Origin of the sequence: Streptomyces virginiae (assembly GCF_040638905.1) — a bacterium.
GTDB classification, from domain to species: Bacteria; Actinomycetota; Actinomycetes; order Streptomycetales; family Streptomycetaceae; genus Streptomyces; species Streptomyces virginiae_B.
Genome location: NZ_JBEZYV010000012.1, coordinates 1 through 53,546, shown reverse-complemented (window position 1 = coordinate 53,546; position 53,546 = coordinate 1). Strand labels below are relative to the sequence as shown.

Annotated in this window: 59 protein-coding genes, 1 pseudogene and 1 riboswitch (1 of these 61 running past the window's edge); of the genes and pseudogenes, 28 read left to right on the top strand and 32 right to left on the bottom strand. The window is 72.9% G+C overall.

The genetic code is table 11. The features are described from left to right. The 3 genes from AB0F82_RS19010 to AB0F82_RS19000 form a co-directional block, all read right to left on the bottom strand. A protein-coding gene (locus AB0F82_RS19010; RefSeq protein WP_362628968.1) for a VCBS repeat-containing protein crosses the window boundary here: on the bottom strand, nt 1-1,236 show its 5' portion. The gene continues 195 nt to the left of window position 1, outside the view; 1,236 of the gene's 1,431 nt are visible here — the first part of the coding sequence; it begins with the start codon at nt 1,234-1,236; its stop codon lies off the left edge, out of view. Nucleotides 1,237-1,426: 190 nt separating this feature from the next. Further along, on the bottom strand, nt 1,427-1,603 hold the full coding sequence (locus AB0F82_RS19005; protein ID WP_362628965.1) for a hypothetical protein: 177 nt from the start codon (nt 1,601-1,603) through the stop codon (nt 1,427-1,429). A gap of 317 nt (nt 1,604-1,920) precedes the next feature. Beyond that, a complete protein-coding gene (locus AB0F82_RS19000) occupies nt 1,921-2,913 on the bottom strand; it encodes a helix-turn-helix domain-containing protein (RefSeq protein ID WP_362628962.1) in 993 nt (330 codons plus the stop codon). 138 nt (nt 2,914-3,051) lie between these two features. Here AB0F82_RS19000 and AB0F82_RS18995 point away from each other — a divergent pair, with 138 nt between their 5' ends. Continuing rightward, on the top strand, nt 3,052-3,357 hold the full coding sequence (locus AB0F82_RS18995; protein ID WP_356812958.1) for a hypothetical protein: 306 nt from the start codon (nt 3,052-3,054) through the stop codon (nt 3,355-3,357). Between the two features lie 237 nt (nt 3,358-3,594). After that, nucleotides 3,595-3,738 carry a hypothetical protein gene (locus AB0F82_RS18990; RefSeq protein ID WP_168714572.1) on the top strand — a complete coding sequence of 48 codons (144 nt, stop codon included), beginning with the start codon at nt 3,595-3,597 and terminating at the stop codon, nt 3,736-3,738. Between the two features lie 231 nt (nt 3,739-3,969). Here AB0F82_RS18990 and AB0F82_RS18985 read toward each other — a convergent pair whose 3' ends face one another. Further along, nucleotides 3,970-4,959, bottom strand: a complete 990-nt coding sequence (locus AB0F82_RS18985) for an aldo/keto reductase (protein WP_362628959.1) — start codon at nt 4,957-4,959, stop codon at nt 3,970-3,972. A 59-nt stretch (nt 4,960-5,018) separates the two neighbouring features. Further along, entirely contained in the window at nt 5,019-5,711 is a 693-nt protein-coding gene (locus tag AB0F82_RS18980; RefSeq protein ID WP_362628956.1) for a GDSL-type esterase/lipase family protein, read from the bottom strand. Nucleotides 5,712-5,787: 76 nt separating this feature from the next. Between AB0F82_RS18980 and AB0F82_RS18975 the strand changes: the two genes are divergently transcribed. After that, a complete protein-coding gene (locus AB0F82_RS18975; protein ID WP_362628953.1) occupies nt 5,788-6,819 on the top strand; it encodes a WD40 repeat domain-containing protein in 1,032 nt (343 codons plus the stop codon). Between the two features lie 89 nt (nt 6,820-6,908). On the opposite strand, the gene AB0F82_RS18970 is transcribed toward AB0F82_RS18975, so the two are convergent. After that, a complete protein-coding gene (locus tag AB0F82_RS18970; RefSeq protein ID WP_356812951.1) occupies nt 6,909-7,832 on the bottom strand; it encodes a DUF3027 domain-containing protein in 924 nt (307 codons plus the stop codon). A gap of 328 nt (nt 7,833-8,160) precedes the next feature. Between AB0F82_RS18970 and AB0F82_RS18965 the strand changes: the two genes are divergently transcribed. The 4 genes from AB0F82_RS18965 (at nt 8,161) to AB0F82_RS18950 (ending at nt 11,856) form a co-directional block, all read left to right on the top strand. Continuing rightward, nucleotides 8,161-9,537: an MFS transporter gene (locus AB0F82_RS18965; protein ID WP_362628949.1), complete on the top strand. Its 1,377-nt coding sequence runs from the start codon at nt 8,161-8,163 to the stop codon at nt 9,535-9,537. A 235-nt stretch (nt 9,538-9,772) separates the two neighbouring features. Next, complete coding sequence (locus tag AB0F82_RS18960) at nt 9,773-10,261, top strand: hypothetical protein (RefSeq protein ID WP_030662405.1); 489 nt, start codon at nt 9,773-9,775, stop codon at nt 10,259-10,261. Nucleotides 10,262-10,274: 13 nt separating this feature from the next. Further along, nucleotides 10,275-11,018 carry a futalosine hydrolase gene (locus AB0F82_RS18955; RefSeq protein WP_362628946.1) on the top strand — a complete coding sequence of 248 codons (744 nt, stop codon included), beginning with the start codon at nt 10,275-10,277 and terminating at the stop codon, nt 11,016-11,018. Further along, nucleotides 10,993-11,856: a 1,4-dihydroxy-6-naphthoate synthase gene (locus AB0F82_RS18950; RefSeq protein ID WP_362628943.1), complete on the top strand. Its 864-nt coding sequence runs from the start codon at nt 10,993-10,995 to the stop codon at nt 11,854-11,856. Before AB0F82_RS18955 ends, AB0F82_RS18950 begins: the two co-directional genes overlap by 26 nt. A 72-nt stretch (nt 11,857-11,928) precedes the next feature. Here the strand turns inward: AB0F82_RS18950 and AB0F82_RS18945 are convergent, their stop codons facing one another. Further along, nucleotides 11,929-12,312 carry a cold-shock protein gene (locus tag AB0F82_RS18945; RefSeq protein WP_030012939.1) on the bottom strand — a complete coding sequence of 128 codons (384 nt, stop codon included), beginning with the start codon at nt 12,310-12,312 and terminating at the stop codon, nt 11,929-11,931. A gap of 177 nt (nt 12,313-12,489) precedes the next feature. Between AB0F82_RS18945 and AB0F82_RS18940 the strand changes: the two genes are divergently transcribed. Next, the gene (locus AB0F82_RS18940; protein WP_030662415.1) at nt 12,490-12,741 is read left to right on the top strand and encodes a hypothetical protein; all 252 of its coding nucleotides are present in this window, start codon (nt 12,490-12,492) and stop codon (nt 12,739-12,741) included. A gap of 47 nt (nt 12,742-12,788) precedes the next feature. Here AB0F82_RS18940 and AB0F82_RS18935 read toward each other — a convergent pair whose 3' ends face one another. Then, entirely contained in the window at nt 12,789-13,406 is a 618-nt protein-coding gene (locus AB0F82_RS18935) for an HAD family hydrolase (RefSeq protein ID WP_356814087.1), read from the bottom strand. A gap of 131 nt (nt 13,407-13,537) precedes the next feature. On the opposite strand from AB0F82_RS18935, the gene AB0F82_RS18930 reads away from it, so the two are divergent. Further along, nucleotides 13,538-14,164: a SigE family RNA polymerase sigma factor gene (locus AB0F82_RS18930; protein ID WP_362628938.1), complete on the top strand. Its 627-nt coding sequence runs from the start codon at nt 13,538-13,540 to the stop codon at nt 14,162-14,164. A 9-nt stretch (nt 14,165-14,173) separates the two neighbouring features. Next, on the top strand, nt 14,174-14,986 hold the full coding sequence (locus AB0F82_RS18925; RefSeq protein ID WP_356814085.1) for a hypothetical protein: 813 nt from the start codon (nt 14,174-14,176) through the stop codon (nt 14,984-14,986). Between the two features lie 18 nt (nt 14,987-15,004). Here AB0F82_RS18925 and AB0F82_RS18920 read toward each other — a convergent pair whose 3' ends face one another. Continuing rightward, complete coding sequence (locus tag AB0F82_RS18920) at nt 15,005-16,015, bottom strand: hypothetical protein (protein ID WP_362628934.1); 1,011 nt, start codon at nt 16,013-16,015, stop codon at nt 15,005-15,007. Nucleotides 16,016-16,147: 132 nt separating this feature from the next. Here AB0F82_RS18920 and AB0F82_RS18915 point away from each other — a divergent pair, with 132 nt between their 5' ends. Further along, nucleotides 16,148-18,583 carry a helicase C-terminal domain-containing protein gene (locus tag AB0F82_RS18915; RefSeq protein WP_362628931.1) on the top strand — a complete coding sequence of 812 codons (2,436 nt, stop codon included), beginning with the start codon at nt 16,148-16,150 and terminating at the stop codon, nt 18,581-18,583. Nucleotides 18,584-18,602: 19 nt separating this feature from the next. On the opposite strand, the pseudogene AB0F82_RS18910 reads toward AB0F82_RS18915, so the two are convergent. Next, a pseudogene (locus AB0F82_RS18910) lies at nt 18,603-19,582 on the bottom strand (IS5 family transposase). 270 nt (nt 19,583-19,852) lie between these two features. On the opposite strand from AB0F82_RS18910, the gene AB0F82_RS18905 reads away from it, so the two are divergent. Further along, a complete protein-coding gene (locus tag AB0F82_RS18905; RefSeq protein WP_362628928.1) occupies nt 19,853-20,443 on the top strand; it encodes a DUF4291 domain-containing protein in 591 nt (196 codons plus the stop codon). A 5-nt stretch (nt 20,444-20,448) separates the two neighbouring features. On the opposite strand, the gene AB0F82_RS18900 is transcribed toward AB0F82_RS18905, so the two are convergent. The 3 genes from AB0F82_RS18900 to AB0F82_RS18890 all read right to left on the bottom strand — a co-directional run bounded on the left by AB0F82_RS18900 (nt 20,449) and on the right by AB0F82_RS18890 (nt 21,982). After that, nucleotides 20,449-20,997, bottom strand: a complete 549-nt coding sequence (locus tag AB0F82_RS18900; RefSeq protein ID WP_362628926.1) for a DoxX family protein — start codon at nt 20,995-20,997, stop codon at nt 20,449-20,451. A 173-nt stretch (nt 20,998-21,170) separates the two neighbouring features. Continuing rightward, a complete protein-coding gene (locus AB0F82_RS18895) occupies nt 21,171-21,656 on the bottom strand; it encodes an N-acetyltransferase (RefSeq protein WP_362628923.1) in 486 nt (161 codons plus the stop codon). Next, nucleotides 21,653-21,982, bottom strand: a complete 330-nt coding sequence (locus AB0F82_RS18890) for a hypothetical protein (protein ID WP_362628920.1) — start codon at nt 21,980-21,982, stop codon at nt 21,653-21,655. Before AB0F82_RS18890 ends, AB0F82_RS18895 begins: the two co-directional genes overlap by 4 nt. Between AB0F82_RS18890 and AB0F82_RS18885 the strand changes: the two genes are divergently transcribed. Together AB0F82_RS18885 and AB0F82_RS18880 are read left to right on the top strand one after the other, a co-directional pair. Next, nucleotides 21,956-22,141, top strand: coding sequence for a TetR/AcrR family transcriptional regulator C-terminal domain-containing protein (locus tag AB0F82_RS18885; RefSeq protein WP_362628917.1), 186 nt, complete (start codon nt 21,956-21,958; stop codon nt 22,139-22,141). The genes AB0F82_RS18890 and AB0F82_RS18885 overlap by 27 nt on opposite strands. Before the next feature lie 92 nt (nt 22,142-22,233). Then, complete coding sequence (locus AB0F82_RS18880) at nt 22,234-23,877, top strand: DNA repair helicase XPB (protein ID WP_362628914.1); 1,644 nt, start codon at nt 22,234-22,236, stop codon at nt 23,875-23,877. Here the strand turns inward: AB0F82_RS18880 and AB0F82_RS18875 are convergent. Together AB0F82_RS18875 and AB0F82_RS18870 are read right to left on the bottom strand one after the other, a co-directional pair. Next, nucleotides 23,843-24,616, bottom strand: coding sequence for a glycosyltransferase 87 family protein (locus tag AB0F82_RS18875; protein WP_356814075.1), 774 nt, complete (start codon nt 24,614-24,616; stop codon nt 23,843-23,845). The genes AB0F82_RS18880 and AB0F82_RS18875 overlap by 35 nt on opposite strands. 18 nt (nt 24,617-24,634) lie before the next feature. Continuing rightward, nucleotides 24,635-25,369 carry a GbsR/MarR family transcriptional regulator gene (locus AB0F82_RS18870; protein ID WP_362628911.1) on the bottom strand — a complete coding sequence of 245 codons (735 nt, stop codon included), beginning with the start codon at nt 25,367-25,369 and terminating at the stop codon, nt 24,635-24,637. Nucleotides 25,370-25,615: 246 nt separating this feature from the next. On the opposite strand from AB0F82_RS18870, the gene AB0F82_RS18865 reads away from it, so the two are divergent. After that, a complete protein-coding gene (locus AB0F82_RS18865) occupies nt 25,616-26,845 on the top strand; it encodes a serine hydrolase domain-containing protein (protein ID WP_362628908.1) in 1,230 nt (409 codons plus the stop codon). A gap of 16 nt (nt 26,846-26,861) precedes the next feature. Here the strand turns inward: AB0F82_RS18865 and AB0F82_RS18860 are convergent, their stop codons facing one another. After that, a complete protein-coding gene (locus AB0F82_RS18860) occupies nt 26,862-27,047 on the bottom strand; it encodes a hypothetical protein (protein WP_362628905.1) in 186 nt (61 codons plus the stop codon). A gap of 451 nt (nt 27,048-27,498) precedes the next feature. Here AB0F82_RS18860 and AB0F82_RS18855 point away from each other — a divergent pair, with 451 nt between their 5' ends. Beyond that, on the top strand, nt 27,499-29,472 hold the full coding sequence (locus tag AB0F82_RS18855; RefSeq protein ID WP_362629204.1) for a HelD family protein: 1,974 nt from the start codon (nt 27,499-27,501) through the stop codon (nt 29,470-29,472). A gap of 15 nt (nt 29,473-29,487) precedes the next feature. On the opposite strand, the gene AB0F82_RS18850 is transcribed toward AB0F82_RS18855, so the two are convergent. Beyond that, nucleotides 29,488-30,195, bottom strand: coding sequence for a copper homeostasis protein CutC (locus AB0F82_RS18850; protein ID WP_362628903.1), 708 nt, complete (start codon nt 30,193-30,195; stop codon nt 29,488-29,490). Between the two features lie 110 nt (nt 30,196-30,305). Between AB0F82_RS18850 and AB0F82_RS18845 the strand changes: the two genes are divergently transcribed. After that, nucleotides 30,306-30,980 carry an HD domain-containing protein gene (locus AB0F82_RS18845; RefSeq protein WP_362628900.1) on the top strand — a complete coding sequence of 225 codons (675 nt, stop codon included), beginning with the start codon at nt 30,306-30,308 and terminating at the stop codon, nt 30,978-30,980. Between the two features lie 73 nt (nt 30,981-31,053). Then, a complete protein-coding gene (locus tag AB0F82_RS18840) occupies nt 31,054-32,265 on the top strand; it encodes a Cmx/CmrA family chloramphenicol efflux MFS transporter (protein WP_362629201.1) in 1,212 nt (403 codons plus the stop codon). Nucleotides 32,266-32,274: 9 nt separating this feature from the next. On the opposite strand, the gene AB0F82_RS38715 is transcribed toward AB0F82_RS18840, so the two are convergent. Next, complete coding sequence (locus tag AB0F82_RS38715) at nt 32,275-32,655, bottom strand: hypothetical protein (RefSeq protein ID WP_436842114.1); 381 nt, start codon at nt 32,653-32,655, stop codon at nt 32,275-32,277. A 361-nt stretch (nt 32,656-33,016) separates the two neighbouring features. Between AB0F82_RS38715 and AB0F82_RS18830 the strand changes: the two genes are divergently transcribed. Further along, nucleotides 33,017-34,246: a serine hydrolase domain-containing protein gene (locus AB0F82_RS18830; protein WP_362628897.1), complete on the top strand. Its 1,230-nt coding sequence runs from the start codon at nt 33,017-33,019 to the stop codon at nt 34,244-34,246. 26 nt (nt 34,247-34,272) lie between these two features. On the opposite strand, the gene AB0F82_RS18825 is transcribed toward AB0F82_RS18830, so the two are convergent. Then, nucleotides 34,273-34,542 carry a DUF4031 domain-containing protein gene (locus AB0F82_RS18825; protein WP_030037438.1) on the bottom strand — a complete coding sequence of 90 codons (270 nt, stop codon included), beginning with the start codon at nt 34,540-34,542 and terminating at the stop codon, nt 34,273-34,275. A 7-nt stretch (nt 34,543-34,549) separates the two neighbouring features. Continuing rightward, nucleotides 34,550-34,924, bottom strand: coding sequence for a hypothetical protein (locus AB0F82_RS18820; protein WP_356814068.1), 375 nt, complete (start codon nt 34,922-34,924; stop codon nt 34,550-34,552). Nucleotides 34,925-35,510: 586 nt separating this feature from the next. Here AB0F82_RS18820 and murQ point away from each other — a divergent pair. From murQ to AB0F82_RS18805, 3 genes are read left to right on the top strand one after another with little or no spacing between them, the layout of a single operon-like run. After that, entirely contained in the window at nt 35,511-36,440 is a 930-nt protein-coding gene (murQ, locus tag AB0F82_RS18815; RefSeq protein ID WP_362628892.1) for an N-acetylmuramic acid 6-phosphate etherase, read from the top strand. A gap of 30 nt (nt 36,441-36,470) precedes the next feature. Continuing rightward, the gene (locus AB0F82_RS18810) at nt 36,471-37,976 is read left to right on the top strand and encodes a PTS transporter subunit EIIC (RefSeq protein ID WP_362628889.1); all 1,506 of its coding nucleotides are present in this window, start codon (nt 36,471-36,473) and stop codon (nt 37,974-37,976) included. A 47-nt stretch (nt 37,977-38,023) separates the two neighbouring features. Further along, the gene (locus tag AB0F82_RS18805; protein WP_362628886.1) at nt 38,024-38,611 is read left to right on the top strand and encodes a GNAT family N-acetyltransferase; all 588 of its coding nucleotides are present in this window, start codon (nt 38,024-38,026) and stop codon (nt 38,609-38,611) included. 40 nt (nt 38,612-38,651) lie between these two features. Here AB0F82_RS18805 and AB0F82_RS18800 read toward each other — a convergent pair whose 3' ends face one another. The 3 genes from AB0F82_RS18800 to AB0F82_RS18790 all read right to left on the bottom strand — a co-directional run bounded on the left by AB0F82_RS18800 (nt 38,652) and on the right by AB0F82_RS18790 (nt 39,589). Further along, entirely contained in the window at nt 38,652-38,813 is a 162-nt protein-coding gene (locus tag AB0F82_RS18800; RefSeq protein ID WP_362628884.1) for a hypothetical protein, read from the bottom strand. A 42-nt stretch (nt 38,814-38,855) separates the two neighbouring features. Further along, on the bottom strand, nt 38,856-39,275 hold the full coding sequence (locus AB0F82_RS18795) for an amidase (protein WP_362628881.1): 420 nt from the start codon (nt 39,273-39,275) through the stop codon (nt 38,856-38,858). A gap of 95 nt (nt 39,276-39,370) precedes the next feature. Continuing rightward, the gene (locus AB0F82_RS18790; protein WP_362628878.1) at nt 39,371-39,589 is read right to left on the bottom strand and encodes a hypothetical protein; all 219 of its coding nucleotides are present in this window, start codon (nt 39,587-39,589) and stop codon (nt 39,371-39,373) included. A gap of 115 nt (nt 39,590-39,704) precedes the next feature. Between AB0F82_RS18790 and AB0F82_RS18785 the strand changes: the two genes are divergently transcribed. Both AB0F82_RS18785 and AB0F82_RS18780 read left to right on the top strand, forming a co-directional pair. Then, the gene (locus AB0F82_RS18785; protein WP_030902195.1) at nt 39,705-40,532 is read left to right on the top strand and encodes a helix-turn-helix domain-containing protein; all 828 of its coding nucleotides are present in this window, start codon (nt 39,705-39,707) and stop codon (nt 40,530-40,532) included. After that, nucleotides 40,525-40,740, top strand: a complete 216-nt coding sequence (locus tag AB0F82_RS18780; RefSeq protein ID WP_362628874.1) for a DUF397 domain-containing protein — start codon at nt 40,525-40,527, stop codon at nt 40,738-40,740. The genes AB0F82_RS18785 and AB0F82_RS18780 overlap by 8 nt, the downstream gene beginning before the upstream one ends. On the opposite strand, the gene AB0F82_RS18775 is transcribed toward AB0F82_RS18780, so the two are convergent. Both AB0F82_RS18775 and AB0F82_RS18770 read right to left on the bottom strand, forming a co-directional pair. After that, the gene (locus tag AB0F82_RS18775) at nt 40,727-42,121 is read right to left on the bottom strand and encodes an outer membrane protein assembly factor BamB family protein (protein WP_362628871.1); all 1,395 of its coding nucleotides are present in this window, start codon (nt 42,119-42,121) and stop codon (nt 40,727-40,729) included. The two genes, AB0F82_RS18780 and AB0F82_RS18775, sit on opposite strands and share 14 nt — an antisense overlap. A 19-nt stretch (nt 42,122-42,140) precedes the next feature. Beyond that, nucleotides 42,141-42,278, bottom strand: coding sequence for a S8 family serine peptidase (locus AB0F82_RS18770; protein WP_362628868.1), 138 nt, complete (start codon nt 42,276-42,278; stop codon nt 42,141-42,143). A gap of 138 nt (nt 42,279-42,416) precedes the next feature. Between AB0F82_RS18770 and AB0F82_RS18765 the strand changes: the two genes are divergently transcribed. Both AB0F82_RS18765 and AB0F82_RS18760 read left to right on the top strand, forming a co-directional pair. Further along, the gene (locus AB0F82_RS18765) at nt 42,417-42,764 is read left to right on the top strand and encodes a protease inhibitor I9 family protein (RefSeq protein ID WP_362628865.1); all 348 of its coding nucleotides are present in this window, start codon (nt 42,417-42,419) and stop codon (nt 42,762-42,764) included. A 138-nt stretch (nt 42,765-42,902) separates the two neighbouring features. Further along, entirely contained in the window at nt 42,903-44,606 is a 1,704-nt protein-coding gene (locus AB0F82_RS18760) for a serine/threonine-protein kinase (protein ID WP_362628862.1), read from the top strand. A gap of 27 nt (nt 44,607-44,633) precedes the next feature. Here the strand turns inward: AB0F82_RS18760 and AB0F82_RS18755 are convergent, their stop codons facing one another. The 7 genes from AB0F82_RS18755 to thrC all read right to left on the bottom strand — a co-directional run bounded on the left by AB0F82_RS18755 (nt 44,634) and on the right by thrC (nt 50,617). Next, nucleotides 44,634-44,816, bottom strand: coding sequence for a hypothetical protein (locus AB0F82_RS18755; RefSeq protein ID WP_356814057.1), 183 nt, complete (start codon nt 44,814-44,816; stop codon nt 44,634-44,636). Between the two features lie 189 nt (nt 44,817-45,005). Then, the gene (locus tag AB0F82_RS18750) at nt 45,006-45,608 is read right to left on the bottom strand and encodes a phosphoribosylanthranilate isomerase (RefSeq protein ID WP_356814056.1); all 603 of its coding nucleotides are present in this window, start codon (nt 45,606-45,608) and stop codon (nt 45,006-45,008) included. 33 nt (nt 45,609-45,641) lie between these two features. After that, a complete protein-coding gene (locus AB0F82_RS18745) occupies nt 45,642-46,181 on the bottom strand; it encodes a hypothetical protein (RefSeq protein WP_362628858.1) in 540 nt (179 codons plus the stop codon). A gap of 235 nt (nt 46,182-46,416) precedes the next feature. After that, nucleotides 46,417-48,039 carry a chaperonin GroEL gene (gene groL / locus AB0F82_RS18740; RefSeq protein ID WP_356814054.1) on the bottom strand — a complete coding sequence of 541 codons (1,623 nt, stop codon included), beginning with the start codon at nt 48,037-48,039 and terminating at the stop codon, nt 46,417-46,419. A gap of 384 nt (nt 48,040-48,423) precedes the next feature. Further along, nucleotides 48,424-48,630 carry a cold-shock protein gene (locus AB0F82_RS18735; RefSeq protein WP_030009783.1) on the bottom strand — a complete coding sequence of 69 codons (207 nt, stop codon included), beginning with the start codon at nt 48,628-48,630 and terminating at the stop codon, nt 48,424-48,426. Nucleotides 48,631-49,027: 397 nt separating this feature from the next. Further along, nucleotides 49,028-49,306: a MoaD/ThiS family protein gene (locus tag AB0F82_RS18730; protein ID WP_356814053.1), complete on the bottom strand. Its 279-nt coding sequence runs from the start codon at nt 49,304-49,306 to the stop codon at nt 49,028-49,030. A 36-nt stretch (nt 49,307-49,342) separates the two neighbouring features. Then, nucleotides 49,343-50,617, bottom strand: coding sequence for a threonine synthase (thrC, locus tag AB0F82_RS18725; RefSeq protein ID WP_356814052.1), 1,275 nt, complete (start codon nt 50,615-50,617; stop codon nt 49,343-49,345). Between the two features lie 17 nt (nt 50,618-50,634). Next, a riboswitch (SAM riboswitch) is annotated at nt 50,635-50,792 on the bottom strand. Nucleotides 50,793-50,977: 185 nt separating this feature from the next. Between thrC and AB0F82_RS18720 the strand changes: the two genes are divergently transcribed. Beyond that, nucleotides 50,978-51,928, top strand: coding sequence for a glucosyl-3-phosphoglycerate synthase (locus AB0F82_RS18720; protein WP_362629198.1), 951 nt, complete (start codon nt 50,978-50,980; stop codon nt 51,926-51,928). 47 nt (nt 51,929-51,975) lie between these two features. Further along, nucleotides 51,976-53,433 (top strand): alpha,alpha-trehalose-phosphate synthase (UDP-forming), encoded by a 1,458-nt coding sequence (locus AB0F82_RS18715; RefSeq protein WP_356814051.1) that lies wholly within the window; start codon nt 51,976-51,978, stop codon nt 53,431-53,433. The last annotated feature ends 113 nt before the right edge of the window (nt 53,434-53,546 follow it).

The following is a 53,546-nucleotide window of genomic DNA, read 5'->3' as shown; positions in this document are numbered from 1 at the left end:
GCCGTTGCTCTTGTAGAGGAAGAGCTTGCCCGTCGACCTCTCGGCCCCGACGATGTCGGTCTTGCCGTCGTTGTTGATGTCCATGCCGACCAGGTCGTGCATGCCCATCCAGCCGCCGGAGCCGATCAGCACACGGGTGCCGCCACCGCCGATGGAGCCCGCGCCGTTGCCCTTGTAGAGCCACAGCTGGCCCGTCGACTTCTCGACGCCCACGATGTCGGCCTTGCCGTCTCCGTTGAAGTCGCCGCCGACCAGGTCCTGCATGCCGTTCCAGCCTCCGGAGCCGATCTCCTTGCGGGAGCCGACACCGCTGCCCGTTCCCGGGTAGAGGTAGAGCTTTCCGCTGGACTCCTCGGTCGCGACGATGTCGTCCTTGCCGTCGCCGTTGAAGTCGCCGCCGGCGAGGTTGGACATGCCGTTCCAGCCGCCGCTGCCCATCTCCACGCGGGTGCTGCCGGTCGCGATGGTTCCGGCGGAACTGCCCTTGTAGAGCCACAGCTTGCCGGTCGAGGCCTCCACGCCGACCACGTCGTCGACGGCGTCGTCGTTGATGTCGACCGCGACGAGGTCGGTCATGCCGGCGGGCGGGGCCGGGGGTGTGGTCACGTCGTCCACGACGTTCTTGTTGCGCACCGGGACGAAGGGGCCGTAGCCGTCGTAGTACGGGTAGTCGTAGACGCGGTGGTGGACTCCGCTCGGGGTGAAGTCGAAGCCCCAGTACTTGGTGCGGCTGGAGTCGACCCACTTCTCGAAGAGGACGACGTGGCCGCTCGAACCGGAGTCGTCGTCGAGGAGGGCGTCGCCCGCCTTCAGCTCCCCCTTGGTGATCTGCTCGGTCACCCCCCGGGGGCCGAAGGTGTCGGTGAGCAGCGAGGAGTCCAGGTCCCAGGCCATCGAGACGAATCCGGAGCAGTCGGTGTGGTAGCCGCCGTGGCGGCCGCCCCCGCTGTAGTGCAGGCCGATGCCGACCCAGCTCTTGGCGCGGGCGATCACCGAGCTGCGGGTGATCTTCGTACTGGTCGAGGAGTAGACCGCCGCTCGGACCTCCCCGTCGACCGGCTCCTCCGCGCCCTGGCCGGTGCTGCCGTAGTCGTCTGCGAGGGGGGTTTCGGCTGTGGCGGCCGCCGGGGCGGCGAACGCCGCGGTGTCGACGGCGAGCACGGTGCCTGCGGCGACGGCCCCGGCGATGAGGGCGGCTACGGCGGCATGGCGGGTGTTCAACCCGTATCGGGACATGGCTTTGCTCCGGTTCTGGTCAGGTGAGGTCTGGGGCCGCCGGGAGCGGGGCTCGACCGGCGGTGGTGCTGCGGGTGTGCGAGGTGGGGCGGACGGACAGCTGTCCTGCAGGTACAGCGGTCCTGTGGGGTGTTGCGGCGGTGTGCGGGGCGGGGCCGGGCCTGACTGGGTGGCCGGCTGGCTACGGGCCTTACGGCCGGCTCGTCACCGCTGCCGGCGGGACGTCGACGGGGTCGGACTGGCCGACCGTGCTGCCCGCCACCTGGACCGGGTGGGCCGGGGCGTGGGCGGAGGCCATCGGTGCGACGGAGGTGATGCCGAGGGTGAGGGCGACGACCGCGGTGGCCCGGAGGATTCCAGTACGCATGGGGGTGGTTCGTCCTTCCGAAACGAGTGGGATGGTGGCTTGAACCCGTCGTCCTCGGACGTCCCGCGGTGGCGTCCGTTCAGGGGTTTCAGGGCCTTCGGTGCTTGTCTCCGGGGGGGGCTGTCCCGCTGACAAGCAATAGATTCGCCGCTGCCCGGGCCGGGCGGAAGAGAGATCGACTGGCCCGAAAAGGCCATGGCCGAACCTGGCCACAGTGGCCTGATCCAGCCCCTCCTTCCGGCCTCCCCACACACGAAAGCCGCCCGGCGGGACCACGAGAGTGGTCCCGCCGGGCGGCTTTCGATCGGCCGTGCCCGTCAGGCGCGGGCGGGCAGCCAGCCTTCCTGGACGGCTCGGACGCCGGCCTCGAAACGGCTGCGCGCCCCGAGCCGTTCCATCAGCTCGTTGGCGATACGCCGGGCCGTGCGCGAGGAGACCCCCAGCCGCTTGGCTATCGCATCGTCCGTGTGCCCCTCCGCCAACAGCCGTACGGCGGCGGCCTGTTGCGCGGTCAGGCCGTCCGGCCCCAGGACCGCCACCTCCGCCAGCGGCTGCGCCGCCGCCCACGTCGACTCGAAGAGCGCGCACAGGGCGACCAGCATGCCGTGCCCGGTCAGGACGACCGCTCCCGCCGAGGAGTCGTCGCTCACCGGGATCAGCGCCGTCCTGCGGTCCACGATGAGCATCCGCGTCGGCAGCGACGCCACCGTACGGACCTGACCTCCGAGCTCGGTGAGCCAGTTGGCGTGCTCGACGGAGGGCCGGCTGTTGCGCACGCTGTCCAGGTAGAGGGTGCGCATGCGGACGCCGCGTTCGAGCAGTGCCCTGTTCAGGGGGCGGGAGGCGGCCAGCGCCGACTCGCTCAGCGTGGCATCCGGCGAGAAGGCCAGCAGCTCCTCCTTCGTCTCCCGCGTCAGTGCGACCAGGCGGTCGCGGACCGCGTCGAGGCCGATGAGCTGCTCCACCCCCGGGTGCCTGGCGACCGGCCGCAGCTCCGAGTATTCCGAGATCAGCCTGGCCGCGGCGGCCCGGGACGCCTCCAGCCGCTGCTGCTGCGCGGCGAGTTCGGACTGCCCCCGGGCCATCAGGATCTCCATCCCGATGTCCGGGGAGACGGCGCGCAGCCGCCCGCTGTCGTCGGCCGACGGCTGGACCAGGGCCAGCTCGCTCAGCATGTCCAGCGCCTCGCGTACGTCGCCCTCGCCGATCCCCACGGCGTCGGCGAGCGCGGTCACGCCCGAACCGGGTTCCATGAGCATGGCCCGGTAGACGGCCTCGGCTCTCGCGTCGAGGCCCAGTTCGGTCAACATGTGTATCCCCCCACCCCGTTGGTACTTCGATGAGGAAGATCATCTCAAAGAAGCACTGTCTGGCCAGATGTGTCCACGGCCACAAACGGCCAGCCGGATCGGTGTCCCGCACGGGCCCGCCGGGGCGACGGTGGAGGCATGTACCTCGTCCATGCCCGTCTGCGGACGGTCCCTCCGGCGGAAGTGCCCGACGACCTGCGCGAGACGGCCCGCGCCGGGCTGCGCCCGAGGGACCGGGTGGAGCACCTGGCCGTGCACCCGCAGTCCGCGGAGCACTTCACGCTCGGTTTCTACCTGCTCTCGGACTCCCTGGAGGAGGCGGAGCGGCACGCCGAGTCCGTCTGCCGCCGCCTGCTCGGCGCGCGGGCGCTGCCCCACGCGCGCCTGCTGGACGTGGGCGTCCCGCTGATGCCGGTGTCGGTGCTGGAGCTCCGCAGCGGCTGACCGCTGCGGCCCGTCAGGCACGGCGGTCCCCCACGTACGGCCGGAAGGGGCCGCCGCCCGGCCCCTGTCTTCATCCGTCCACGGACGGTTTGGGCCAGCCGCTACCCCTTCTCCCCCCGCTGAGCTGCGGCTTAGCTGGGTCTCACCGGAAAGGGACAGCGCCACCGCGGGGCGCGGGACCGACCGGGAAGCCACCGTCATCACGCCTCACGGCACCCCGAAGGGACACCGGACCTCATGAACACCACTCGCATCTTCAAGGCCGCCGCGGTCGTCGCCCTCGCCCTCGTCCTCGGTGCGCCGGCCGTCGCCTCCGCCGCCCCGCTCACCGCCGCGAAGCCCCCGGTCGCCGCCCAGAACGGTGACATGAGCTGGCAGTGACCGCTCGGCCACGGCCGGCAGCGCACCCACCACGGCACAGCCCCTGCGTCCACGATGCAGGGGCTGCCGCGTTAGGCTCGACGGGTGGATCCCAAGACCAGAAACCGTGTGATGGCCGGTGTGCTCGTGCTGATGTTCGTCGTCGTCGCCGTGGCGGCCGCCGTCGGCCAGTAGCCCCTACGCCGGCCACGACCGGCCACGCGGCCGCCACCGGCGGCGACTGCCGCACGGCTACCAGGCGAAGGCCTCCGGCGAGGGCCCGGGACCGGGGAAGATCTCGTCCAGCCCGGCCAGCACCTCCTCGCTCAGCTCCAGCTCCACGGCACGCAGCGCCGAGGCGAGCTGCTCCGGCGTACGCGGCCCCACGATCGGCCCGGTGACCCCGGGACGCGTCAGCAGCCAGGCCAGCCCGACCTCGCCCGGCTCCAGGCCGTGCTTGTCGAGCAGGTCCTCGTACGCCTGCACCTGCGCCCGCACGGCGCTGTTGGCCAGTGCCTCCGCGGACCGCCCGGAGGCCCGCCGCCCGTCGACGGCCTCCTTCTTGATCACGCCGCCGAGCAGCCCGCCGTGCAGCGGGGACCACGGGATGACCCCGAGCCCGTACTCCTCGGCGGCCGGGATGACCTCCATCTCCGCGCGCCGCTCCGCGAGGTTGTAGAGGCACTGCTCGCTGACCAGTCCGAGCCTCCCGGTACGCGCCGCGGCCTCGTTGGCCTGGGCGATCTTGTAGCCGGGGAAGTTCGAGGAGCCGACGTAGAGGATCTTGCCCTGCTGGACGAGGACCTCCACGGCCTGCCAGATCTCCTCGAAGGGGGTCCGGCGGTCGACGTGGTGGAACTGGTAGACGTCGATGTAGTCGGTCTGGAGCCGCTTGAGGCTGGCGTCGACGGCCCGCCGGATGTTCAGCGCCGACAGGCGGTCGTAGTTGGGCCAGGTCTCGCCCTCGCGGGACATGGAGCCGTAGACCTTGGTGGCGAGGACCGTCTTCTCGCGGCGCCGGCCGCCCTGGGCGAACCAGGTCCCGATGATCTCCTCGGTGCGGCCCTTGTTCTCGCCCCACCCGTAGACGTTGGCGGTGTCGAGGAAGTTGATCCCCGCGTCGAGGGCGGAGTCCATGATCGAGTGGCTTTCGGGCTCCGTGGTCTGGGGTCCGAAGTTCATGGTGCCGAGTACAAGTCGGCTGACCTTGAGGCCGGTGCGTCCGAGCTGTGTGTACTTCATGGGGCACTAGCCAACTGCTTCGAGCGCACTCGAAGCAAGACCCCCGCGCACAGGGCGTGTTACGGGGTCTGCGCCGCGCGGTAGGGGCCGCCGAGGCCCCACGCCTGGTGGAGGACCGCAGCGAATTCGCCCGCCAGGCGGTGCTCGCCGGAGGCGTTCGGGTGGGTGCCGTCGTAGGTGTCCCGGTGGATGTCGTACGAGGCCGGGCGCGCGGCCAGCAGGATCGGCGAGGCGTCCGTGGTGAGGTCGGCCACCGCCTTCGCGAGGAGGTCGTTGAAGCGGTCGACCTCGGCCGCGAAGGGGGCGTCCTCCTCGGCCCGGCTGTTCGGGATGACGGGCAGCAGCACCATGCGGATGCCGGGGCGGGCGGCGCGGGCGCCCGCTGTGAAGCGGCGGACGTTGGCGGCGGTCTGCTCGGCGTCCGTGTAGAAGCCGAGGTCGATCAGGCCCAGGGAGACCAGCAGCACGTCCGGGCGGTGCGCCGCCACGGTCTCGCCCATGACGGGGGCCATGTGCTGCCAGCCCTCGCCCCAGCCGGCCAGGTGGCGGCGGGCGTGCTCCGGGAAGGCCGGGTCGGCGTACTCGTGGCTGACGGCCGCGTCGGCGCCCGTGTCGTAGACCTCGCAGCGCGGGCCGACGATCCGGTAGGGGCCGCCGAAGGTCGAGTTGAGGTGCTGCCACATCCGGTAGCGCCAGGTGTAGTCGCCGGCGCGTCCGATGGTCATGGAGTCGCCGACGAACATGAAACGCATCCGGTCATCATCGCGGATCGCGCGACAGAAGCATCTGTGACGCCGGACACGCGGAACGTACTGGCAGGCTGGGAGGATGCGCCCGTCCCTGCCGTCCGCCGCCGCCCGCGCGACCGCCGCCGCCACCGTCCTCGCCGCCAGCGTCCTCGCCGCCACCGCCCTCGCCGGGCTGCCGGGCACGGCCTACGCGGCGCAGTCCCCCGGGACCGCCTCGTTCACCATCTCCGATCCGCGGATCAAGGAGTCGAGCGGGTTGGCGGCCAGCCGGGTCCATCCGGGCGTCTACTGGACGCACAACGACAGCGACGACGGCCCGTACGTCTACGCCGTGGACTCGGCCACCGGCGCCACCGTGGCCCGGGTGACGCTGACGGGCATCGGCAGGCCGCGCGACGTCGAGGCGATCTCGCTGGGCCCGGACGGACAGCTCTACGTCGGTGACGTCGGCGACAACCGGGGCGGCACCTGGGACCACGTGTGGATCTACCGCTTCCAGGAGCCGCGGCAACTGGGTGATGTCACCGTCAAGGCGACGCAGTTCACGGTGCGGTACGAGGACGGGCCGCGCAACGCCGAGTCCCTGATGGTGCATCCGGTGACGGGCCGGGTCTACATCGCGAGCAAGGACGAGAGCAGGGGCGGCCTGTACGAGGGCCCCGCGCAGCTGTCGGCCGGCGCGGACAACGTCTTCCGGCGGGTCGCCGACGTTCCGTGGGTGACGGACGGCGCCTTCTCCCCGGACGGGAACCGGCTGACCCTGCGCGGCTACTTCACCGCCCGGACGTACCCGTGGAAGGACGGCCGGCCGCAGGGCGAGGGGGAGCGGGTGGACGCCCCGTGGCAGGGGCAGGCGGAGTCGGTGACGTACGCCGCGGACGGCTCCACGCTGATGTTCGGCTCGGAGGGCGCGAGCAGTCGGGTGGTCGCGGTCCCGGCGGCGGCCACCTCGCCCGGCGGTTCGGCCTCGCCGCAGCCGGGGTCACCGCCGGACGCGGCGACCTCGCCGGAGCCGACCGGCAGCTTCGGCAAGGGCGCGCTGGTCCTGGCGGGCGGCCTGGTCCTGGTCTTCGGTGCGAAGCGGCTCTTCCGCCGCCGCGCACGGAACTGACCGCACGGGGCCGGACCGCACGGGGCCGGACCGCACGGGGCCGGCGGCGAGGGGGCGCCCGCGCCGTCCCGCCGACAGGGCCGTACGGGTTACGAGTGGCCGAGGTCCAGGTCCGCGGCCTGGGCGTCGGGGGCCGGGACCGAGCCGGTGTCCTGGGCCGGCCGCAGGACGAACTCGTCCGAGGCCATCGAGTCGAGGACGGGCGGGGCCGGCCGCAGCGGCGCCGGCATGACCGCGGCCTCGGAGTGGCCGCCGCAGCCGTAGGACAGCGACACCAGGCGGCCGTCGGCCGGGCTGAACTCGTTCGCGCAGACGCCGAAGGCCTGACCCAGCGAGCCGCCGACGGCGACGAGGAAGCCGCACGAGACGCAGGACGCGGGCGCGGCCTGCGCCATCGGGGTCTTCGCGCCGAAGGCTTCGTCCCAGCGGTCGGCGGCGCTGTGCAGCCCGTACCGGGACAGCACGCGCGCCCGGCGCATGCCGAGCTCCTCGGCGACCGACGAGATGGAGCCGCGAGCGGGAACCGTCACACGGTCGGTGACGTCGGCGTCCTCGGCCTCGACCAGTTCGGCCATCTCGGTGGAGACCACGGAGTTCGGCGGCGGGGCGTCCTCGCCCGACCAGCCCGGCTCCAGCCGCAGGTCGTCGGCCTCGGTGGGCAGCAGGTCGCCCGGGCCCATGTCGCCGGGACGCAGCCGCTCGCTCCACGGCACCCACTCGGGGGCCAGCAGGGCATCGTCGCCGGGGAGCAGCACCGTTTCGTCGAGGGTGACGTTCTTGGCGCGGGAGGCGCGGGCCACGGTGACGGCCCAGCGCCAGCCGCGGTAGCCCGGTTCCTTGGACTCGAAGAAGTGGGTGACGACGCGGTCGCCCTCCGCCACGGCGGAGACGTGCGCGCCCACCACGCCGGGGAAGGCTGCCTCCTCGGCGGCCGCGCGGGCGAGTTCCACCGCCTCGACACACAGGCGGTCGGGGGTACGCGGGGTACGGCTTCGCGTCGTCGCAGCACTCACTGGTCTCGTTCTCTCCTACGCCGTCTCACGTGTGCGCCGTCCGTACTGTCGTCCACAACGACCCGGTGGTGCTGTCCGTACGAGGCGCGGGCGGAGCGGACCAGAGGGCCGCGTCGACGTCCGCACCCGATCGGACTCCGGGCGCACCTCACTGCGATCCATTCTGCGGGATCACGAAGAGGCGCGCGGCCAGGAGCAACCGCCGGTGGCGCGCTACGCACGCTACCTCCTCTTAAGCCCTGGGCACACATGCAAGGTCCGATTCGCGGACAAGCCGCCGGTTCCGCGACGCGCCGGGAGGCGCACCGCGGGGGCCGGGTGGGGCACTATGTCGAGTGTGGCACCCGTACGGTCGTCCGACGACGGCTCGGGACCGGCCAGGCGGGCCGGCCGGGCTGTCGGGCGTGCCCTGCACCGTCCGATCACCGGTCCGGCCAAGGGGATCCGGCGGGCCACGCACGCGCACGGGGCGGGCGAATCGGGTCTGGGCAAGCTGATCGAGCTGCACGCGATCAACGGCGCCGGCGACATGATGATCACGGTGGCGCTGGCGTCGACGGTGTTCTTCTCGGTACCCACGGACGAGGCACGGGGCCGGGTGGCCCTGTACCTGGCGATCACGATGGCGCCGTTCACGGTGCTGGCCCCGGTGATCGGTCCGCTGCTGGACCGGCTGCCGCACGGACGGCGGGCCTCGATGGCGGCGGCGATGCTGGCGAGGGCGGTCCTCGCGCTGCTGATGTCGGCCGTGGTGGCCACGGGGGGTCTCCAGCTGTATCCGGAGGCGCTCGGCGTGCTGGTCGCGTCCAAGTCGTACGGGGTCGTGCGCAGTGCGGTGGTGCCGCGGCTGCTCCCACCGAAATTCTCACTCGTCAAGGCGAACTCCCGGGTCACGCTGGCCGGTCTGCTGGCCACGGGCGCGGCGGCGCCGGCGGCCGCCGGGCTGAACTCGATCGGGCCGCAGTGGCCGCTGTACGGGGCCTGCGTCATCTTCCTGGGCGGCGCCTTCGCGGCGTTCACGCTGCCGCACAAGGTGGACGAGGCGAAGGGCGAGCGCCGTGCCCGGCTCTCGACGCACGAGGCGCACTCGAAGCGGCCGGGGCTGCGGACGGTGAGCCGCAGCGTGCTGTGCGGGCTGCTGGCGAACGCGGCGATGCGCGGGCTGTCCGGGTTCCTGATCTTCTTCCTGGCGTTCCTGCTCCGTGAGCATCCCCTGGCGGGGCAGAGCGCGGCGGTGTCGCTGGGCATCGTGGGCGTGTCGGCCGGCGTGGGCAACGCCTGCGGTACGGCGGTGGGCGCGTGGCTGCGGGCGCGCGCCCCGGAGGCGATCGTCGCGTCGGTGCTGTGCGTCACGCTGGGGGTGGCGGTGCTGGCGGCCGTGTTCTACAGCGGGGTGTTCGTGGCCGTGCTGGCCGCGACGGCGGGCTTCTGCCAGGCGCTGGCGAAGCTGTCGCTGGACGCGATGATCCAGCGGGACGTGCCGGAGGCGGTACGGACCTCCGCGTTCGCCCGTTCGGAGACGCTGCTGCAGGTGGCGTGGGTGCTGGGCGGGGCGATCGGCATCGCCCTGCCGCTGAACGGCGTACTGGGCATGGCGGTGGCGGCGGCGATCGTGGCGCTGGGCGCGACGATGGCCGTCCGCGGCGCCCTGTCGGCCCCCCGCCACCAACCGCAGCAACACACGTCCCGCCCCCGAGTCGCCTGACGCTCCGGCCCCCGCATCCAGCCCCGCCGGCGCTCGAGGCCCGGGGTCCGGGGCGGAGCCCCGCTCTTTCAGCCCCGCCGGCGCTTGAGGCGCGGGGGCCCGGGGGCAGCGCCCCCGCAGCGGCGCCGCACCGGCACGCGCACGGTCACCCCGGCGGGAGGCGAAGGGCGGCGCGCCGCAGGCCCGCGGTACCCCGTGCAGCGGCGCAGCCCAGGGGCCCGATAGCCTTCGGCTCATGACCGCACCGCTTTTCTCGGGTAGGGCCCGCCGCAGCGTCGCGGCCCTCGGAGCCGTGTCCGCCGGCCTCCTCCTTCTCTCCGCCTGCGACAAGCCGACCCCGCTCGCGACCGTGACGGTCGGCAGCTCGTCGGTGTCCGCGGAAGCCTCTTGCCACAACGACGGCAAGGAGCTCTCCATGGACGAGGTCCAGGAGTGCCTCACGAACCTCAAGAACCCCAAGACCATCAAGTACGGCCGCGGCGAAACGCTGCGCCTCGGCGTCGAGCCGGAGGTCGTCGAGGACGGCAAGCGCTGGTCGGCGGTCCTCGACGGCCAGCCGATCACCGAGCCCTCGTCGAGCACGTACCGCAGCTTCCCGAACGCCGACGTCTTCGCGACGGGCGGCCAGGGCGAGGCGCCGACCTCGAAGAAGCTGGCCTTCCTGCAGATCGGCGAGGACGGCAAGCCGCTCGCCGTCTGGTCCTTCAACCTCAAGCTCAAGTAACCGGACGACACCGGTGCGCGTGCTCGTCGTGACGGCGGTGGGGGCGGAGTCGGACTCCGTCCTCACCGGTCTGACCCCTCATCCGGACAGTCCCGGTCCTGAGCCGCGCACGCTCCCCGGCGGGTACCTCATCACCCGCCGGGACCTTCCGGGCATCGCCTTCGACGTGCTCGTCGGCGGCGTCGGTCCGGCGGCGGCCGCCGCGGGCACCGCCACGGCGCTGGCCCTCGCCGGAACCGAATACGGGCTCGTCGTCAGCGCCGGCATCGGCGGCGGGTTCGCTCCCGCCGCCCCGCTCGGATCCCTCGTGGTCGCGGACGCGATCGTCGCGGCCGACCTGGGGGCGCAGACCCCCGAGGGGTTCGTCGACGTGTCGGCGCTGGGCTTCGGGCGCAGTGTGCACCTGCCGCCCGCCGAGCTGGCCGCCCGGGCCGCCGAAGCGACCGGGGCGCTGCTGGCGCCCGTGCTGACCGTCTCCACCGTGACCGGGACCGCCGACGGGGCGGCCGGGCTCGCGGCCCGGCATCCGATGGCCGGGGCCGAGGCCATGGAGGGCTTCGGGGTCGCGGAGGCCGCCGCCGCGCACGGGCTGCCCGTACTGGAGATCCGCGCCGTGTCCAACACCGTGGGGCCGCGCGACCGTGCCGCCTGGCGGATCGCGGACGCGCTGGCGGCGCTCGCCGAGGGCTTCCGCGTGCTGGGGCCCGTACTCGCGAACTGGGGAGAACACCATGAGCCGCACCATGGTCGACGGTGAACCGCTGAAGATCGCCTATTCGCCCTGCCCGAACGACACGTTCGTGTTCGACGCGTGGGCGCACGGACGGGTGCCCGGCGCGCCGGCCCTGGACGTCACCTTCGCGGACATCGACATCACCAACGGCATGGCCGAGCGCGGCGAGCTGGACGTGCTGAAGGTGTCGTACGCGGTGCTGCCGTGGGTGCTGGGGGAGTACGCGCTGCTGCCGTGCGGCGGGGCCCTCGGGCGTGGCTGCGGGCCGCTGGTGCTGGCGGCGGAGCCGGGCCTGGACCTGGCCGGACGGACGGTCGCGGTGCCGAGCGAACGCTCCACCGCGTACCTGCTGTTCCGGCTGTGGGCGGCCGACGTGCTGCCGGAGGGCGTCGGCAAGGTGGTCGTCCTGCCGTTCCACGAGATCATGCCGGCGGTCCGGGACGGCCGGGTGGACGCCGGACTGGTCATCCACGAGGCCCGGTTCACCTATCAGGACTACGGCCTGCACTGCCTTGCCGACATGGGCGAGCACTGGGAGTCCACGACCGGTCTGCCGATCCCGCTCGGCGCGATCATCGCGAAGCGGTCGCTGGGTGGGGAGCGGCTGCGCCGGCTGGCCGAGTCGGCGCGCGCCTCGGTCCGGATGGCCTGGGACGACCCGCAGGCCTCCCGCCCGTACGTACGCGCGCACGCGCAGGAGCTGGACCCGGCCGTCGCCGACCAGCACATCGGCCTGTACGTCAACGAGTTCACGGCGGACCTGGGCGAATCCGGCTACGCGGCGGTGCGCGGCCTGCTGACGCGGGCGGCGGCCGAGGGGCTGGTACCGGCCATCGCGCCGGGCGCGCTCGCCTTCCCGTAGGGGCCCGCGCGCCGCACACGACTGCGCCCCGCCGCTCGTACGAGGGGCGGGGCGCGGGTGTGCGTACGCGGGTCAGACGTCGAGCTGGTCGGCCACGGCGCGCAGCAGGCCGGCGATCTTCGTGCCGTGCACCTTGTCGGGGTAGCGGCCGCGCTCGAGCATCGGGGTGATGTTCTCCAGCAAGGTCGTGAGGTCCTGCACGATCGAGGCGAGCTCGTCGGGCTTGCGGCGCTGGGCGGCCGCGACGGACGGCGCCGGGTCCAGGACGGTCACCGAAAGTGCCTGGTCACCGCGTTGTCCGGCGACGACGCCGAACTCGACCCGCTGACCGGGCTTGAGGGCATCGACCCCGGCAGGGAGCACCGACGAGTGGACGAAGACGTCTCCGCCGTCGTCGCGGGAGAGAAAGCCGAAGCCCTTCTCACTGTTGAACCACTTGACCTTGCCGGTAGGCACGTCCGTCCTCTGTCCTTGTGCTCGTCGGGGGTCCGGAGTGCCGCGAACGGCTCCGGACAACAGTGCAGCGGGCCATGTGTGACCCGCCACCTCAAGGCTAATGGTCGGGGGCCGGGTGACAAGACGTTCCCCGGTCCTTCACGGTCGGTGCTTCGGCCAGGGAACTACCCTGGTGAGGTGACTGTTACTCCTCATTCAGACGAAGCGCGGCCCGGCGACGGACTGGTCAGGGCCGGCGGCATCGTGTTCATCGCCGGGGCCGTGGCCACGCTGGCGACGATGGCCCCGCTGTTCCTCGACGTCGACCCGTTCCCGTCGTACGCGTGGGCCGTGTGCATGCTGATGGGCGTCGGCTTCGCCATCTCCGCCGCGGGCGTGCTGCGCTCGGCGGCGGCGCAGCGCAAGGCGGCGCGGGCCTCCCAGGCCTGACCCGGGAGGCCGGGACCGGGAGGCCGGAAGGCCTGGGACAAACCGGGTCAGACGGGCTGTGCGGCGAGGTACTGCGTGAGCCACTCGGGCAGCGCGGTGAGGTCGGGCAGCACCACGTCCGCGCCCGCGGCGCGCAGTTCCGGTTCCGGGCAGGGGCCGGTCGGCACGGCCACGGACAGTGCGCCGGCCGTGCGGGCGCCGCGCACGTCGCCGATGTGGTCGCCGACGTAGACCTGCGCGCCGTGCTCGCGCAGCGCGCCCGCCTTGGCCTCCGCCCACAGCCAGCCGATGACCGCGTCCGGCTCGATGCCGAGGTGCGCCAGGTGCAGTCGGGCGTTGGGCTCGTGCTTGGCGGTGACGACGATCGCGCGGCCGCCCATCGCCTGGACGGCCGCCACGGCCTCGCGGGCGCCGGGCATCGCGGGCGTCGGAGCGATGGCGTGGTCCGGGTAGATCTCCCGGTAGCGGTCCGCCATGGCCGGAATCTCGGCCTGCGAGAACCAGTGCGCGAGCTCCTCCTCCAGCGGGGGTCCCAGGCGGGTGACCGCCATGTCGGCGTCGATGTACGTGCCCGTCTCGGCCGACAGCGCCCGGTAGGCGGCCCGGATGCCCGGGCGGGAGTCGATGAGGGTCATGTCGAGGTCGAAGCCGACGGTGAGGTTCATACGGCCATTGTGCCGAGGGGGGCGGACTGCGGTGGACGGTGTGGCGGACCTCTCCGGAACTCGTGTTCAACCTTTTCGGTGCGGGAGCGCTCAGGACAGGGGTGACGGACACGATGTGAGAGGGAGGGCGCATGCCACCAGGCGCCGAACACAACGCAGCGCGGGACTTCGGGCCCGATGACGGGCATGCGTACGGTCCCGGGTACGTGCAGCGGTACGGGCCCGGGCGAGCGGAGGCCGAGCGGGACGCCGCGACCGGCGGCCTCGACTTCGAGACCTTCGCCCGGGCCGCCCAGCGGGGGCTGTACCGGACGGCGTACCTGCTGTGCGGGAACGCCGACGGAGCACGGGATCTGACCCAGACGACCCTCGCCAAGCTGTTCCAGCACTGGCGGCGCGTGGCCGCCGCCGACAACCCGCAGGCGTACGCGCGGACCGTGCTGACCCGGACCTTCCTCGCGGAGCGGCGCCAGCGCCTGCGGGACCTGCTGGCCCACCGGCGGATCGATCCGCCGCAGGCCCCGCGCCACGCCGACCTGCGGGTCACCCTGCTCGCCGCGCTGGCCGAGCTGCCGCCGCGGTCCCGCGCCATGGTCGTCCTGCGCTACTGGGAGGACCTGAGCGTCGAGACGGTCGCGGAACTGCTGCGCTGCAGCGAGGGAACGGTCAAGAGCCAGTGCTCGCGCGCGCTGGCGAAGCTGCGCGTGCGGCTCGGCGACGCCCACGTCTACGCCACCGACTACGCCACCGAGAGCTGAGGAGACGTCATGGGTACCAACGAGGACACTGCCGACGCCCGTACCGCTCTGCTGGTCCGTGAGGCGATGGAACGGGCGACCGGGGAACTGCCCGCGCTGATGGACCTGGCGGGCCCGGCCCGTGCCGAGGGCGGCCGCCGCAAGGCGCGCGTCCGGGTGGCGATCGGCGCAGGGGTACTGGCCGTCGCGACGCTCGGGGCGGTCACCGCGTCCATGCTGCCGGGCGGCGGCCCGCAGCGCCCGGTCGAGGCCGTGGTGGCCGCGCCGCCGCAGTCGTCGGCTCCGCCGCAGCCGCTGCACATCGAGCCGACACCGGGCGAATCGTCGATGGCCGACCTGCCGGCCGCGGAGCGGACCCGGCAGGAGAACTTCCAGGACCAGGCCGTCGGCGTGCTCCAGCGCCTGCTGCCCCCGACGGTCGGCACCGTGCAGCGCACCGACCTCAGGGTGAACTTCTACCAGGCCACCAAGGACGGCAAGGCGTTCCCGCTGATCTTCTCGGTCCGGCCGTCGAGCGAGCAGCCCCAGCCCTGCCGGGAGGTCCGTGGCCGCGTCTGTGCGAAGGCCACGCTGCCCGGCGGCATCGAGGCCCACGCCTCGACGATCCCGACCGGCGCCGTCACCGAGACGGAGGTCTCCTTCCGCTACGGCACGTGCAACGTCAGGCTGTCGGTCTTCCCGCACGAGGCGTCGAACACGTCGGCGCCCGTCAACCCCGCCCAGCTGCTGGAGGTGGCCAAAGCACCCGCCTTCCTCGACCTGGTCAAGGCCGCCGCGGCGCAGCCGATGGAGAAGGAGCAGCGCAGCATCCCCGGCGGCTGAGGCCCGCGGCGCGCGCCCTCAGCGCCGGCGTGCCCGCCACACCAGGTACAGCACGGACGCCAGCGCGGCGCCCCGCAGCAGCCACGGCCACATGCCCTGGACCGCGCCGCCGACCTGGTCGTCGGCGAGGGTCTCGCCCCACTTGCCGTTGGTGCGGCCCCACAGCCACACCGCGGCGCCCGCGAGGACCACGCCCGGCGGGCCGAAGACGGCCCACTTGCGTTCGGCGGGCCGCAGCACCCGCGAGGCGTACGGCAGGAGCCAGCCGATGACGAGGAGCAGCCAGTGGCCGCTCACGACGCCGACGACGAGGACCGCGGCGGCCAGCAGCAGGAAGGCGTTGGGCCGCGGGCGGGCCGGGGCGGCGGCCGCCTCCGGCTGCTTCCCGGCCTTCCCGGCGGCTTCCGCCTTCGCGCGCCGCCGTTCGCGCAGGAACCGTACGAGGGTGCGTGCGCGCGAGTCCGGCGGTCCGGGCGGGGCCCCTTCCGCCTCCTCCTCGTCTTCGTCCTCCGGCCGCTTCTTGAACAGGTCCGGGATCTCGATGCCGCCCGCGAAGCCCTCGACCTGCGGGCCGTCCCCGTACGCGCCGGGGGTCGTCCGCCACCAGTCGGGCTCGGCGCCGCCGGACGGGCCGAGCTCGTCCAGCCCGGCCAGGTGCGGCGGTACGTTCTCCGGCTCCGGCTCCCGCTCGGGCGCCGGCCGCGGCGGGGGGACCCCGGGCAGCCGCAGACGGCCCGGAGCCCGCTGGGCGGGCACCGCCGGGACGGGGTCGGCGGCGCCGGCGGCGGGGGCCCGGCCCTGCCGGGTGCCGAGGGTGTCCAGGACCTCCTCCGGCGTGCCGATGCGCTCCAGGATGCGGCGTACGGCCGCCGGGGTCTCCGGGTCGTACTTGGCGCGCCGACGGTCGATCTCGTCCCGCAGGCCCGCCACGAGCCGCATCCGGTCGCCGGAGGAGAGGTGCCGGCGTTGCGCCAAGTCCCCGACGGCGCTCAGATATTCGTAGACCAGGTGGTCGCTTTCGATCCCCACGCGCAGGCTCCTCCCGTACCGCCTCTCCCGAAGGTAGCGCGTGCACCCGTGGAGCCGCCCCGGGCGCAGCGGATACCGTTGGCCGGATGGGGACCGGCCGACACGACCGGCCGACGCGACCGGGAGGCGACTGTGCCCGAGCCAAGCACTGCTGCGGCAGCTCCGGAGAGCGGGACCGGGGCCACCTCCCCGCGTTCCCTCGCCGAGGCGCTGCGCGCCCGAGACGACGCCGCGCTCTCCGCCCTCCTGCACTCCCGGCCCGACCTGCTGAACCCGGTGCCCGGTGACGTCACCCAGCTCGCGACGCGTGCCGGTACCCGGGCCTCGGTGGTGCGGGCGCTGGAGCGCCTGGACCGGTTCACGCTGCAGACGGCGGAGGCCCTCGCCGTGGCCCCCGATCCGTGCCCGTACCCGGTGCTGGAGGGGCTGCTGACCGGCGGCGAGGACGAGCGGGCCCGTGCCGCGCTCCCCCGGGCCCTGGGCACCCTGCGAGACCAGGCCCTGGTGTGGGGCGACGAGGACCGGCTGCGCCTGGTGCGCACCGCCCGCGAACTGCTCGCGCCGTCCGCGCAACGCCCTTCGCCGACGGGGCTCGGGCCGACCGTCGCCGAGGCCACGGCCGGGATGTCGCCGACCCGGGTGCAGGAGATCGTGGCGGCGGCCGGGCTGCCCGCGACGCACGATCCGGTGTCCGCGGTCACGGCGCTGACCGCGCTGTTCACCGACCAGGAGCGGATGTCGGCGCTGCTGGACGAGGCCCCGGCCGAGGCGCACCAGGTGCTGGGGCGGCTGGTGTGGGGGCCGCCGTACGGGGAGGTGACCCCGAACCCGGCGCCGCCGGTGCGCTGGCTGCGCGACCGGGGGCTGCTGCTGCCCGCGACGGCGCGGACCGTGGTCCTGCCCCGGGAGGTGGCGCTGCACCTGCGCGGCGGGCTCGCGCACCGGGACACCGCTCCGGTGGCTCCGCCGGTGCCCGCGCACCGCGAGCACCGTCCACAGCTTGTGGACGCGAACGCCGCGGGTCAGGCGCTGGCCGCGCTGGCCACCGTCGAGGAGCTGGTGAAGTCCTGGGAGCACGCCGGTCCGCCGGTGCTGCGGGCGGGCGGGCTGTCCGTACGGGACCTGAAGCGGGCCGCGGCCGTCCTGGACACCACGGAGGCGTCGGCGGCGTTCTGGATCGAACTCGCCTACGCGGCCGGGCTGCTGGCCGGCGACGGGGAGGCGGACGAGCGGTACGCGCCGACCCCGGCCTTCGACGACTGGCGCGAACTGCCGCCCGCCGAGCGGTGGTCGGTACTGGCGGCCGCGTGGCTGCCGGCCACCCGTACGGCCGGCCTGGTCGGCGAGCAGGACGCGAAGGGGCGCACGCTGTCGGCGCTCGGCCCCGAACTGGACCGTTCCGCGGCGCCCGAGGTGCGCCGGCGCGTCCTGGAACTCCTGGCGGACCTGCCGGAGGGCGGCTCGCCCGACACGCAGGCGGTGCTGGCACGGCTCGCGTGGGAGCGGCCCGTGCGTACGGCGAGCGACCTGCGGGCCCGTCTCGCGGGCTGGGCGCTGACCGAGGCGGAGGTCCTCGGCGTGACCGGCCGGGGCGCGCTGTCGGGGCCGGGCCGGGCCATGCTGGAGCACCGGGATCCGGCGCCGCTGCTGGCGCCGCTGCTGCCGGAGCCGGTGGACCACGTACTGCTCCAGGCCGACCTGACGGCGGTGGCGCCGGGACCGCTGCGCCGCCCGCTCGGGGACACCCTGGCGGTGCTCGCGGACGTGGAGTCCAAGGGCGGGGCGACGGTGTACCGGTTCACGCCGGGCTCGGTGCGGCGGGCGCTGGACGCCGGTCATGCCGCCGCCGATCTGCACGCCTTCCTCAAGGAGCACAGCCGCACGCCGGTTCCGCAGCCGCTGGCGTACCTGATCGACGACGTGGCCCGGCGGCACGGGCACCTGCGGGTCGGCGCGGCCTCCTCGTACGTGCGCTGCGACGACGACGCGATGCTCGGCGAGATCCTCGCGGACAAGCGCTCGGCGGGACTGGGTCTGCGCCGGCTGGCGCCGACGGTGCTGGCCGCGCGGGCCGAACCGACCGCGCTGCTGGAGGGCTTGCGGGCGATGGGGTACGCGCCGGCCGCGGAGTCGGGCACCGGCGACGTGCTGGTGGCGCGGGCCGACGCCCACCGCGCACCGGCCCGTTCGGCGCCCGTACCGGTGCCGGACGGCCCGCCGGTGCCGGATGCGACGCTGCTGGGGGCGGCCGTACGGGCGATCCGTGCGGGCGACCTGGCGGCGACGGCGGTCCGCAAGGACCCGGGGCCGGCGGCCGGGGTGCCCGGCGAGCTGCCGCGCACGAGCGCGGCGGAGACCCTGGCGACGGTGCAGGCGGCGGCGCTGACCGGGTCCGCGGTGTGGATCGGCTACGTGAACGCGGACGGCGCGGCGAGCCAGCGGGTCATCGCACCGGTACGGGTCGAGGGCGGCTTCGTCACGGGCTACGACCACACGGCGGACGAGGTCCGGACGTACGCCCTGCACCGTGTCACGGGCGTGGCGGAACTGGCGGACGACCACCTCTAGGGCCTGTGTGATGTCGTGATCATTCCGCGGTCTTGAGTAGGTCGTCGATCCAGATCATTGCGGCGCGGAGGTGGAGGCCGGCGAGGTAGCTGTCCGGGGTCTTGTCGTATCGGGTGGCGATGCCTCGCCAGGCCTTCAGTTTGTTGATCAGGCGTTCGACGGTGTTCCGTTCCTTGTAGAGGTCGGCGTCGTGGCTGACGGGTCGGCCGCCTTGTGAGCCCTTCTTCTTACGGTTGGCGGTCTGGTCCCGCTTTTCCGGGATGACTGCCTTGATGCCGCGTCTGCGCAGGTAGGCGCGGTTGCCGCGGGATGAGTAGGCCTTGTCCGCGGCGACCGCTCCGGGCGTCGTGCGGGGACGGCCGACAGGCAGGCGGACTCTCACCCTCGCGAGCACGGGGATGAACTGCGGGCTGTCCCCGGCCTGCCCGGCAGTCAGGACCAACGCGAGCGGACGGCATCTGCGGTCCGCGGCGAGATGAATTTTGCTGGTGAGGCCGCCCCGGGACCTGCCGAGCAGGGCTTCCTTCAGGCGGAGCTTGCGCCTGCGTCGGATGCGCCGGCGCTCGGCCTGTCCGTTCTGTTCCTCCGGTCCGCCCCTTTTTGCCGGGCCGTTTCCTGCTCCTGCGCGGCTTCTTCCAGGGCCTCTATGAGGTGCTTGCTGACGCGCATCCCGGCAGCGTCGTGGTGGGCGCGGACCGTTGTGGAGTCCACGCTGACCAGCGACAAGTCTGTTCTTCCCACGCGGGCACCCTCGGCGATCAGGCCTTCCAGCAGGGCGGTGAAGACACCGGCGTCCCGCCAGACGCGAAAGCGTCCGTAGACGGTGGCCCAGGGGCCGAACTCGGCAGGCATCTCCCGCCACTGGGCACTGGACCGGAACCGCCAGATCACACCCTCGAACTGTTCTCGCAACCGCTCCGGGTACGGGCCGTACCTACCGATCGGCAGGTACGGCTCGATGAACTTCCACTGAACATTCGTGAGTTGCCTGCGAGTCACAACCACAGTCCTACCGGATTCCACCCCGCGAAGAGGGCAGAACCCAGCAGCTGATCACGACATCACACAGGTCCTAGGTCGTGTCGTCACTCGCCGCGCACTCCAGCCCGCCGGGCACTTCAGCCCCGGCCGCACATCCAGCCCCGCCGGCGTTCGAGGCGCGGGGGCCCGGGGCAGTGCCCCCGGCGACGGCGCCGCACCCGCACCCGCACCCGCACCCGCACGGAAAACGGCTGGCGGCGCGGGCACCGCGCCGGAGACCCTGAGGCCATGCAAGCCGTACCGCACCGCCAGATCCGCGCCACGCACACCGACACCACGATCACCGTCTACCAGGCCTACGCCCCCCACCTCGGGCTCCCCGCCGCCCGCGACGGCCGCTTCCCGCCCGCCTGGAAGCGGGAGCGGATGACGTGGATCAAGCCGTCGTTCCTGTGGATGATGTACCGCTGCGGCTGGGCCGCCAAGGCCGACCAGGAGACGGTGCTGGCCGTCGAGATCACCCGCGACGGCTTCGACAGTGCGCTGCGCGGGGCCTGCCTGTCGCACTACGAGGCGGGCGTGCACGCCGGCCGGGCGGCCTGGCAGGAGTCGCTGCGCGGGGCTCCCGCCCGCGTGCAGTGGGACCCGGAGCGCGACCTGCACCTGAACCCGCTGCCGTACCGCTCGCTCCAGCTGGGCCTGTCGGGTCCGGCCTCGCGGGCGTACGCCGACGAGTGGACGGTCTCCATCCGCGATGTGACCCCGTTGGCGCGGGAGGTCCACGGCCTGCTCCGGTCGGGCCGGGACGACGCGGCGCACGCCCTGCTGCCGGTGGAGACGCCCTATCCGTCGGGCCCGCTGGGGCACCTGGGAGCGTGAGCCCGTCAGTCGCGGACGAGCAGGACGATGAAGCCGACGACGGCGCCCGCCAGCAGTGCGAGCACGGAGTAGCGGGGCCGTGATGCGCGCAGCACCGGCAGGTAGTGGTCGACGGCGTAGCGGCCGGGCCCGGTGAGCGTGAGGGCGATGACCGAGGCGAACAGCACGACTTCGAGTTCGATGCCCTTGGGCGGGAAGTAGGCGTCGAAGCCCCGGACGTCGAGGATGTTGATGAAGACGCCGGTCAGGGCCGCGCCGGCGAGCGGGGTGAGCAGGCCGAGGGCGAGTCCGAGGCCGCCGAGGGTCTCGGAGAGTCCGGCGATGACGGCCATGGCGTCCCCGGCGGGGTAGCCGGCCCTCGTGAATCCCTTGCCGGTCGCGGTGAGGCCCGGGCCGCCGAACCAGCCGAAGAGCTTCATCGTGCCGTGGCCGGCCATCGACAGGCCGACGACGAGCCTGAGGACGAGCAGGCCGATGTCGTGGACGGGCGTGTGGGCGGGGGCGGGGGCGGGGGAGTCGAAGAGGAGCGAGCGGTCGTAGCGTGCTTGCGTCATGAGGTTCCCGTTCGTGAGGAGCGTCCGGTCCTACGTCGCCTGGGAGCGACGGCCACCCTATGACGCCCCTCGGCGATCACCCGGCCGCAACGTCGTCGGCCGCCGACCTCGACCCGTTCGGCCCCGGCCCACCCCGCCCGGCCCGCCCGCCCCGTCTCATCCGCCCGCCCGTCTCACCTGGGCGCGTAGTCGATGCGCGTCGCGTCGAAGGGCCACTCGGCGCGGAGCCACGCCAGTACGGCGTGGTGCAGCGGGGCGTCCAGGTGTGCGCGGTCGGCCCGGACCCATGAGGACACCTGGATCCGGCCGGGTGCCTCGCGCGCGGGGTGCACGTAGAGGCATCCGACGACGTCACCGCTGCCGGGGCCGTCGTCGTCGCCTTCCAGCACGGTGTACGCGAAGGCGACCCGCTCTTCGAACTCCCGCGCGTGTCGGACGAGGTCGGCGCGGTTCGCCTCGGCGGACATGCCCTCGACGGGTGGCCAGCCCCGGCCCACGAATCCGGGTGTGGCCCTGATGTGGTCGATGCCGGCGGTCCAGGCGGCGAGGTCGCGGGCGTTGTGCTGCGGACCGAGCGGCTCCAGCCGGAAGCCGTCACCGACGAAGGTGCGCGGCACGGTGAATCCGGCGGGGACTAAGGCGTGCTGATCATCGGTCATGCCCGGACCGTACGCGCCCGCCGCGCGAGCGTCAGCAGCTGTTCCACCGGCGACTGGTCGTCGACGTGCTCGCCGTACGAGCGGGCGAGGACCGTCCCGTCGGGGGCGATGAGGAAGTCGGCGGGCAGTCCGAGGCGGCCGTTGCCCTGGGTCCGCGCAGGCGCCTTCTGCCGCCCGCGCAGCATCTCGGCCGTGCCGAGGGCGACCGCGCGCAGTACGGGCCACCAGGCGCGGGGGTCCAGCAGCGAGCGGGGGGACGGCGGGAGCGGATCGTCGCCCTGCGCGCCCTGCTCGCCTACGTGATCGGCGCGATCCAGCAGGAACACCTCGGCGCCCTCTCCGGCGCGGGCACCACCGCGATCGCCGGGCTCCCGGCGGACGAGTACCCGTACCTGACCGAGGCCGCCCGCGGCGCGCGCTCCCTCACCCCCGACCGGGAGTTCCAGGGCGGCCTCGCCCTGCTGCTGGCGGGGCTGGCACGCTGACCCGCCCGCCGCCCCGTCGCAGCGCCGTGTTCCCACCCCCCGCCCCGTACGGCACACTGGAGGTTTGACCTGAGTGAAACGGGGCGCCGCGCGTGAATGGTCCACTAATCGTCCAGAGCGACAAGACCCTCCTGCTTGAGGTCGACCACGAGCTCGCCGGAGCAGCGCGCCGCGCCATCGCTCCGTTCGCCGAGCTGGAGCGGGCGCCCGAGCACATCCACACCTACCGGATCACCCCGCTCGGGCTGTGGAACGCCCGGGCCGCCGGGCACGACGCCGAGCAGGTCGTCGACGCGCTCGTGGAGTACTCCCGCTACCCGGTGCCGCACGCCCTGCTGGTCGACGTCGCCGAGACCATGGCCCGCTACGGCCGCCTCACCCTCTCCAAGCACCCCGTGCACGGCCTGGTGCTGACCAGCACCGACCGGCCGGTTCTGGAGGAGATCCTGCGGTCGAAGAAGATCACTCCGCTGGTCGGGGCGCGGCTGGACCCCGACACCGTGGCCGTGCACCCCTCCGAGCGCGGGCAGATCAAGCAGACGCTGCTCAAGCTGGGCTGGCCGGCCGAGGACCTCGCCGGCTACGTCGACGGTGAGGCGCACCAGATCGACCTGGCCGAGAACGGCTGGGCGCTGCGCCCGTACCAGCAGCAGGCCGTCGAGGGTTTCTGGCACGGCGGCTCCGGGGTGGTCGTGCTGCCCTGCGGCGCCGGAAAGACACTGGTCGGCGCGGGCGCGATGGCGATGGCCAAGGCGACCACGCTGATCCTGGTGACGAACACCGTCTCGGCCCGCCAGTGGAAGCACGAGCTGGTCAAGCGGACCTCGCTGACGGAGGAGGAGATCGGCGAGTACTCCGGCACCCGCAAGGAGATCCGGCCGGTCACGATCGCCACGTACCAGGTCCTGACGACGAAGCGGAAGGGCGTCTACCCGCACCTGGAGCTGTTCGACTCGCGGGACTGGGGCCTGATCGTCTACGACGAGGTGCACCTGCTGCCCGCGCCGGTCTTCAAGTTCACCGCGGACCTGCAGGCGCGGCGCCGGCTGGGCCTGACGGCGACGCTGGTGCGCGAGGACGGCCGGGAGTCGGACGTCTTCTCGCTGATCGGGCCGAAGCGGTTCGACGCCCCGTGGAAGGAGATCGAGGCGCAGGGCTACATCGCGCCGGCCGACTGCGTGGAGGTGCGGGTCAACCTGACGGAGTCGGAGCGGCTCGCGTACGCGACCGCCGAGACGGAGGAGAAGTACCGCTTCTGCGCGACGACGGCGACGAAGCGGAAGGTCACCGAGGCGCTGGTGCGCAAGCACAAGGGTGAGCAGACCCTCGTCATCGGCCAGTACATCGACCAGCTCGACGAACTCGGCGAGCACCTCGACGCGCCCGTCATCAAGGGCGAGACCTCCAACGCGCAGCGCGAGAAGCTCTTCGACGCCTTCCGCCAGGGCGAGATCAGCGTGCTGGTCGTGTCGAAGGTCGCGAACTTCTCCATCGACCTGCCGGAGGCCACCGTCGCCATCCAGGTGTCGGGCACCTTCGGCTCGCGCCAGGAGGAGGCGCAGCGCCTGGGCCGCGTCCTGCGCCCGAAGGCGGACGGCCACGAGGCGCGCTTCTACTCGGTCGTCGCGCGCGACACGATCGACCAGGACTTCGCGGCGCACCGCCAGCGCTTCCTCGCCGAACAGGGCTACGCCTACCGGATCATGGACGCCGACGAGCTGCTGGCCAGCGACTGACCGACCGGCCGTGCGCCGCCCGGACCCGGGCGACAGCCACGGTGAGCAGCGGGACGCACCACACCCACAGGCCCGGCCCGTCCAGCACGAGGGCGCGGCCGGCGGCGGCCAGGTGCCGGGACCAGAACGCGGCGGACTCCTCGGGCAGGACCAGCCGTCCGAGCAGGGCGGTGCCGGCGAGCGCGGCCAGCGCCGTCAGCCCGGCCCGCACCCGGCGGGTGGCCAGCAGGTACGGGACGAGGACCGCCGGGGTCAGGGTGATCCCGGCGGCGACCCCCACCGCGAAGCCCTTGCCGAGGGCGGCCGCGGAGCGGCCGAGGTCCCACAGGACCAGGCAGGCGAGGGCGAGGTTGATCTGTCCGGGCAGGGGGGCCTGGAACAGCGGCTCCAGCCACAGCCCGGCGATGGTGGCGGCCAGGACGGGACCGGTCCTGGCCGGCAGGCCCGCGAGGCGGCAGGACAGGGCGATCAGCAGGGCGAGCAGGCCGGCGTTGCCGAGGACGAGCACCGCCTTCAGCAGCCCGGTCGGCAGCCAGGCGGCCGGCGTGAACAGGATCGCCGCGAACGGCGGGTACCCGGCGGGCGGGTGCCATTCGGCGGCGGAGAAGCCCTCGACGAGGGCGTCGGCCATCGGGACGCGCAGGGCGATGCAGAGCACGCCCAGCACGAGCAGCGAGCCCGTCACCAGCACACCGGCGAGGGAAGACGGCGAGCGGCGCGGGGCGGGGCTCAGGGTCACGCGCGAGACCCTAGTGGATCAGTCGCCTCGCCGCTCCGGACGCACGGGCGGCCTGCGCCGCCACTCCTCCATGACCTGCCGGAGCGTCCGGCTCATGAGGAGCAGGAACTCGGCGGATGACCCGAAGCGGGCGCCGGCCGGGGTGTCGGCCCCGAGGATCTCGGCGCCGCGCCGGGACTCGCCCGCCAGGACGTCGTTCATCCGCACCGCCGCGAGCGTGGAGCGCAGCCAGACCGCGTCGTCGATGACGTAGCGCTCGCGGCGCCCGCCGGAGGCGCGCTGCCGGCTGAGCATCCCCTGCTGTTCGAGGAAGGCGACGGCGTGCGAGACGGACGCCGGGCTGACGCGGAGGCGCTGGACCAGCTCGGCGGCGGTGAGGGCGCCCGAGTCGGTGACGTACAGGCACATGAGCACCCGGGCGGCCATGCGGGGCAGCCCCTGCTGGACGAGCAGCTCGGTGAAGGAGTCCGTGAAGTCCCGCACGGCCCCGGGGTCCCGGCCGTCGGCGTGGCCGCCGTCGGCGACGGGCGCCGGCTGCGTCCGGTCCTGCGGGCGCCGGCGGGCCCGGTCACGAGTGGCCTCCTCGGCCCGGTCGGCCCCGTAGCCGTCGGGTCCGCCGTTGCGGGCGACCTCGCGCATCACGGTCGAGGCGGGCCGCCCGAGCCGCCGGCCGATCTCGGCGTAGCCGAGTCCTTCGGCCAGCCCCGTGGCGATGGACCGGCGTTCCTCACTGGTGAGCCTGCCTCCGGGCATCTGTGCTCGCTCCGCTCTGTCGACGCGTCGTACCGTCCCGTCGGCAGTATGCATTCACCCCCAGGTCATTGCAATGTACGCATCGACCACCCATTGCATTCAGCCACACATTCATTGCAACACAGGACTGAGCTCCGCGAAATACGAGGCAGTTCCAGCCTCCCCGTTTGTTGACCGATCATTGAACGCAATGTAGCTTCGAAATCGTTCAGCAAATGCCGAACACGGACCACGGGGAGATTTATCATGGACAGGACCAACGGCGGCTTCTCCGAAGCAGGCCTGCGCACAATGCGCGACGTGCTGACGCGCCACGTCGACTCCGGGAAGATCCCCGGCGTGGTCGCCCTGGTCAGCCGCGGCGAGGAGACGCACGTCGAGGCCATCGGGACGATGCGCCACGACGGGGGCGCGCCGATGAGCCGGGACACGATCTTCCGGATGGCGTCCACGTCCAAGCCGGTCACCATGGCGGCCTCGATGGCCCTCCTCGACGACTGCCGGCTGCGGCTGGACGACCCGGTGGACCAGTGGCTGCCCGAACTCGCCGGCCGCCAGGTGCTGAAGCGGATCGACGGCCCGCTCGACGACACCGAGCCCGCACGGCGCCCGATCACCGTCCGGGACCTGATGACCTCCACCTTCGGCCTCGGCATCGACCTCACCGCGGTGGGCTCTCCGATCTTCAACGCGATCTTCGAGAGCGGCGTCTTCAGCCAGGGCGCGGTGCCGCTGCCGGAGCAGGACGAGTGGATGCGCCGCCTCGGCACCCTCCCGCTGATGCGCCAGCCCGGCGAGCACTGGCAGTACCACCTCAGCCACGACGTGCTCGGCGTCCTCGTCTCGCGGGTCACGGGCCGGCCGTTCGAGACCTTCCTGCGCGAGCGCGTCCTCGATCCGCTCGGGATGAAGGACACCGCCTTCCACGTGCCCGCCGACAAGATCGACCGGCTGCCGCCCAGCTACGCGCCCGACCCGCAGACCGGTGAGTTCACCGTCTGGGACGAGGCGAAGACCGGGCAGTACAGCGCACCCCCGGCGTTCCAGGCGGGCGGCGGCGGGCTGGTCTCCACCGTCGACGACTACCACGCCTACTTCCGGATGCTGCTCGACCACGGCATGAACGGCAGCCGGCGGATCCTGTCCCGGCCCGCCGTCGAGCTGATGACCACCAATCGCCTCACCCCCGAGCAGGAGGCCGCGCGATCCGCCCTCGCGCGCAGCGCCGTCCACGTGTCGTTCGGCCAGGGACAGCAGGGCGGCTGGGGCTTCGGAATGGCGGTGCGCACCTACCGCGGCGACTACGCGCCCCTCGGCCAGTTCGGCTGGGACGGCGGAACCGGCACCTCGGCGTACGCCGACCCGGAGAACGGGATCACCGGCATCCTGCTCACGCAGGTCGGGCTGACCACTGCGGCTCCGGCGCAGCTCATCCACGACTTCTGGACCACGGTCTACCAGGCGGTCGACGCCTGACACCGCGGGCGGGCCGTCAGCGACGTATGACGCCCGCGTCCTCGGCGTACTCGCCCAGCACGACGACGCTCACCGCGGCCGTCACGAACACCTTCGCGGCGTGCAGCACGCTGCCGAGGCGGTGGCGGGGAGTGGAGTCGGAGATGGCGGTGGCGCCGCTCGGGCGGCCGCCCCGGATCGGGGTGAAGGTTGCGGTGCTCATACATCCATGGTGCGCCGCCGCCACCCGATCCACATCGCTCTGCGGAGCCAATCCCAAGGCCCCCCGCCTCATCCTCCCGTCGCATGCCGTCCCCTAGGGAGTTCCGGCCTGATCGACAAGACACTCCCTGCCGGGCCTCCCGAAGGCCTGACACTCCCGGGTACGACACCCATACGGAGGTCCCGCCCGGACGGACTTCGGGCCCGTTGAATTCGTTCGCGCGGACGCGCCCCGCTGACTACAATCTCCGCTCTTGCCGCCTCCCACCGCCTCATCGGGGAGAGCCGCCCGCCGGCCGGAAACCGGGGGCATCTGTTCCGTACCAGCAGCTGGAGGCAGTCCCGTGCCCGCGCACGCTCCCGACACCACCCCCGACGACGCGACCTCGCCCGCCGACCCGCTGGGCCGCGAACGGGCCCACCTCGCCGCCTCGCGTTCGGCCCTGCGCGCCATGCGCGAGGACGTCGAGGCCCTCGACATCCGCGACGTCACCGCGAACTGGGTCAACGCGATCGTCCTCCAGGCCCAGATCGACGACCGCATCAAGGCCCTCGCCGACCTCGCCCACACGCCCCTCTTCTTCGGCCGCCTCGACTACCTCCACGCCCCCGGCGCCGAGCTCGCCGAAGGCGCGGGGGGCGAGCAGTTCTACATCGGCCGCCGCCACGTCCACGACGCCGACGGCGACCCGATGGTCATCGACTGGCGCGCACCCGTCTCCCAGCCGTTCTACCGGGCCTCCAAGAAGGACCCGCAGGACATCGCCCTGCGCCGCCGCTTCGGCTACACGGGCGGCGAACTCACCGCGTACGAGGACGAGCACCTCTCCGACCCCGCCGAGGCCGCCGCGGTCAGCAAGCTGCTCCAGCAGGAGATCGAGCGGCCGCGCGTCGGCCCCATGCGCGACATCGTCGCGACGATCCAGCCCGAACAGGACGAGATCGTCCGCTCCGGCCTGTCCGGCTCCGTCTGCGTCCAGGGAGGCCCCGGCACCGGGAAGACCGCCGTCGGCCTGCACCGCGTGGCGTACCTGCTCTACGCCCACCGCGAGCGCCTCGCCCGCACCGGCACCCTCGTCATCGGGCCGAACCGTTCCTTCCTGCACTACATCGAGCAGGTCCTGCCGGCCCTGGGCGAGCTGGAGGTCAAGCAGGCCACCGTCGACGACCTGGTCGCCCGCGAGGGCCTGGAGGTACGCGGCACCGACCCGGCCGAGACCGCCGTCGTCAAGGGCGACGCCCGCATGGCGGAGGTGCTGCGCCGCGCGGTCCGCTCGCACGTCGGCCGCCCCACGGAGCCGCTGATGGTGGTCCGCGGCTCACGCCGCTGGCGCGTGCCGGCCTACGAGCTGGAGGAGATGGTCGAGGAGCTGCAGAACCGCGACATCCGCTACGGCGCCGCCCGTGACGCCCTCCCCCAGCGCATCGCGCACGCCGTCCTGGTCCGCATGGAACAGGCCGGCGAGGCTCCCGACGACCGCGTACAGGACGCGGTGGCGCGCAACGCGGCCGTGAAGGCGGCGGTGAAGGAGATCTGGCCGCCCGTCGAACCGGCGAAGCTGGTCCTGCGCCTCCTCTCCGACCCGGACTTCCTCGCCGTCCACGCGCAGGACGTCCTGACGGCGGGCGAACAGAAACTCCTGCTGTGGCCCAAGCCGTTCCGGAGCGTGAAGTCGGCGAAGTGGTCGGCGGCGGACCTGGTTCTCATCGACGAGGCCGCCGACCTGGTGGAACGCACGCCCTCGCTCGGCCACGTCGTCCTCGATGAGGCCCAGGACCTCTCCCCCATGCAGTACCGGGCGGTGGGACGGCGCTGCACGACCGGCTCGGCGACGGTCCTCGGCGACCTCGCGCAGGGCACCACGCCGTGGGCCACGCGCAGCTGGGACGAGGCCCTGGCGCACCTGGGCAAGCCGCAGGCGGTGCTGGAGGAGCTGACGGCGGGCTTCCGCGTGCCGCGCGAGGTGATCGCCTACGCCTCCCGCCTGCTGCCGGAGATCTCCCCGGGCCTGGCCCCGGTCTCCTCGGTCCGTGAGACTCCGGGCTCGCTGCGGGTGACGGCGACGGACGACCTGACCGCATCGGTGGTCCGGGCCTGCCGCGAATCCCTGACCCGTGAGGGCTCGATCGGCCTGATCGCGGCTGACGCCCGCATCCCCGTCCTGGCCGAGGCCCTGCTGGCGGCGGACCTGCCGTACCTGTCGCCCGGCGAGGAGACGACCGCGGAGTCCCGCCTGACCCTGGTCCCGGCATCGCTGGCGAAGGGCCTGGAGTACGACTACGTCGTACTCGACGAGCCGGCGGCGATCGTCGACGGCGAACCGGACGAACGGACCGGCCTGCGCCGCCTGTACGTCTGCCTCACCCGAGCCGTCTCGGGCCTGACAGCCCTCCACGCCACCCCCCTCCCCCCAGCCCTGACCTGACCCCGGCCCCCGCCCTCAAACGCCGGCGGGGCTGGATTCGTCCAGTGCAGCGCGCCATTCGGCGACCGCCGACGCCGAGACCGGCCGGGCCCAGCCGTCGGGCCGCGCCGCCCCGCCGATGTGGAACGCGTCGACCCCGCCCGCCCGCAGCACCGGCAGGTGGGCGAGCGTCAGGCCGCCGCCGACGAGGATCCGCGCCCCGTACCCCGGCTCGCCACCCCGCCCCGCCTCCGCGAGCAGCACCGCCAGACCCTCGTCGACCCCGGCCGCCGAGCCCGCCGTCAGGTAGGTGTCGAGGCCGGGCAGGTCGGCCAGCGCCTTGCGCAGCTGGTCCCGGTCCGCCGCGCGGTCGATCGCCCGGTGGAAGGTCCACGGGCAGCCGTCCAGCTCCGCGACGACCGCCTCGACGGCGGCCAGATCGGGGCTGCCGTCCGCGCGCAGGAAGCCGAGGACGAACTCCCGCGCGCCCTCCGCCCGCAGCCGACGCGCCGTCGCGGCCAGGACCGAGACGTCCCCCGCGGCGAAGCCGTCCGCCGTGCGGATCATCACGCGCAGCGGGATGTCGACCGCCGCCCGGATCGCCGCGAACGTCTCGCGCGCCGGGGTGAGCCCGTCGGCGGCCATGTCGGTGACCAGCTCCAGTCGATCGGCCCCACCGGCCTGGGCCGCGACCGCGTCCTCCACGTCGAGGGCGATCACCTCCAGGAGCGCACGGTTGCTCATTCGATCCCATCCTTCGAGAAGCCACACAAAATAGGTCTAGTCCAATACCCAGGGTACGTTCCTCCGGCCGCGCTCCACCAGCACAATCACGCCACCCCCACAATGTGCGCATGGACATAGGCACCCCGCACACCGACACGACGGACCTCCGCGCCCGCTGGCGGGCCGCCGTCGCCGAGGCCGGCGCCCCCGCCGACCGCGATCCCGACCCCTACGCCGACCGCCTCCTCGCCGCCTGGGCGGAGCCGCAGCGCCGCTACCACACCACCGCGCACCTGGCCGACGTACTCGCACGGATCGACGTACTGGCCCCCTACGCCGCCGACCCCGCCGCCGTCCGGCTCGCCGCCTGGTTCCACGACGCCGTCTACCGTCCCGACCGCTCCGAGAACGAGGAGCGCAGCGCCGCCCTGGCCGAGCGCGCCCTCCCCGAGCTGGGCGTCGACGCCGCCCGCACCGCCGAGGTGGCCCGCCTGGTCCGGCTCACCGTCACCCACGACCCCGCCCCCGGCGACACCGACGGCGAGGTGCTCTGCGACGCGGACCTGGCGGTGCTGGCCGGCTCCGCGCAGGCGTACGCCGCCTACGCCGCCGCCGTCCGCGACGAGTACGGCTTCGTCCCCGACGACGCCTTCCGCGCCGGCCGAGCCGCCGTACTGCGCCAGCTCCTCGACCTGCCGCGGCTCTTCCGCACCCCCTACGGCACGGCGCACTGGGAGGCCCCGGCCCGCGCGAACCTGGCCGCCGAGCTCGCCACCCTGACCGCACAGCCGTCACAGGAATGACACACCCGGGGGAATTCAAGCGCGTTCGCACGGGTTGGTGACAGTCATGCCCGCAGTCGCCGCACGCCCCCGCATGCCCGTCGCCGTCTACGTCCTCGGCCTGTCCGTCTTCGCACTCGGCACCAGCGAGTTCATGCTCTCCGGGCTGCTGCCGCCGATCGCCGACGACATGGGCGTCAGCATCCCGCAGGCGGGTCTGCTCATCTCCGCGTTCGCGATCGGCATGGTCATCGGCGCTCCCCTGCTGGCCGTGGCCACCCTGCGCCTCCCCCGCCGCACCACCCTCATCGCCCTGATCAGCCTCTTCGGCCTCGGCCAGGTCGCGGGCGCGCTGGCCCCCTCCTACGAGCTCCTCTTCGCCTCCCGCGTGGTCGCGGCCTTCGCCTGCGCCGGCTTCTGGGCCGTCGGCGCGGCCGTGGCCATCGCCATGGTCGACAAGGACCAGCGCGCCCGCGCGATGGCCGTGATGATCGGCGGCCTGTCCATCGCCAACGTCCTCGGCGTCCCGGCCGGCGCGTTCCTCGGCGAGCACCTGGGCTGGCGCTCCGCGTTCTGGTCAGTTGCCGCGGCCTCCGCGGTCGCCCTCGCCGGCATCCTCGCCCTGATCCCCCGGATCCCGCTGCCCAGCGAGAGGCCGACGCTCCGCCGCGAGCTGCGCATCTACGGCGACCGCCAGGTGTGGCTCGCGATCGGCATCACCGCCCTGGGGGCGGGCGGCGTCTTCTGCGCCTTCAGCTACCTGTCGCCGCTGCTCACGGACGTGGCCGGGCTGGACTCGAAGTGGGTCCCGTGGATCCTCGGCCTCTTCGGGATCGGCGCGCTCGTCGGCACGACCATCGGCGGCCGGGTCGCCGACGCGCACCTGTTCGGCGTGATGATCTGGGGCATCACCGCCTCCACCGTCTTCCTGACCGTACTCGCCCTCCTGGCCCCGGTCGCCGTCGCCGCGATCACGCTGTCCTTCCTGCTGGGCGTCTCGGCGTTCTTCACCGCCCCGGCACTCAACGCCCGCATGTTCAACGTGGCCGGTGCCGCGCCGACGCTGGCCGGAGCCACCACCACGGCCGCCTTCAACCTCGGCAACACCGGCGGCCCCTGGCTCGGCGGCACCGTCATCGACGCGGGTCTGAACTTCTCCGCGACCGCCTGGGCCGGCGCCGCCATGACGGTGACCGCGATCGCCCTCGCCGTGACCGCCCTGCGCCTGGACCGCCGTACGCCGCCGCGGGCGACCCGCGTCGTGGCCGGCAGCAGCGCCACCGCCCCGGTGACCACCCGCGCCTGACGGCGCCCGCTACCCGCCCCCGAAGATCGCGTCGGCCGAGGGCGCGGTCACGGCCCGCCGGAGCCAGCGGCCCAGGGTCTCGGCGTCACCGCAGCCGGTGATTCGCTCACGAACCGCCTCCGGAACATCGATACCCCGCTCCGCCAGAACGGCCAGGACGTCCTCGACCGCGCGACCCTGGATGTGGACGGCCAGGCCGATGGCCAGCAGCGACAGCTCGGCGTGCTGGGCGAGGTGGTTGCCGATCACCGTGAAACGGCTGGTGTGGCGGGAGTTGTCGTGGATGACGCCGCCGGAGCGGTTGGGCGCTCGGGTGCCCCGGGAAGGGTGGTTTTGCCCGCCGTTACGGGGCTGGGCGTGCGGGCGCACGCTGGTGTTCTGGGTATCCATCGGGAAGGGCTGCTTCCTCGGTGGTCAGGCCCCCGCACTGGGATTCGCAGTCCCGGCGGGGGCCGACGCATGTCAGGGTGATGTGGTCTGTCGCGCTGAGCGTAGATCAGGCAACCCGCCCCGAAGCCAGTCAAGTTGGCCTTTTTCGCTCAAGCGAGTGAGTGCGTGCCACGGGCGGGAGGGGTGGGGTGTGGTGTGGTCCTTTCTCTCGTGTTCTTGAGTTCTGGGAGCGTCCCCGCCACCGGCGTCCCAGCGCACGGGCGCCGGTCCCGGTCGCCGCCCCGGACCCGCCTTCCTACGATGGGAAGGTCGGCTCGGGGATCCGGATACCGCTCGGGGACGTGCGTCAGAGGTGATCTGCATGGGCCGGTACCGCACGCCCACCGTCTTGGCCGCCGCCTCCCTCCTGCTGACCGCGCTGTGCGCGGGTCAGGCGCCCGCCGCCGCCCCGCCGGGCCGGGTCGGCATCGACGACGTGATCGCCGAGAAGCTCGACGACGCGATCACCGCGGCCATGCGGGAGGCCGGCATCCCCGGCGTGGGCGTCGGCTTGTGGATCGACGGCGACGAGGCCTACGTGCGCGCCTTCGGCACCTCCGACAAGACCACCGGCGCGCCCGTCAAGACCGACATGCACACCCGCATCGGCAGCGTCACCAAGACCTTCGCCGTCACCGGCGTCCTCCAGCTCGTCGACGACGGGAAGGTACGGCTCGACGCGCCGATCTCGACGTACCTCGACGGCGTGCCCGGCGGCGACCGCATCACCGTCCGGCAGCTCGCCGAGATGCGCAGCGGCCTCTACAACTACACCGAGGACCCGCGCTGGATGGCCGCCTTCAAGGCCGACCCGTACCGCGCCTGGACCCCGCAGCAGCTGCTGGACATCGCCTTCCGGCACCCCGCCGACTTCCCGCCTGGCGCGCGCTGGGAGTACTCCAACACCAACACCATCCTGCTCGGCCTGCTCGTGGAGAAGGTCAGCGGGCAGCCCCTGCACACCTACCTGGAGCAGCACGTCTTCGCGCCCGCAGGCCTGGACGCGACGTCGCTGCCGACCGGCGCCGCGATCACCAGCCCGTACGTGCACGGCTACACGAACTTCACCCCGGACGGCGCGACCGTCGACGCCTCCCAGTGGAACCCGTCCTGGGGCTGGGCGGCCGGCGCGATGATCTCCACCATCGACGACCTGCACAGCTGGGTCCCGACCCTGGTCAGCGGGCGGCTGCCGGACGGCGACCGGCTCCTGGAGCGGGACACCCAGGCCCAGCGGCTGCGCATGCTGCCCACCGGGCACCCCGACGTGGGCTACGGGCTCGGCATCGCCGAACTCGACGGCTGGATCGGCCACAACGGCGAGCTGCCCGGCTACGAGACCGTCGCCGTCCGGCTCCCGCAGGCCCGCGCCACCATGGTGATCGTGGTGAACTCCGACGTCGACGGGAAGTTCGGCAGCCTGAGCTCCCTCATCGCCAACAGGATCACCAAGATCGTGACCCCGGAGCACGTCTGGGACCTCCCGGCCGCGGCCCAGCCCGACCCGGTACCGTCCGCGTCGCCCGCACCGCCCGCACCGCCCGCGTCGTAGAAGCCGTAGGTCCGTTCGCCCCGGTCCTAAGCCGCCGGCCGGCCCTTCGGGCGGCGCAGGCCGGCCGCGGTGAGGCGGCGGACGAGTTCCTTGCTGCCGACCTCCACCGCACCCGCCCCGACCGCGTCGGCGTACCGGTACGAGGGCACGTCGTAGTGGTCCCGCTCGAAGGCCCGCGGCGGACAGCCGATGCCCGCTGCGAAGGCGTGCAGCTCCTCGTACGAGACGTCGCTGACCAGGTGCGACCACATACGGCCGTGGCCCGGCCAGGTCGGCGGGTCGATGTAGACGGTCATCGGCGGCTCACCTGAGGCCGAGGACCGGGCCGAGGCCGCCGACCGCGGCCACTCTCACGCCCGCCTCCGAGCACACCCAGTGCGGGTCGGGTCCCAGCTCCGGCTCCACGTCCAGCGCGTGCGGATCGCCGTGGTGGCAGACCGGGCACAGCGGCCAGCGCCCGTACTTCTCCAGCAGCGAGTCCTGCACGTCCTGGGCGACGAGCCCCGGGAGGTAGTCGACACCCTCCGGCCACTGCTCCACCCACCACCGGCGGTGCGTGACCGAGTCCTCGACGAGGGAGACGACATCGGCATCGGCGACCTCACCTGCGGCGAGATCGGCGAGCACGAGTGCGCGGGCGACGTGCAGCGCCTGTTCCAGGGGGGTCGTGTGGTCCATGGGCCCATTGTGAACCTGCCGGGTGCCGGTGAAGAAGGCCCGCCTGCCGTGGGCCCAATGGCGGATTGACCCCCACCCCGCCTGAAAATAGCTTTCAGGCGTGACCAAGGAGCCGAAAAGGAACTCCCGGCCGCCCGCCCGGAGGCCCACCCCGGGTCCCTTCCCACGCCCGCAGGACCACCGCCGCAGACCCCCGGGCCGAGGGGCGGGCCGCCCGCGCGGCAGCCGACGCGGAGGCCGCCCCGGCGCCCACCCGGGCGGTGCGGCGCGGGCTTCGGCGGTGCGGGGCCGGGGCCGGCCCCGGCCCCGGCGCGGCGAACCCCGTGCAGGCCGCCCCGGCGCCCACCAGGGCGGTGCGGCACGGCGGGCTGCCGCGGGAGCTGCCCAGGACGCCGCGCCGGCCTCCCTGCCACAGCGCAAACGCCACGAGCACCCCCGCGGCGGAAGCCACCACAGCACCCGACGCCCGGCGGCAGGCCGCCCGTCCCGAGGAACCGCCGCCCCCGCCACCGACCGGCACCGCACTCGCCCGCCGGACCCCGCCCACACCCCCACCGCCGAACCGACCGCCGGAGGCCCCCCGCCCATGACCGCGTACGCCGAACTCCGCGCCCAGCTGGAGACGCTGACCACCGAGGCCTTCCGTCCCGAACTCGCCGAGATCGACCGGCTGTCCACCCTCGACATCGCCCGCACCATGAACGCCGAGGACGCCACCGTCCCGGCCGCCGTCGCCGCCGAGCTGCCGCGGATCGCCGCCGCCATCGACGCGATCGCGGAGCGGATGGTCCGCGGCGGCCGCCTCGTCTACGCGGGCGCCGGCACCGCCGGCCGGATGGGCGTCCTGGACGCCAGCGAGTGCCCGCCCACCTTCAACACCGACCCGGCCGACGTCGTCGGCCTGATCGCGGGCGGCCCCTCCGCCATGGTCAAGGCCGTCGAGGGCGCCGAGGACTCCCCGCAGCTGGCCGCCGAGGACCTCGCCGCGCTGCGGATCGGACCGGAGGACACCGTCATCGGCATCTCCGCCTCCGGCCGCACCCCGTACGCGATCGGCGCCGTCGAGTCCGCCCGCGGCCGCGGCGCGCTCACCGTCGGCCTGTCCTGCAACGCCGGCTCCGCGCTCGCCGCCGCGGCCGACCACGGCATCGAGGTCGTCGTCGGCCCCGAACTCCTCACCGGTTCCACCCGTCTGAAGGCCGGTACCGCGCAGAAGCTCGTCCTCAACCTCATCTCGACGATCACCATGATCCGCCTGGGCAAGACCTACGGGAACCTCATGGTGGACATGCGCTCCTCCAACGAGAAGCTGCGCGCCCGCGCCCGCCGCATCGTGGCCCTGGCCACCGGCGCTCCCGACGAGGAGATCGAGGCCGCGCTGACCGCAACCGGCGGCGAGGTCAAGAACGCCATCCTCGTCGTCCTCGGCGAGGTCGACGGCCCGGCCGCCGCCGAACTCCTCGCCGCCTCCCGCGGCCACCTCCGCGCGGCCCTCGCCCACGCCCGGACCCGCTGACCCACCCCCTACGGCAAGGCGACCACCACCATGTCCACTGAGTCCCCTGAGTCCCCTGACAAGAACCGCGCCACGGCCGCCGCGATCCTCCCCCTGGTCGGCGGCCCGGACAACGTCACCTCGATCGCGCACTGCATGACCCGCCTGCGCATCTCGCTGCGCGACCGCTCGCTCGTCCAGGACGAGGCCCTCAAGGCCCTCCCGGCGGTGCTGGGCGTGGTGGAGGACGACACCTACCAGATCGTGCTCGGCCCGGGCGCCGTCGCCCGCGTCACCCCGCAGTTCGAGGCGCTGGTCGAGGAGGGCCGCTCGGCGGCGCCCCCCGCCGCCGCCCACCCGGTCACCGCCGCCGAACTCGCCGCGCAGGGAGCGGCCCTGAAGGAGGCACAGAAGGCACGCAACGCCACCCCCTTCAAACTGATGCTGCGCCGCATCGCGAACATCTTCGTGCCGCTGATCCCGGCCCTCATCGGCTGCGGGATCATCGCCGGCCTGGGCGGCCTGCTCACGAACCTCGACCGGCTGCCCTCCGTCGTCCCGGCGCTCACCGCGATCGCGTCCGGCTTCATGTCGCTGATCGCGGTGTTCGTCGGCCACAACACCGCCAAGGAGTTCGGCGGCACCCCGATCCTGGGCGGCGCGGTCGCCGCCATCATCGTCTTCCCGGGCGTCGCGAAGATCACCGCCTTCGGGACGGAGCTCAGGCCCGGCCAGGGCGGCGTCCTCGGCGCGCTCGCGGCCGCCCTGCTCGCCGTGTACGTGGAGAAGCGCTGCCGGCGCCTGGTCCCGGAGGCCCTGGACGTCCTGGTCACCCCCACCCTCACCGTGCTGATCGCGGGCCTGGTCACCCTCTTCGGCCTGATGTTCCTCGCCGGTGAGGCCTCCGCCGCCATCGGCACCTTCGCCGACCGGCTGCTGTCCACCGGCGGCGCGTTCGCAGGACTGGTCCTGGGCGGGCTCTTCCTGCCGCTGGTGATGCTCGGCCTGCACCAGGCCCTGATCCCCATCCACACCACGCTCATCGAGCAGTCCGGCCACACCGTCCTGCTGCCGATCCTCGCCATGGCGGGCGCGGGCCAGGTCGGCGCGGCCATCGCCGTCCACTGCCGGCTCCCGCGCAACGGCTCGCTCCGCGCCACCATCAAGTCCGCCCTCCCGGCGGGCTTCCTCGGTGTCGGCGAACCGCTGATCTACGGCGTCTCCCTGCCGCTCGGCCGCCCCTTCGTCACCGCCTGCGTCGGCGGCGCGGCCGGCGGTGCCTTCGTCGGCCTCTTCAACCAGCTGGGCATCGCCTTCGGATCCACCGCCATCGGCCCCTCCGGTTGGGCCCTCTTCCCCCTGCTGGACGGCAGCTCGAACCTGGGCGTCACCGTCACGATCTACGCGGGCGGCCTGCTGACCGGCTACCTCGTCGGTTTCGCCGCCACCTATTTCTTCGGCTTCACCCGCCAGATGCTGGCCGACCTCAACACCGACCCGGACCCGGACGGCCCGGACCCGGTGACCGGCCCCCCGAAGGAACCGGCCCTGGCCTGACGCCCGCCCTCCGCCCGTCTCCGCGAAGCAACGGGCATGATCGGATCATGATCGACTCCATACCCCCCGTGGTCCCGCCCGGCCGGATGCGCGAACTGCCGCACCCGGAGCTCGCCCTCCCCGGCGGGATGCGCCTGCGCCCCTGGACCGCGGACGACGCCCCCGCGCTCGTGGCGGCCCACCACGACCCGGACATCCGGCACTGGAACCGCCCAAGCCACCTCGACCTGGCCGGGGCCGAGGAGCGGATCGCCCTCTGGCGCGACCGCTGGCAGGCGGAGAACGCCGGAATCTGGGCGATCGCCCCCGACGGCGGCCGGGCCGTCGGCCTCATCGGCATCGCCGACATCGACCTGGCGGGCGGCAGCGGCGAGATCCTCTACTGGCTGCTGCCCGCCGGGCGCGGCTCCGGCGTCATGGTGAAGGCCGCCGACCGCCTCACCCGCTGGGCCTTCGACGACCTCGGCCTGCACCGCGTGCGCATCACACACTCCGTCGCCAACCCGGCCTCCTGCGCCGTCGCGACGAAGGCCGGCTTCCCCCTGGAGGGCACCATGCGCGGCGCCCTCCTCCACGCGGACGGCTGGCACGACGAACACCTCCACGCCCGCCTCCGCACGGACGCCACCCCTTAGGGGGTGTCGCGCCGATCATGCCGGGCCCGCGGCGCCCCGGCTACGGGACGGACCCGTGTTTCACCACCCACTCCACAGACTGACCTGGGACCTTGACGATGCCGTCGTAGTCGGTGTCGTAGGCCTGCACCTCGATGGCGCGTTCGCCGATCTCGTCGGTGAGCGGAAGCCGGCCGAAGCCTCGGCGTACGGATCGGATCACTTTGCATGCCATCTTGTCGGCGAGCGGGCGAGTCCGCCCCTCTCACGCTCCGGCCTCGTCCGCTCCGCCTGCCGTCCGCAGGAAGCGGGCCAGGTCGTCCACCGAATAGCCGACGTGCGGCCCACGGTCGGCCGCCATCAGCAGCAGCCGCCCGACGTTCAACGCGCCCCGGTCGCCGGGGCCGTCGGCGCCCAGCCCGGACATCAGCAGCCCGTACTCGTCCCGGATCTCGGCACACGTCGCGGCCACGGCGTCCAGCAGCCGCCCGCCGGGCCGCTCGCAACGCAGCGTGAAGCAGCCCTCGGACTCGTCCACCACGCAGCCCTGCGGCGGCCGCGCCCGGAGCGCGTCGTGGCGTGGAGCGTCCTCACCGCCGTGGACCAGCGTGAACCGCTGCCACCCCGGCGGCGGAGGAGCCGGCGGCCCACCTCTCCACCCGGCGTCGGCGAGGTCCCTTTCCAATCAGCACAGCTTCCAGGCCAGCTCGAACTCCCAGCTCCGCGCCACCTCGAAGAACCCCTCCAGCGCCGCCTCCACCCGGGGCCGGTCGCACCCGCTCACGGGTGGGCCCGCTCGTGGAGCACGGCGGCCAGCCGGAGCGCGGTGTCCAGGTTGCAGCGGCCCAGGTCGACCAGCGGCAGCCCGTACGCACCGGCCGCCGAGACCCGTTCAACACCCAGGGAGGGGAACACGACGCCCACCCCGCCAAGGGCCTCCTTCAGTTCCCGTACGGCCTCCTCGGCCGCCCGGATCCGTTCCGCAGGCGTGAGCACCATGACATGTCACCTTTCTACTCTGAGTGATCTGGTTCTGCACACAGAGTGGTGATCGGCTGGCTAGCCTTCCAAGGAAGCACCGAGAACAACCCCACCTGTTGGCCTTGGAGTTGCCATGGCAGGTAAGAACCTCGACCCGTCCTCCTCACCCCGCGCCCTGCTCGGCGCCGAACTGCGCGTGGCGCGCGAAGCCGCGGGACTGAGCCAGGCCGAGCTCGGCGAACCGCTTTTCGTGAGCGGTTCGTTCATCGGCCAACTCGAAGCGGGCACGCGCCGGATGCACATCGAATTCGCCCGCCAGATAGACGACATCCTCAGCACGAACGGCTTCTTCGTCCGCAACTGCGGCGCGGCGGCCAAGTCCAAGTACCCGGACCACTTCGCCGAGGCGGCCGAGGCCGAAGCCATGGCGAAGACCATCCGCGACTACGCGCCGCAGCTCATCCCTGGCCTGCTACAGACCGAGGCATACGCGCGGGCGGTATGTCGCGCCTACCAGCCGACCGCACCAGAGCAGGTGATCGACGAGCTGGTCGAAAGCCGCTTGGCTCGCGCATCGCTCCTCGTTGATCCAACTACTCCACTGTTGTGGTGCGTGTTTGACGAAGCGGTCATCCGCCGCGAAGTCGGCAGTCGCAAGGTAATGGCCGAAGCCCTGCGGCACATCATTGCTCTGGTCCGAACGCACCGGATCATCGTCCAGGTGATTCCGTTCAGCGCGGGCGCGCACGCGGGGATGATGGGGCTCCTCAAGCTGATGTCCTTCGATGACGCCCCCCAGCTGTCCTACGCCGAAGGCAACGGAACCGGGCGGCTGTTCGACGATCCGGCCACGGTTGCCCGCCACGTGCTGAACTACGATCTGCTCACGGCCAGTGCACTCTCGCCTCGGGAATCATTGACCGTGATCGAGTCCGCGGCGAAGGATTACGAGCATGCCTGAATACGACCTGTCAGCGGCCATATGGCACAAGTCCAGCTACAGCGGCGGTGACGGCGGCGAGTGCCTGGAGATGGCCACCTGGCCGAAGTACACCCACTGCGAGGCCGGCGGCAGCGCGACGGTGCCTGTACGGGACTCAAAGGTGCCTGGCGGGCCGAACCTCACTTTCAGCGGGCCCGCCTGGAAGGCGTTCCTCACCAGCCTGTGACCCGCTTCAGGGCCACATACGACGGCAGGTCTCCCGCCGGGTCGAGGTTCACGAACGTGTAGCCCTCGGTGCCCGTCGGGTAGATCTCGAACCGGCGGCCCAGCGGGACGTCCCGCAGGATCGTGGGCTCGGCCTTCGCCCTGCCCGTGGTCCCGTCCAGGTGCCACAGCTGCGTCCGCGCGGCGGTCGACGTCACCACGTCGACCCCGCCCCGGGCGCGGCCCCGCGCGAGGCCGAGGACGGTGGCCCCGTCGAGCCCGGCGTGCCATACGCGGCGGCCGTCCAGCAGCGAGTACGCCGAGACCCCCGGGACCTTGCCCTTCACCGGGAGGACCAGCAGATCACCGCTGACCAGCGGGCCCGGTTCCGCGAGGAGGTCCTCCTCCGGTCCCGACACCGGCACCGCGCCGCGCTCCCGCCCCGCGTCGTCGAACAACCGCACCGAGTCGCCCGCGCGCAGCGCGATCGGCCGTGCCGACAGCACGCGCAGCTCACCCGAGGGGTTCCGCAGCGGGGTCTGCCAGGCCGGGGTGCCGGTCCGCGCGTCCAGGGACGTCAGCCGCGCCGTGCCGGCGCCGGGGCAGTCCTCCACGTACAGGATCCGGTCGGCGGCCCCGTCGAGCGCGCGGACCCGGCAGCCGGACGGCACCGGCATCCGCCAGCGTTCCTCACCGCCGCGCAGGGCCAGGCCGAGCAGGGCGCCGTCCGTGACGACGGCGGCCGTGCCGTCCACCACCGCCACCGGCGGTGAGTCCACGTCGGCTGAGGGCGCCGCGGGGAGGTCCTTGGCCCACAGTTCGTCGTCCTGACGCAGGTCCACGGCCGACACCCGTGTGCCGCAGCCGCCCGGGGTCCGCGCGGCCGCGACCAGTCCGACGCCGTCCGCGACCGTCCGGCTCAGGGCGCAGAAGACGGTGCCCTCGGGGGCGGCCTGCCCGCCGGCCGAGCGGCCCTCGCCGTTGTAGATGCGCAGGCCGTCCGTGCGGGCCCGTACGAGGCCCGCCGAGGGGAGCTGCCAGGCGCCCAAGGGCCGGGCCGGCTCCGGGTTCTCCGCCTGCCACCAGCTCCACGCGTACGCCTGCGGGCCGCGCATCCAGGCGTACCCCTGCCAGGCGGGCCACAGCGCGACCAGCGCGACGGCCGCCGCCACCCAGCGGATCCACCCACGTCGGCCGTCGCGCCCCCGGGCCAGCAGCACGTACGCGAGGAGCCCCAGGGCGGGGGTGAGCAGCAGCAGCCAGCCCCTTCCCCGGGTCCACTCGACGAAAGCCATCCGCCCGAGCAGTACCAGGTACAGCACAGTCACGGCGGCGACCGCCACGCCGGAGACGAACAGGGCGGGCGGTAGCCACCGCACGCCCTGAGATGTGCGCTTGTCCATGATCCCCCTTGGCCACAGCCTAGTCGGCGTGCTTGTCGGGGGGCCGGTCACCGAGGTCCGGGCCAGCGCTCGGGTGCGCCTGCTCGCAGAGGGCGGCGACGCCCGCGACGTGCGGGGCGGCCATCGACGTGCCGTCGGGCCTACGGCCCGGCCGCACGGCCGTCGGCCGCCCCGGCAAAATCACCCGTACGGTCCGCCGCCACCTCAGGGGGCGCACGGGCGGCGCGCCCCGCGTGCACCCGCCACGCCCGCGGAGGTCTTTGACCGGCCCGGCCGTGCGTGATGCCCTCCACCCATGCGCATCCTCCTGAGCCGAGCGGGCCGCACCCTGCCCGCTGCCGTCGCCGTCCTTGCCGCCCCCACCGCCCTGCCCGTGGCCGCGGCCACCGCCGCCGTGGCCGCGCCCGTATCCCGTGCGGCCGCCGCTGACGAAGCCCCGTACATCGTCACCGTCCACCAGGACATCGATCCGGCGAGGGTCGCCGGGATGGTCGGGGCCTCCCCGGACTACGTCTACAGCACCGCCCTGCACGGCTTCTCCGCCCGGCTGAGCCCCGGGCAGGTCATGGCCCTGCACGTCATCCCCGGGGTGGAGTCCGTACAGGAGGACGGCGGCGTGTCCTCCTTCGACACGGCCGACTGACCGCACCCGACATCCGTCCGGCCCGCCCCCGGCCCGCCCGGCCGCACCGGATCCCCGGCATCGCCCCGTACCCGCCCGGCGCTTAGGGTTACGTGGATCAACTCATCGGTTGGTCCGGTAGGGATCGGGGGGAGACCGATGAACAGCGCGACCGAGGTGTTCCAGCCGCTGCGGGCTGACGATCCGCAGACCGTGGGCGGTTACCGCCTCGCCGCCCGGCTCGGGTCGGGGGGCATGGGCCGGGTCTACCTGTCGCACACCCAGGGAGGCCGCCCCGTCGCCCTCAAGGTGGTGCATCCCGAGCTGGCCGAGGACCCGGCCTTCCGGCGGCGCTTCCGCCGGGAGGTGGAGGCCGCGCGGCGGGTCCGGGGGGCGTACACCGCCGAGCTGATCGACGCCGACGCGGAGGCGGCCCCGCCCTGGCTGGCCACCGTGTACGTGCCCGGCCCCTCGCTGTCGGAGGCCGTCGCCCGGCGCGGGCCGCTGCCGGACGCCGCCGTGGTGTGGCTGATGGCGGGCGTGGCCGAGGCCCTCGTGGCCGTCCACGCCGCGGGCGTCGTGCACCGCGACCTGAAGCCGTCGAACGTACTGCTGGCCGCCGACGGCCCCCGCGTCATCGACTTCGGCATCTCGCAGGCCTCCGGCCTCACCGCCACCGCCACGGGCAACACCATCGGCACGCCCCAGTACATGGCCCCCGAACAGGGGCTGGCGGGCGAGACCACGCCGGCCACCGACGTCTTCGCGCTGGGCCAGACGGCGGCGTTCGCGGCACTGGGCAAGCCGCTGTACGGGGACGGCCCCTCCATGACCGTGCTGTTCCGGATCGTCCACTCCAAACCCGACCTGACCCAACTGCCGGAACCGCTGCGGCCGCTGTTCGCACTGTGCCTGGCCACCGCCCCGGAGGAGCGGGCCACCCCGGCGGAGATCCTGGCGTGGTGCCGCGAGTACCTGGGCGACGAGGCCGTCGCGGGCGGCGGACCGGCCGTCTGGCGGGAGGTCGCGGGCCTGGAGGAGGAGATACCGGATCCGGTCGCCCGGCCCGCCGCGGCGACGACGTGGGGGGACGAGGCGCCGGGGGCCGGCGCGGGTCACGTGACGGCCGCCCCGGCCGGAGCCCCGGCACTGGCACCGGCACCGGGGCACGCGACGTCGTCGGGCGCGGCGGCGGAAGCGGACGCGCAGGCACAGGCACCGGCACCGGCTGGGGCGCAGGCGGGCGCTCCGGCGGCGGTCCACAAGCGGCGGCGCACCGCGCGGGTCGCCGGCGTGGTGGCGATGACCGGCGCGCTGACGCTCGCGGGCCTGGGCTGGAAGCTGATGGACGGGACGGACCGGGCGGCCGGACGGGAGGGCGCCGCGACCACGTCGTCCGGCCCGGCGGCGACGCCGGCCGGCACCGCCCCCACGCCCACCCCCACTCCGACGCCGAGCGCCTCACAGCCGCCCAAGCCCGTCCCGTACCCCGGGCTGGAGCTGAACGAGGAGAACTCGATCAGCTTCAAGGAGCCCGTCCAGCACGAGGACGGTGACCGCACCGGGGACATCCGCATGAAGTGCGGTCTCGCCAGCGGCTGCCGCATGGAGAGCGACGCCAGCGTGTTCTCCATGCCCCAGAAGGCGGGCACCGGCAACCTCGAAACGTGCCGCGAAGAGCTGGAGTTCGCGAAGAAGAACGACCTGACGCTGCACGTCCTGGCGGCCGGCAGCGAGGTCTGCGTCCGGCACCCCTCGGGGGACATCGCGCTGTTCGTCATCGGGATCAAGTCCGCCCCGGGCCTGTCGAAGGACCCCAGCTGGCTCAGGGCCGACATGACGATCTGGCGCGCGGCTTCCTGACGCACTCCCCCGCGGCGGCGGGCGGTGTCACACCGCCCCGTGCGGCGCCTCAGCGTCGAGGGCCACCACGAGGAAGGCGTCCCTGTCGAGGTCCATCACGACGGTCGCCCGCTGCCCGCGCTCCCGGCACCTGGCCGCGTACTCCTCGGCGGGCCAACTGCCGTAAGGGTCACCGGCGGGAAAGGAGTTCAGCACCTTCGTACGGCGCACCGCTTCCACCTCCTGAACGACGAAGCGTCCTCACCGCCCTGGTGCCCCGTGCGCCGGATCCCATGCGGCGCGCCCGATCCCGTGACCGTGCCGATCGCCCCCACGGGGCCACAGCCCTCAGGGAGTGTCGTCAAAGTAGCGGCGGCCGCCCGAAGGGCCGCCGGCCGGGCGGGACTTCGACGACACGACCTAGGCTCCGCGCACCGCCTCGACGAAGGCGCGGATCAGCTCCGGCGACTTGACGCCGCGCTCCCGCTCGACGCCGCTGGACACGTCCACGCCCCACGCCCCGGTGACCGCGAGCGCCTCGCGCACGTTGCCCGGGTTCAGCCCGCCGGCCAGCAGCCACCGCCCCTCGGGCGCGATGAAGTCGGCCGACCCCCAGTTCCACGGCTTGCCGGAGCCGGGGTCGGGGGCGTCGAGCAGCAGCAGGTCCTCGCCGTACTCGCCGCAGCGCTCCACCCGCTCGGCGGTGGCCCGCAGCAGGGTGCGGCCCTCGGCGCGCAACGCCGCGAAGTCGCCGGGGCCCTCCTCGCCGTGCAGCTGCACGCCCCGTACGCCGCTCTCCTCGGTGAAGCGGCGCACCTCCTCGACGGACTGGCCGCGGAACACCCCGACGGTCAGCACCGAGTCCGGGACCCGGGCCGCCAGCTCGCGCGCGGTCGCGGCGTCGACCGTGCGTGGGCTGCCGGGGGCGAACACGAACCCGACGGCGTCGGCCCCGGCCGCCACCGCCGCAGCGACGTCCGGCGCGGTCCTGAGCCCGCAGATCTTGACGAAGAGGTCAGCCATGCGTCCAGCCTATGCGGACCGGCCCGGCCCCGGTCAGCGGCCGATCTGCACGGGCCCGAGCACGGTCCCGCCGACGAGGGCCGCGAGATGGGCGGCGCCCGCGTCGTCGGCGGTCGCGAAGTGCACGTAGACGGTGTGCCGCCCGTCGGGATGCTCCTCGTTGAGGTCCAGCTCCACCCGCTGGTTCGTCGGATCGGCCGACGAGGACGGTATCCCGGGCACGTCCGGCCAGGCCCCCCGCCACAGCATCGTGGCCGCCCCGCCGCGCAGCGCCCGCAGGAACGCCTGTTCCACCGGCCCGGGAGCCGCGTACGCGTCGACGGTCAGCGGCAGCGCCGCCGCCAGCTCCCGGTCGTCGCGCGGCAGTTCGGCACCCAGGTACCAGGTGTCCGCCGCCGCCCAGTAGTCCGACGGATCGAACATGCCCGTCGGCAGCAGCGCCGCCATCCCGCGGGCCTCCGCGACGCTCTCCGTCCGCGCGCACAGCCACATTTCCGGTTCGAGCGGCCTCATCCGCCCGCACAACAGCCGGGCCCGCCGGTACGCCTCACCGAGGTCGTCAGTCCGGTACACGGGGTACGCCCGCGAACTCCCCATCCCCCGTTCAGCCCCGCCCTGGATCGACGGGATCGGTGGTGCGCGGGACGGGAGAAGCGACGGATTGGCCCATGGGCCGTACGGTCACACAGCCCGACCCACCCCGGCCAGCGGTTTTCCCGCCTCCGGGCCGGCGCGGGAACGCCCGAGGGCGGCACCCCCGTGGGGGTGCCGCCCTCGTTCGAGAACAGCCGATCAACCAACAGGCCGATCAGAAGTCCATGTCGCCGCCCGGCATGCCGCCCGGGGCGCCGGCGCCGGCCTTCTCGGGCTTGTCGGCGATGACGGCCTCGGTGGTGAGGAACAGCGCGGCGATGGACGCGGCGTTCTGCAGGGCAGAGCGCGTGACCTTCGCCGGGTCGATGATGCCCTCGGCGATCATGTCGACGTACTCGCCGGTCGCGGCGTTCAGGCCGTGACCGATCGGAAGGTTGCGCACCTTCTCGACGACGACGCCGCCTTCGAGACCACCGTTGACGGCGATCTGCTTCAGCGGGGCCTCCAGCGCGAGCTTCACGGCGTTGGCGCCGGTCGCCTCGTCACCCTCCAGCTCCAGCTTCTCGAAGACCGCGGAGGCCTGCAGCAGGGCCACGCCACCACCGGCGACGATGCCCTCCTCGACGGCCGCCTTCGCGTTGCGAACGGCGTCCTCGATGCGGTGCTTGCGCTCCTTGAGCTCGACCTCGGTCGCGGCACCGGCCTTGATGACGGCCACGCCGCCGGCCAGCTTCGCGAGGCGCTCCTGGAGCTTCTCGCGGTCGTAGTCCGAGTCGGAGTTCTCGATCTCGGCGCGGATCTGGTTCACGCGACCGGCGACCTGGTCGCTTTCACCGGCACCGTCGACGATGGTCGTCTCGTCCTTGGTGATGACGACCTTGCGGGCGCGGCCGAGCAGGTCCAGGCCCGCGTTCTCGAGCTTGAGGCCGACCTCCTCGGAGATGACCGTGCCGCCCGTGAGGATGGCGATGTCACCGAGCATGGCCTTGCGGCGGTCGCCGAAGCCCGGGGCCTTGACGGCGACGGACTTGAAGGTGCCGCGGATCTTGTTGACGACCAGGGTCGACAGGGCCTCGCCCTCGACGTCCTCGGCGATGATCAGCAGCGGCTTGCCGGACTGCATGACCTTCTCCAGGAGCGGCAGCAGGTCCTTGACCGAGCCGATCTTGGAGTTGACGATCAGGATGTACGGGTCGTCGAGGGACGACTCCATGCGCTCCATGTCGGTGGCGAAGTACGCCGAGATGTAGCCCTTGTCGAAGCGCATGCCCTCGGTGAGCTCCAGCTCCAGACCGAAGGTCTGGGACTCCTCGACGGTGATGACGCCTTCCTTGCCGACCTTGTCCATGGCCTCGGCGATGAGCTCGCCGATCTGGGTGTCGGCGGCGGAGATGGAGGCCGTGGAAGCGATCTGCTCCTTGGTCTCGACATCCTTGGCCTGGGCGAGCAGGGCGGCGGAGACGGCCTCGACGGCCTTCTCGATTCCACGCTTGAGGGCCATCGGGTTGGCACCGGCGGCCACGTTGCGCAGGCCCTCGCGGACGAGCGCCTGGGCCAGGACGGTGGCGGTGGTCGTACCGTCGCCGGCGACGTCGTCCGTCTTCTTGGCGACTTCCTTGACCAGCTCGGCGCCGATCTTCTCGTACGGGTCCTCGAGCTCGATCTCCTTGGCGATGGAGACACCATCGTTGGTGATCGTGGGGGCGCCCCACTTCTTCTCAAGGACGACGTTGCGACCCTTGGGGCCAAGGGTGACCTTGACGGCGTCGGCGAGCTGGTTCATCCCACGCTCGAGGCCGCGACGGGCCTCCTCGTCGAACGCAATGATCTTGGCCATCTGAAGTGGTCCTCCCGGACAGCGGTGGATTGCTCCCAGGACCGCGCCCGCGCCCGCGACGGACGGCCTGCGTGCCCGGCGGTTCCTTCCCACCGGACCCTGCGGGCCTCACCGACCCGGTCCTCGTTTCAGTAGCACTCTCACTCGTAGAGTGCTAACGCCAATGATTAGCACTCGACCCCCGAGAGTGCAAGCGGCTTCGAAGAAGCCTCGATGAGGGGTGGCGGTCGGGTGACGGGTGGGCGCAAGCGGCTCGGGGGGACGATCCCGGCGCCGTCGGGCGCACACGCGAGGGGCCCACATCCCGTGTCCGGGATGTGGGCCCCTCGTGGATCTTCCGGGTCTTCGACGGAAGACCGAGCGTCGGTGGTCGATGCTCCGGGACTAGCCGAGCGCGAGCTTGACCATGTCCGCCTGCGGACCCTTCTGGCCCTGCGAGATCTCGAACTCGACCCGCTGACCCTCTTCAAGGGTGCGGTACCCGTCCATCTGGATGGCGCTGTAGTGGACGAACACATCCGCACCACCGTCGACCGCGATGAAGCCGTAGCCCTTCTCCGCGTTGAACCACTTGACGGTGCCCTGAGCCATGCCTAACTCCCCTATTACTGGCCCTTGCGCGGGAACGCACTTCGCGTTCCCGGGTCAGAACTTGCGTCGGAACGCGTCGACCGAGGCTGAATGTATCTGCGCGAGTGCTGTCTGCAACAGGTCAATCCGACGAGAAATCTGGACACCGAGAAACATTGAAATAGAGTGAAAATTTGGCATATTCCAGGGCAACTCGGGCCCCGCATATCTCGCCAAAGCCCCATACCGCACCTGCACATTGACCCGATGTCGACCCTCACGCGACCCGTTCATATGCAGCGGGCAAGTCCAGCGGAGGGGACTTCCCCAACTCTACCGTGCCCAATCAAGCAGAATTACCCCCTCCACTTTTAGCGGAGGGGGCAATTTCGGTTTTCGGCCGGGGTTCAGCCCCGGATCAGCAGCCGCCCGCGACGGCCGGGATGATCGAGACGCCGGCGCCGTCCGGCGTCACCGCCTCCAGCCCGCCCTCGAAGCGCACGTCGTCGTCGTTGACGTAGACGTTCACGAAGCGGCGGAGCTTGCCCTGGTCGTCCAGGACCCGCGCGGCGATGCCCGGGTGGTTCTTCTCCAGGGACTCGATGACCTCGGCGAGGGTCGCACCCTCGGCCGGGACCTCGGCCTGACCGGCGGTGTAGGTGCGCAGGATGGTGGGGATGCGGACGTTGACGCTCATGGCGCTACTGCCTTTCCGGTAGTACGTGGAGGGTGGTCAGGCCAGGCCGGCGGCGCGGAACGCGTCCAGGCTGGGGCGGATGGTGGCGGTCTGTCCGCTGTCCGCGGCCACCGCCTCCAGGGTCTTGAGGCCGTCACCGGTGTTGAGGACGACGGTGGTCAGCGCCGGGTCGAGCTGCCCGTTCTCGATGAGCTTCTTCGTCACGCCGACGGTCACGCCGCCCGCGGTCTCGGCGAAGATGCCCTCGGTCTGGGCGAGGATCTTGATGGCCTCGACGACCTGCTCGTCGTTGACGTCCTCGACGAAGCCGCCGGTGCGGCGCGCGATGTCCAGGACGTACGGGCCGTCCGCCGGGTTGCCGATCGCGAGGGACTTGGCGATGGTGTTCGGCTTCTGCGGGCGGACCACGTCGTGACCGGCCTTGAAGGCGGTCGACACCGGGGAGCAGCCCTCGGCCTGGGCTCCGAAGATCTTGTACGGCTTGTCCTCGACGAGGCCGAGCTTGACCAGCTCCTGCAGGCCCTTGTCGATCTTCGTCAGCTGCGAGCCGGACGCGATCGGAATGACGATCTGGTCGGGCAGCTGCCAGCCGAGCTGCTCGCAGATCTCGTACGCCAGGGTCTTGGAGCCCTCGCCGTAGTAGGGGCGCAGGTTGACGTTGACGAAGCCCCAGCCCTCGCCCAGCGGGTCGCCGATGAGCTCGGAGCAGAAGCGGTTGACGTCGTCGTAGTTGCCCTCGATGCCGACCAGGTCGCCGCCGTACACACCGGCCATGACGACCTTGCCCTGCTCCAGGTCGTGCGGGATGAACACGCAGGAGCGGAAACCGGCCCGGGCGGCCGCGGCGCCGACGGCGCCGGCCAGGTTGCCGGTGGAGGAGCAGGACAGGGTGGTGAAGCCGAAGGCGCGGGCGGCCTCGACGGCGATGGCCACGACGCGGTCCTTGAAGGAGTGCGTCGGGTTGCCGGAGTCGTCCTTGACGTACAGCTTGCCGGTGACGCCCAGCTCCTTGGCCAGGTTCGCCGCGTCGACGAGCTTGGTGAAGCCGGGGTTCAGGCTGGGCTTGGACGCCACGTCGGCGGGGACGGGCAGCAGCGGCGCGTAACGCCAGATGTTGTTGGGGCCGGCCTCGATCGCGGCGCGCAGGGCCTCGGGGTCACCGGTCGGGAGCTCGTAGGCGACTTCCAGCGGTCCGAAGCACTCGACGCACGCGAAAATGGGACCGAGCTCGAAGCGGGTACCGCACTCGCGACAGGAAAGGCCGGTGGCAGGTCCGAGATCGACAGAGGTGGCGACAGTCTGTGCAGCCATGATGGCGAGGCCCTTTCTCCTCATCTTCCCCATGGCGCATTTCGCCATGAGACGGAATTGGCACCTTCCCTAGCCGGGGACCTCGCTGACGAGCGCTGCTGCGCGATCGCGAGAACCGACTGGAGGGTTGCCGGGGCTTCAACGGGCCGTGTCCCTCTGCCCCTCTGGATGAGCGGTATGGCACCGGCACACGCGCTCTGTGGCGCGCCGGTGCGTTTGTACGCGGGGGACCCCGGCATGCGGTGGTCCTTCGCGTTGTTCAAGACTGTAACCGAAGGGCCGGGCGGTTGAGACAGCCGTCCGAACCGCGAGATGGATCACATAAAGGCCGATAACGCCGACACGCAGGGAGTGCTGAGAGTGCTGGAAGAGGTGGAGCGCTGGCTGGGCGACCGCTCCTGGTCCGCCGCCGACCGACCGCTCGACCAGCTGCTCGACCTCAAACGGGCGGCCGGGACCACGGTCAGCGTGGTGCTGCCCGCGCTGGACGAGGAGGCGACGGTCGGCGCGATCGTCGAGGTGATCCGGCGTGAGCTGATCGAGGGGCTGCCGGTCCCCCTCGTGGACGAGCTGGTCGTGATCGACTCGGGCTCGGCCGACCGGACGGCCGAGGTCGCGGCGAAGGCCGGCGCCCGGGTGGTGCACCGCGACGAGATCCTGCCGCGGATCCCGGCGCTGCCCGGCAAGGGCGAGGTGCTGTGGCGCTCGCTGCTGGTCACCGGCGGGGACATCGTCTGCTTCGTCGACGCCGACCTGCGGGACTTCTCCGCCTCCTTCGTCTCCGGGATCGTCGGCCCGCTCCTGACCGACCCCGGCGTGCACTTCGTCAAGGCGATGTACGACCGCCCGCTCGGCGACGCACCGGGCCAGGGCGGCCGGGTCACCGAGCTGGTCGCCCGCCCGCTGCTGAACCTCCACTGGCCGCAGCTGGCCGGCTTCGTCCAGCCGCTGGGCGGCGAGTACGCCGTACGGCGCTCGCTGCTGGAGCGCCTGCCCTTCCCCGTCGGCTACGGCGTCGAGCTGGGCCTGCTGGTCGACGCGCTGCACACGGTCGGACTGGACGCGCTGGCCCAGGTGGACGTGGGCGTACGGCTGCACCGCCACCAGGGCGGTCAGGCGTTGGGCCGGATGGCCGCGGCGATCTACCGGACGGCTCAGGTGCGGCTCTCGCGCGGGCACCTCGTACGGCCGGAGCTGACGCAGTTCGAGCGGGGACCGGAGGGCTTCGTGCCACGGACGTACGCGGTGGACACCGAGGAGCGGCCGCCGATGCTGGGCGTTCAGGAGTACGGCCGGCGCCACGTCGCCTGACCGTGTCCATACGTTTGAGCGAGCGCAGGCCGGGCTAGGTTCGCCGCATGGCTTCTCAGGTACTCGTCGCGGCGAACCGCGGCCCGCTCTCCTACGCCCTCTCCGACGACGGCACCCTCAGTGCCCGGCGCGGCGGCGGTGGTCTCGTGTCCGGACTCTCGGCGGCCCTGGCGGAGCAGCCGGGGGCGCTGTGGATCTGCGCGGCGCTGTCGGACGCGGACCGGGAGGCGGTCCGGCGGGACGTCTCCGAACCGGGCGTCCGGATGCTGGACATCGATCCCACGATGTACGACGACGCGTACAACGGCATCGCGAACTCGGTGCTGTGGTTCACCCACCACCACCTGTACGACGTGCCGCGCGAGCCGGTCTTCGACGCGGAGTTCCGGCGCCTGTGGGGCTCGTACGTGGCGTACAACGAGGCCTTCGCGCGCGCCCTCGCCGAGGAGGCGGCGCAGGGGGCCCGTGTGCTGGTGCAGGACTACCACCTGGCCCTGGTCCCGGGGCAGCTGCGGGAACTGCGGCCGGACCTGCGGATCGCACACTTCACGCACACCCCGTGGGCTTCGCAGGAGGTCCTGGGGATGTTGCCCGACGGCATCCGCAGCGAGCTGGTGTGGGGGATGCTCGGCGCGGACGTCGTCGGCTTCCACACCTGGGCCTGGGCGGACGCCTTCATGAGCGGCACGCACCTGGACGACGAACGGGGCGTCGCCGAGCCGAAGTCCGCGGCCGGGACGGAGCCGCCGCACGCGAGGTACGTCCAGAAGAACCCGGCGAGTCCGGTGCGGCACAAGCGGACCGAGGTGGCCGTGTACCCGTTGGGCGTGGACGCCGACGAGCTGCGGGCGCTCGCGCACCGGCCGGAGGTGGACGCGAAGCTGGCGGAGCTGCGGGCGGAGGTCGGGGACCGGAAGACGATCGCCCGGGTGGACCGGACGGAGCTGTCGAAAAACGTCCTGCGCGGCCTGCTGGCCTACCGGGAGCTGCTGGCGGTCCACCCCGAGTGGCGCGGCCGGGTGGTGCACCTGGCCTCGGCCTACCCGTCACGGCAGGACCTGAAGGTGTACCGGGACTACACGGCGGCCGTCTCGGAGCTGGCGGCGGAGATCAACGCGGAGTTCGGCACGGAGGACTGGCAGCCGGTGCTGGTGTCGGTGAAGGACGACTTCGCGCGGTCGTTGGCGGTCTACCGGATGGCGGACGTGGCACTGGTGAACCCGGTGCGGGACGGGATGAACCTGGTGGCGAAGGAGATCCCGGTGGTGTCGGAGGCGGGGTGCGCGGTGGTGCTGTCGACGGGCGCGGGGGCGTACGAGGAGCTCCGCGAGGACGCTCTGACGGTGAACCCGTACGACGTGTCGCAGACGGCGGAGGCGCTGCACGCGGCCCTGGCCATGCCGGTGGCGGAGCGTGCGGAGCGCACCAAGCGGCTGGCCGCCGCCGCGACGGCCCTTCCCCCGGCCCAGTGGTTCACGGCCCAGCTCTCGGCCCTGGAGGCCTGACCCCCTTCAGCCCGCTGGCGTTCGAGGCGCGGGGGTCCGGGGGCGGAGCCCCGACGGCGCCGCTGCCGGGGCTCCTCACCCGGGGCGCCGTCACCCTGGGCGGCGAGCAGCTG

Bases quoted from the DNA above. Each gene is read 5' to 3' on its own strand.
- AB0F82_RS18960 (WP_030662405.1), top strand. From the start codon at position 9,773: ATGACCGCACCGCTTTTCTCGGGTAGGGCCCGCCGCAGCGTCGCGGCC.
- AB0F82_RS18830 (WP_362628897.1), top strand. From the start codon at position 33,017: ATGGGCCGGTACCGCACGCCCACCGTCTTGGCCGCCGCCTCCCTCCTG.
- AB0F82_RS18925 (WP_356814085.1), top strand. From the start codon at position 14,174: ATGGGTACCAACGAGGACACTGCCGACGCCCGTACCGCTCTGCTGGTC.
- AB0F82_RS18950 (WP_362628943.1), top strand. From the start codon at position 10,993: ATGAGCCGCACCATGGTCGACGGTGAACCGCTGAAGATCGCCTATTCG.
- AB0F82_RS18760 (WP_362628862.1), top strand. From the start codon at position 42,903: ATGAACAGCGCGACCGAGGTGTTCCAGCCGCTGCGGGCTGACGATCCG.
- AB0F82_RS38715 (WP_436842114.1), bottom strand. From the start codon at position 32,655: ATGGATACCCAGAACACCAGCGTGCGCCCGCACGCCCAGCCCCGTAAC.
- AB0F82_RS18995 (WP_356812958.1), top strand. From the start codon at position 3,052: ATGTACCTCGTCCATGCCCGTCTGCGGACGGTCCCTCCGGCGGAAGTG.
- AB0F82_RS18820 (WP_356814068.1), bottom strand. From the start codon at position 34,924: ATGGACCACACGACCCCCCTGGAACAGGCGCTGCACGTCGCCCGCGCA.
- AB0F82_RS18775 (WP_362628871.1), bottom strand. From the start codon at position 42,121: ATGGACAAGCGCACATCTCAGGGCGTGCGGTGGCTACCGCCCGCCCTG.
- AB0F82_RS18850 (WP_362628903.1), bottom strand. From the start codon at position 30,195: ATGAGCAACCGTGCGCTCCTGGAGGTGATCGCCCTCGACGTGGAGGAC.
- AB0F82_RS19005 (WP_362628965.1), bottom strand. From the start codon at position 1,603: ATGCGTACTGGAATCCTCCGGGCCACCGCGGTCGTCGCCCTCACCCTC.
- AB0F82_RS18865 (WP_362628908.1), top strand. From the start codon at position 25,616: ATGGACAGGACCAACGGCGGCTTCTCCGAAGCAGGCCTGCGCACAATG.
- AB0F82_RS18990 (WP_168714572.1), top strand. From the start codon at position 3,595: ATGAACACCACTCGCATCTTCAAGGCCGCCGCGGTCGTCGCCCTCGCC.
- AB0F82_RS18930 (WP_362628938.1), top strand. From the start codon at position 13,538: ATGCCACCAGGCGCCGAACACAACGCAGCGCGGGACTTCGGGCCCGAT.
- AB0F82_RS18975 (WP_362628953.1), top strand. From the start codon at position 5,788: ATGCGCCCGTCCCTGCCGTCCGCCGCCGCCCGCGCGACCGCCGCCGCC.
- AB0F82_RS18840 (WP_362629201.1), top strand. From the start codon at position 31,054: ATGCCCGTCGCCGTCTACGTCCTCGGCCTGTCCGTCTTCGCACTCGGC.
- thrC (WP_356814052.1), bottom strand. From the start codon at position 50,617: ATGGCTGCACAGACTGTCGCCACCTCTGTCGATCTCGGACCTGCCACC.
- AB0F82_RS18810 (WP_362628889.1), top strand. From the start codon at position 36,471: ATGTCCACTGAGTCCCCTGAGTCCCCTGACAAGAACCGCGCCACGGCC.
- AB0F82_RS18715 (WP_356814051.1), top strand. From the start codon at position 51,976: ATGGCTTCTCAGGTACTCGTCGCGGCGAACCGCGGCCCGCTCTCCTAC.
- AB0F82_RS18860 (WP_362628905.1), bottom strand. From the start codon at position 27,047: ATGAGCACCGCAACCTTCACCCCGATCCGGGGCGGCCGCCCGAGCGGC.
- AB0F82_RS18980 (WP_362628956.1), bottom strand. From the start codon at position 5,711: ATGCGTTTCATGTTCGTCGGCGACTCCATGACCATCGGACGCGCCGGC.
- AB0F82_RS18735 (WP_030009783.1), bottom strand. From the start codon at position 48,630: ATGGCTCAGGGCACCGTCAAGTGGTTCAACGCGGAGAAGGGCTACGGC.
- AB0F82_RS18780 (WP_362628874.1), top strand. From the start codon at position 40,525: ATGCCTGAATACGACCTGTCAGCGGCCATATGGCACAAGTCCAGCTAC.
- AB0F82_RS18900 (WP_362628926.1), bottom strand. From the start codon at position 20,997: ATGACGCAAGCACGCTACGACCGCTCGCTCCTCTTCGACTCCCCCGCC.
- murQ (WP_362628892.1), top strand. From the start codon at position 35,511: ATGACCGCGTACGCCGAACTCCGCGCCCAGCTGGAGACGCTGACCACC.
- AB0F82_RS18765 (WP_362628865.1), top strand. From the start codon at position 42,417: ATGCGCATCCTCCTGAGCCGAGCGGGCCGCACCCTGCCCGCTGCCGTC.
- AB0F82_RS18905 (WP_362628928.1), top strand. From the start codon at position 19,853: ATGCAAGCCGTACCGCACCGCCAGATCCGCGCCACGCACACCGACACC.
- AB0F82_RS18825 (WP_030037438.1), bottom strand. From the start codon at position 34,542: ATGACCGTCTACATCGACCCGCCGACCTGGCCGGGCCACGGCCGTATG.
- AB0F82_RS18895 (WP_362628923.1), bottom strand. From the start codon at position 21,656: ATGACCGATGATCAGCACGCCTTAGTCCCCGCCGGATTCACCGTGCCG.
- AB0F82_RS18790 (WP_362628878.1), bottom strand. From the start codon at position 39,589: ATGGTGCTCACGCCTGCGGAACGGATCCGGGCGGCCGAGGAGGCCGTA.
- AB0F82_RS18935 (WP_356814087.1), bottom strand. From the start codon at position 13,406: ATGAACCTCACCGTCGGCTTCGACCTCGACATGACCCTCATCGACTCC.
- AB0F82_RS18845 (WP_362628900.1), top strand. From the start codon at position 30,306: ATGGACATAGGCACCCCGCACACCGACACGACGGACCTCCGCGCCCGC.
- groL (WP_356814054.1), bottom strand. From the start codon at position 48,039: ATGGCCAAGATCATTGCGTTCGACGAGGAGGCCCGTCGCGGCCTCGAG.
- AB0F82_RS18870 (WP_362628911.1), bottom strand. From the start codon at position 25,369: ATGCCCGGAGGCAGGCTCACCAGTGAGGAACGCCGGTCCATCGCCACG.
- AB0F82_RS18965 (WP_362628949.1), top strand. From the start codon at position 8,161: ATGTCGAGTGTGGCACCCGTACGGTCGTCCGACGACGGCTCGGGACCG.
- AB0F82_RS18855 (WP_362629204.1), top strand. From the start codon at position 27,499: ATGCGCGAGGACGTCGAGGCCCTCGACATCCGCGACGTCACCGCGAAC.
- AB0F82_RS19000 (WP_362628962.1), bottom strand. From the start codon at position 2,913: ATGTTGACCGAACTGGGCCTCGACGCGAGAGCCGAGGCCGTCTACCGG.
- AB0F82_RS18985 (WP_362628959.1), bottom strand. From the start codon at position 4,959: ATGAAGTACACACAGCTCGGACGCACCGGCCTCAAGGTCAGCCGACTT.
- AB0F82_RS18730 (WP_356814053.1), bottom strand. From the start codon at position 49,306: ATGAGCGTCAACGTCCGCATCCCCACCATCCTGCGCACCTACACCGCC.
- AB0F82_RS18750 (WP_356814056.1), bottom strand. From the start codon at position 45,608: ATGGCTGACCTCTTCGTCAAGATCTGCGGGCTCAGGACCGCGCCGGAC.
- AB0F82_RS18805 (WP_362628886.1), top strand. From the start codon at position 38,024: ATGATCGACTCCATACCCCCCGTGGTCCCGCCCGGCCGGATGCGCGAA.
- AB0F82_RS18785 (WP_030902195.1), top strand. From the start codon at position 39,705: ATGGCAGGTAAGAACCTCGACCCGTCCTCCTCACCCCGCGCCCTGCTC.